This is a genomic window from Sporosarcina jeotgali (assembly GCF_033304595.1).
Classification (GTDB): Bacteria; Bacillota; Bacilli; order Bacillales_A; family Planococcaceae; genus Sporosarcina; species Sporosarcina jeotgali.
Map to the genome: position 1 here is coordinate 1,430,587 of NZ_CP116341.1, position 56,948 is coordinate 1,487,534.

General features: G+C 41.3%; 65 protein-coding genes and 1 pseudogene (2 of these 66 only partly in view). 46 read left to right on the plus strand and 20 right to left on the minus strand.

Annotated features, from left to right (window positions below; all coding sequences use genetic code 11):
• On the minus strand, positions 1-68 hold the start of the coding sequence (locus PGH26_RS06905; protein ID WP_323693257.1) for a DUF1540 domain-containing protein. It extends 88 nt beyond the left edge of the window; only the first 68 of its 156 coding nucleotides appear in the window; it begins with the start codon at positions 66-68; its stop codon lies beyond the left edge, outside the window.
• A 243-nt stretch (positions 69-311) separates the two neighbouring features.
• On the opposite strand from PGH26_RS06905, the gene PGH26_RS06910 reads away from it, so the two are divergent.
• The 7 genes from PGH26_RS06910 (at position 312) to PGH26_RS06940 (ending at position 6,341) form a co-directional block, all read left to right on the plus strand.
• Positions 312-761: a helical membrane plugin domain-containing protein gene (locus PGH26_RS06910; RefSeq protein ID WP_323693258.1), complete on the plus strand. Its 450-nt coding sequence runs from the start codon at positions 312-314 to the stop codon at positions 759-761.
• Between the two features lie 35 nt (positions 762-796).
• A complete protein-coding gene (locus tag PGH26_RS06915; protein WP_323693259.1) occupies positions 797-1,981 on the plus strand; it encodes an NAD(P)/FAD-dependent oxidoreductase in 1,185 nt (394 codons plus the stop codon).
• A 487-nt stretch (positions 1,982-2,468) separates the two neighbouring features.
• Complete coding sequence (gene glmS, locus PGH26_RS06920; RefSeq protein WP_323693260.1) at positions 2,469-4,262, plus strand: glutamine--fructose-6-phosphate transaminase (isomerizing); 1,794 nt, start codon at positions 2,469-2,471, stop codon at positions 4,260-4,262.
• Between the two features lie 191 nt (positions 4,263-4,453).
• Positions 4,454-4,777 (plus strand): hypothetical protein, encoded by a 324-nt coding sequence (locus tag PGH26_RS06925; RefSeq protein ID WP_323693261.1) that lies wholly within the window; start codon positions 4,454-4,456, stop codon positions 4,775-4,777.
• Positions 4,778-4,963: 186 nt separating this feature from the next.
• Positions 4,964-5,425 carry a GNAT family N-acetyltransferase gene (locus tag PGH26_RS06930; protein ID WP_323693262.1) on the plus strand — a complete coding sequence of 154 codons (462 nt, stop codon included), beginning with the start codon at positions 4,964-4,966 and terminating at the stop codon, positions 5,423-5,425.
• A gap of 118 nt (positions 5,426-5,543) precedes the next feature.
• Positions 5,544-5,981 (plus strand): VOC family protein, encoded by a 438-nt coding sequence (locus PGH26_RS06935; protein WP_323693263.1) that lies wholly within the window; start codon positions 5,544-5,546, stop codon positions 5,979-5,981.
• 147 nt (positions 5,982-6,128) lie between these two features.
• Positions 6,129-6,341: a hypothetical protein gene (locus PGH26_RS06940; RefSeq protein ID WP_323693264.1), complete on the plus strand. Its 213-nt coding sequence runs from the start codon at positions 6,129-6,131 to the stop codon at positions 6,339-6,341.
• Between the two features lie 203 nt (positions 6,342-6,544).
• Here the strand turns inward: PGH26_RS06940 and PGH26_RS06945 are convergent, their stop codons facing one another.
• Entirely contained in the window at positions 6,545-8,644 is a 2,100-nt protein-coding gene (locus PGH26_RS06945) for a methyl-accepting chemotaxis protein (RefSeq protein WP_323693265.1), read from the minus strand.
• A gap of 389 nt (positions 8,645-9,033) precedes the next feature.
• Entirely contained in the window at positions 9,034-9,489 is a 456-nt protein-coding gene (locus PGH26_RS06950; protein WP_323693266.1) for an RDD family protein, read from the minus strand.
• 174 nt (positions 9,490-9,663) lie between these two features.
• On the opposite strand from PGH26_RS06950, the gene PGH26_RS06955 reads away from it, so the two are divergent.
• From PGH26_RS06955 to PGH26_RS07005, 11 genes are all read left to right on the plus strand, one after another.
• Positions 9,664-10,224 (plus strand): histidine phosphatase family protein, encoded by a 561-nt coding sequence (locus PGH26_RS06955; RefSeq protein ID WP_323693267.1) that lies wholly within the window; start codon positions 9,664-9,666, stop codon positions 10,222-10,224.
• 90 nt (positions 10,225-10,314) lie between these two features.
• A complete protein-coding gene (locus tag PGH26_RS06960) occupies positions 10,315-10,581 on the plus strand; it encodes an MHYT domain-containing protein (RefSeq protein ID WP_323693268.1) in 267 nt (88 codons plus the stop codon).
• Between the two features lie 63 nt (positions 10,582-10,644).
• Positions 10,645-11,064, plus strand: coding sequence for a DUF4181 domain-containing protein (locus PGH26_RS06965; protein WP_323693269.1), 420 nt, complete (start codon positions 10,645-10,647; stop codon positions 11,062-11,064).
• Positions 11,065-11,111: 47 nt separating this feature from the next.
• Positions 11,112-11,465 carry a DUF6176 family protein gene (locus tag PGH26_RS06970; protein WP_323693270.1) on the plus strand — a complete coding sequence of 118 codons (354 nt, stop codon included), beginning with the start codon at positions 11,112-11,114 and terminating at the stop codon, positions 11,463-11,465.
• 92 nt (positions 11,466-11,557) lie between these two features.
• Positions 11,558-11,911: a YesK family protein gene (locus PGH26_RS06975; RefSeq protein WP_323693271.1), complete on the plus strand. Its 354-nt coding sequence runs from the start codon at positions 11,558-11,560 to the stop codon at positions 11,909-11,911.
• Between the two features lie 108 nt (positions 11,912-12,019).
• Entirely contained in the window at positions 12,020-12,448 is a 429-nt protein-coding gene (locus tag PGH26_RS06980; protein WP_323693272.1) for an RND transporter, read from the plus strand.
• Positions 12,449-12,562: 114 nt separating this feature from the next.
• Positions 12,563-12,994 carry a hypothetical protein gene (locus PGH26_RS06985; RefSeq protein WP_323693273.1) on the plus strand — a complete coding sequence of 144 codons (432 nt, stop codon included), beginning with the start codon at positions 12,563-12,565 and terminating at the stop codon, positions 12,992-12,994.
• A gap of 65 nt (positions 12,995-13,059) precedes the next feature.
• Complete coding sequence (locus PGH26_RS06990) at positions 13,060-13,521, plus strand: GNAT family N-acetyltransferase (protein ID WP_323693274.1); 462 nt, start codon at positions 13,060-13,062, stop codon at positions 13,519-13,521.
• Positions 13,522-13,566: 45 nt separating this feature from the next.
• Positions 13,567-13,860: a helix-hairpin-helix domain-containing protein gene (locus PGH26_RS06995; RefSeq protein ID WP_323693275.1), complete on the plus strand. Its 294-nt coding sequence runs from the start codon at positions 13,567-13,569 to the stop codon at positions 13,858-13,860.
• Positions 13,861-13,962: 102 nt separating this feature from the next.
• Positions 13,963-14,559, plus strand: a complete 597-nt coding sequence (locus PGH26_RS07000; protein ID WP_323693276.1) for a hypothetical protein — start codon at positions 13,963-13,965, stop codon at positions 14,557-14,559.
• 127 nt (positions 14,560-14,686) lie between these two features.
• A complete protein-coding gene (locus PGH26_RS07005; protein WP_323693277.1) occupies positions 14,687-15,100 on the plus strand; it encodes a VOC family protein in 414 nt (137 codons plus the stop codon).
• Between the two features lie 76 nt (positions 15,101-15,176).
• Here the strand turns inward: PGH26_RS07005 and PGH26_RS07010 are convergent, their stop codons facing one another.
• Both PGH26_RS07010 and PGH26_RS07015 read right to left on the minus strand, forming a co-directional pair.
• Entirely contained in the window at positions 15,177-16,205 is a 1,029-nt protein-coding gene (locus PGH26_RS07010; protein WP_323693278.1) for a DUF4097 family beta strand repeat-containing protein, read from the minus strand.
• Entirely contained in the window at positions 16,198-16,521 is a 324-nt protein-coding gene (locus PGH26_RS07015; RefSeq protein ID WP_323693279.1) for a PadR family transcriptional regulator, read from the minus strand. The genes PGH26_RS07010 and PGH26_RS07015 overlap by 8 nt, the downstream gene beginning before the upstream one ends.
• Positions 16,522-16,751: 230 nt before the next feature.
• On the opposite strand from PGH26_RS07015, the gene PGH26_RS07020 reads away from it, so the two are divergent.
• Complete coding sequence (locus PGH26_RS07020) at positions 16,752-17,045, plus strand: hypothetical protein (RefSeq protein ID WP_323693280.1); 294 nt, start codon at positions 16,752-16,754, stop codon at positions 17,043-17,045.
• A 63-nt stretch (positions 17,046-17,108) separates the two neighbouring features.
• Here the strand turns inward: PGH26_RS07020 and PGH26_RS07025 are convergent, their stop codons facing one another.
• A complete protein-coding gene (locus tag PGH26_RS07025; protein ID WP_323693281.1) occupies positions 17,109-17,306 on the minus strand; it encodes a YjcZ family sporulation protein in 198 nt (65 codons plus the stop codon).
• Between the two features lie 233 nt (positions 17,307-17,539).
• Between PGH26_RS07025 and PGH26_RS07030 the strand changes: the two genes are divergently transcribed.
• The gene (locus PGH26_RS07030; RefSeq protein WP_323693282.1) at positions 17,540-17,806 is read left to right on the plus strand and encodes a hypothetical protein; all 267 of its coding nucleotides are present in this window, start codon (positions 17,540-17,542) and stop codon (positions 17,804-17,806) included.
• Positions 17,807-17,878: 72 nt separating this feature from the next.
• Here the strand turns inward: PGH26_RS07030 and PGH26_RS07035 are convergent, their stop codons facing one another.
• The gene (locus tag PGH26_RS07035; RefSeq protein WP_323693283.1) at positions 17,879-18,664 is read right to left on the minus strand and encodes a DUF2268 domain-containing putative Zn-dependent protease; all 786 of its coding nucleotides are present in this window, start codon (positions 18,662-18,664) and stop codon (positions 17,879-17,881) included.
• 135 nt (positions 18,665-18,799) lie between these two features.
• Here PGH26_RS07035 and PGH26_RS07040 point away from each other — a divergent pair, with 135 nt between their 5' ends.
• The 7 genes from PGH26_RS07040 to PGH26_RS07070 all read left to right on the plus strand — a co-directional run bounded on the left by PGH26_RS07040 (position 18,800) and on the right by PGH26_RS07070 (position 24,283).
• Positions 18,800-19,510: a class I SAM-dependent methyltransferase gene (locus PGH26_RS07040; RefSeq protein ID WP_323693284.1), complete on the plus strand. Its 711-nt coding sequence runs from the start codon at positions 18,800-18,802 to the stop codon at positions 19,508-19,510.
• Positions 19,511-19,527: 17 nt separating this feature from the next.
• Positions 19,528-19,971 carry a GNAT family N-acetyltransferase gene (locus PGH26_RS07045; protein ID WP_323693285.1) on the plus strand — a complete coding sequence of 148 codons (444 nt, stop codon included), beginning with the start codon at positions 19,528-19,530 and terminating at the stop codon, positions 19,969-19,971.
• Positions 19,972-20,192: 221 nt separating this feature from the next.
• Positions 20,193-20,576 (plus strand): VOC family protein, encoded by a 384-nt coding sequence (locus tag PGH26_RS07050; RefSeq protein WP_323693286.1) that lies wholly within the window; start codon positions 20,193-20,195, stop codon positions 20,574-20,576.
• A gap of 264 nt (positions 20,577-20,840) precedes the next feature.
• Positions 20,841-20,981 carry an RAxF-45 family protein gene (locus tag PGH26_RS07055; protein WP_323693287.1) on the plus strand — a complete coding sequence of 47 codons (141 nt, stop codon included), beginning with the start codon at positions 20,841-20,843 and terminating at the stop codon, positions 20,979-20,981.
• Between the two features lie 86 nt (positions 20,982-21,067).
• A complete protein-coding gene (gene abc-f / locus PGH26_RS07060) occupies positions 21,068-22,681 on the plus strand; it encodes a ribosomal protection-like ABC-F family protein (RefSeq protein WP_323693288.1) in 1,614 nt (537 codons plus the stop codon).
• Positions 22,682-22,696: 15 nt separating this feature from the next.
• Positions 22,697-23,221, plus strand: coding sequence for a P-loop NTPase family protein (locus PGH26_RS07065; RefSeq protein WP_323693289.1), 525 nt, complete (start codon positions 22,697-22,699; stop codon positions 23,219-23,221).
• A gap of 90 nt (positions 23,222-23,311) precedes the next feature.
• Entirely contained in the window at positions 23,312-24,283 is a 972-nt protein-coding gene (locus PGH26_RS07070) for a VOC family protein (RefSeq protein ID WP_323693290.1), read from the plus strand.
• Positions 24,284-24,518: 235 nt separating this feature from the next.
• Here PGH26_RS07070 and PGH26_RS07075 read toward each other — a convergent pair whose 3' ends face one another.
• Positions 24,519-25,340, minus strand: coding sequence for a phytoene/squalene synthase family protein (locus tag PGH26_RS07075; RefSeq protein WP_323693291.1), 822 nt, complete (start codon positions 25,338-25,340; stop codon positions 24,519-24,521).
• Positions 25,341-25,485: 145 nt separating this feature from the next.
• Here PGH26_RS07075 and PGH26_RS07080 point away from each other — a divergent pair, with 145 nt between their 5' ends.
• The 4 genes and pseudogenes from PGH26_RS07080 to PGH26_RS07095 all read left to right on the plus strand — a co-directional run bounded on the left by PGH26_RS07080 (position 25,486) and on the right by PGH26_RS07095 (position 28,866).
• Positions 25,486-25,812, plus strand: coding sequence for a MarR family winged helix-turn-helix transcriptional regulator (locus tag PGH26_RS07080; RefSeq protein ID WP_323693292.1), 327 nt, complete (start codon positions 25,486-25,488; stop codon positions 25,810-25,812).
• Positions 25,813-25,970: 158 nt separating this feature from the next.
• A pseudogene (locus tag PGH26_RS07085) lies at positions 25,971-26,385 on the plus strand (MFS transporter); the annotation flags it as partial.
• 19 nt (positions 26,386-26,404) lie between these two features.
• Complete coding sequence (locus tag PGH26_RS07090) at positions 26,405-27,172, plus strand: DUF3891 family protein (protein WP_323693293.1); 768 nt, start codon at positions 26,405-26,407, stop codon at positions 27,170-27,172.
• 101 nt (positions 27,173-27,273) lie between these two features.
• Complete coding sequence (locus PGH26_RS07095; protein ID WP_323693294.1) at positions 27,274-28,866, plus strand: acyl-CoA synthetase; 1,593 nt, start codon at positions 27,274-27,276, stop codon at positions 28,864-28,866.
• Between the two features lie 14 nt (positions 28,867-28,880).
• Here PGH26_RS07095 and PGH26_RS07100 read toward each other — a convergent pair whose 3' ends face one another.
• The gene (locus PGH26_RS07100) at positions 28,881-29,222 is read right to left on the minus strand and encodes a CHY zinc finger protein (protein ID WP_323693481.1); all 342 of its coding nucleotides are present in this window, start codon (positions 29,220-29,222) and stop codon (positions 28,881-28,883) included.
• A gap of 142 nt (positions 29,223-29,364) precedes the next feature.
• Between PGH26_RS07100 and PGH26_RS07105 the strand changes: the two genes are divergently transcribed.
• Both PGH26_RS07105 and PGH26_RS07110 read left to right on the plus strand, forming a co-directional pair.
• The gene (locus PGH26_RS07105; RefSeq protein ID WP_323693295.1) at positions 29,365-29,787 is read left to right on the plus strand and encodes a DUF948 domain-containing protein; all 423 of its coding nucleotides are present in this window, start codon (positions 29,365-29,367) and stop codon (positions 29,785-29,787) included.
• A 13-nt stretch (positions 29,788-29,800) separates the two neighbouring features.
• Positions 29,801-30,352 (plus strand): DUF948 domain-containing protein, encoded by a 552-nt coding sequence (locus tag PGH26_RS07110; RefSeq protein ID WP_323693296.1) that lies wholly within the window; start codon positions 29,801-29,803, stop codon positions 30,350-30,352.
• A gap of 177 nt (positions 30,353-30,529) precedes the next feature.
• Here the strand turns inward: PGH26_RS07110 and PGH26_RS07115 are convergent, their stop codons facing one another.
• The 3 genes from PGH26_RS07115 to PGH26_RS07125 form a co-directional block, all read right to left on the minus strand.
• A complete protein-coding gene (locus tag PGH26_RS07115) occupies positions 30,530-30,976 on the minus strand; it encodes a DUF948 domain-containing protein (protein WP_323693297.1) in 447 nt (148 codons plus the stop codon).
• A 16-nt stretch (positions 30,977-30,992) separates the two neighbouring features.
• A complete protein-coding gene (locus tag PGH26_RS07120; protein ID WP_323693298.1) occupies positions 30,993-31,514 on the minus strand; it encodes a DUF948 domain-containing protein in 522 nt (173 codons plus the stop codon).
• Between the two features lie 99 nt (positions 31,515-31,613).
• Complete coding sequence (locus tag PGH26_RS07125; protein WP_323693299.1) at positions 31,614-31,958, minus strand: DUF3899 domain-containing protein; 345 nt, start codon at positions 31,956-31,958, stop codon at positions 31,614-31,616.
• A 243-nt stretch (positions 31,959-32,201) separates the two neighbouring features.
• Between PGH26_RS07125 and PGH26_RS07130 the strand changes: the two genes are divergently transcribed.
• From PGH26_RS07130 to PGH26_RS07150, 5 genes are all read left to right on the plus strand, one after another.
• Positions 32,202-33,923 carry a peptide ABC transporter substrate-binding protein gene (locus tag PGH26_RS07130; protein ID WP_323693300.1) on the plus strand — a complete coding sequence of 574 codons (1,722 nt, stop codon included), beginning with the start codon at positions 32,202-32,204 and terminating at the stop codon, positions 33,921-33,923.
• Positions 33,924-34,084: 161 nt separating this feature from the next.
• Positions 34,085-35,017: an oligopeptide ABC transporter permease gene (opp3b, locus tag PGH26_RS07135; protein WP_323693301.1), complete on the plus strand. Its 933-nt coding sequence runs from the start codon at positions 34,085-34,087 to the stop codon at positions 35,015-35,017.
• Positions 35,017-36,036: an oligopeptide ABC transporter permease gene (opp3C, locus tag PGH26_RS07140; RefSeq protein WP_323693302.1), complete on the plus strand. Its 1,020-nt coding sequence runs from the start codon at positions 35,017-35,019 to the stop codon at positions 36,034-36,036. The genes opp3b and opp3C overlap by 1 nt, the downstream gene beginning before the upstream one ends.
• 15 nt (positions 36,037-36,051) lie before the next feature.
• Entirely contained in the window at positions 36,052-37,113 is a 1,062-nt protein-coding gene (locus tag PGH26_RS07145; protein WP_323693303.1) for an ABC transporter ATP-binding protein, read from the plus strand.
• Positions 37,113-38,057 (plus strand): ABC transporter ATP-binding protein, encoded by a 945-nt coding sequence (locus PGH26_RS07150; RefSeq protein WP_323693304.1) that lies wholly within the window; start codon positions 37,113-37,115, stop codon positions 38,055-38,057. The genes PGH26_RS07145 and PGH26_RS07150 overlap by 1 nt, the downstream gene beginning before the upstream one ends.
• Position 38,058: 1 nt before the next feature.
• On the opposite strand, the gene PGH26_RS07155 is transcribed toward PGH26_RS07150, so the two are convergent.
• Complete coding sequence (locus PGH26_RS07155) at positions 38,059-39,744, minus strand: IS1182 family transposase (protein WP_323693305.1); 1,686 nt, start codon at positions 39,742-39,744, stop codon at positions 38,059-38,061.
• A 173-nt stretch (positions 39,745-39,917) separates the two neighbouring features.
• A complete protein-coding gene (gene glnA / locus PGH26_RS07160; protein WP_323693306.1) occupies positions 39,918-41,252 on the minus strand; it encodes a type I glutamate--ammonia ligase in 1,335 nt (444 codons plus the stop codon).
• A gap of 205 nt (positions 41,253-41,457) precedes the next feature.
• Between glnA (PGH26_RS07160) and cax the strand changes: the two genes are divergently transcribed.
• A complete protein-coding gene (gene cax / locus PGH26_RS07165; protein WP_431312539.1) occupies positions 41,458-42,513 on the plus strand; it encodes a calcium/proton exchanger in 1,056 nt (351 codons plus the stop codon).
• 107 nt (positions 42,514-42,620) lie between these two features.
• On the opposite strand, the gene glnA (PGH26_RS07170) is transcribed toward cax, so the two are convergent.
• The gene (gene glnA / locus PGH26_RS07170; protein WP_323693308.1) at positions 42,621-43,955 is read right to left on the minus strand and encodes a type I glutamate--ammonia ligase; all 1,335 of its coding nucleotides are present in this window, start codon (positions 43,953-43,955) and stop codon (positions 42,621-42,623) included.
• 204 nt (positions 43,956-44,159) lie between these two features.
• Positions 44,160-44,696, minus strand: a complete 537-nt coding sequence (gene msrA / locus PGH26_RS07175; protein WP_323693309.1) for a peptide-methionine (S)-S-oxide reductase MsrA — start codon at positions 44,694-44,696, stop codon at positions 44,160-44,162.
• A 154-nt stretch (positions 44,697-44,850) separates the two neighbouring features.
• On the opposite strand from msrA, the gene PGH26_RS07180 reads away from it, so the two are divergent.
• A complete protein-coding gene (locus PGH26_RS07180) occupies positions 44,851-45,801 on the plus strand; it encodes an LCP family protein (protein WP_323693310.1) in 951 nt (316 codons plus the stop codon).
• A gap of 32 nt (positions 45,802-45,833) precedes the next feature.
• A complete protein-coding gene (locus PGH26_RS07185) occupies positions 45,834-47,066 on the plus strand; it encodes an AI-2E family transporter (protein ID WP_431312521.1) in 1,233 nt (410 codons plus the stop codon).
• Between the two features lie 114 nt (positions 47,067-47,180).
• Here the strand turns inward: PGH26_RS07185 and PGH26_RS07190 are convergent, their stop codons facing one another.
• Entirely contained in the window at positions 47,181-48,173 is a 993-nt protein-coding gene (locus PGH26_RS07190) for a substrate-binding domain-containing protein (protein ID WP_323693311.1), read from the minus strand.
• A gap of 183 nt (positions 48,174-48,356) precedes the next feature.
• Between PGH26_RS07190 and modA the strand changes: the two genes are divergently transcribed.
• The 5 genes from modA (at position 48,357) to PGH26_RS07215 (ending at position 51,471) form a co-directional block, all read left to right on the plus strand.
• Positions 48,357-49,151: a molybdate ABC transporter substrate-binding protein gene (gene modA, locus PGH26_RS07195; protein WP_323693312.1), complete on the plus strand. Its 795-nt coding sequence runs from the start codon at positions 48,357-48,359 to the stop codon at positions 49,149-49,151.
• A 9-nt stretch (positions 49,152-49,160) separates the two neighbouring features.
• Positions 49,161-49,850 (plus strand): molybdate ABC transporter permease subunit, encoded by a 690-nt coding sequence (gene modB / locus PGH26_RS07200; protein WP_323693313.1) that lies wholly within the window; start codon positions 49,161-49,163, stop codon positions 49,848-49,850.
• A gap of 13 nt (positions 49,851-49,863) precedes the next feature.
• Complete coding sequence (locus PGH26_RS07205) at positions 49,864-50,535, plus strand: ATP-binding cassette domain-containing protein (RefSeq protein ID WP_323693314.1); 672 nt, start codon at positions 49,864-49,866, stop codon at positions 50,533-50,535.
• Between the two features lie 26 nt (positions 50,536-50,561).
• Positions 50,562-50,996 (plus strand): GNAT family N-acetyltransferase, encoded by a 435-nt coding sequence (locus PGH26_RS07210; RefSeq protein ID WP_323693315.1) that lies wholly within the window; start codon positions 50,562-50,564, stop codon positions 50,994-50,996.
• Positions 50,997-51,099: 103 nt separating this feature from the next.
• Positions 51,100-51,471, plus strand: coding sequence for an rRNA methyltransferase (locus PGH26_RS07215; protein WP_323693316.1), 372 nt, complete (start codon positions 51,100-51,102; stop codon positions 51,469-51,471).
• A gap of 183 nt (positions 51,472-51,654) precedes the next feature.
• On the opposite strand, the gene PGH26_RS07220 is transcribed toward PGH26_RS07215, so the two are convergent.
• The 3 genes from PGH26_RS07220 to parE form a co-directional block, all read right to left on the minus strand.
• Positions 51,655-52,887, minus strand: coding sequence for an MFS transporter (locus tag PGH26_RS07220; protein WP_323693317.1), 1,233 nt, complete (start codon positions 52,885-52,887; stop codon positions 51,655-51,657).
• 112 nt (positions 52,888-52,999) lie between these two features.
• Positions 53,000-55,444, minus strand: coding sequence for a DNA topoisomerase IV subunit A (parC, locus tag PGH26_RS07225; RefSeq protein WP_323693318.1), 2,445 nt, complete (start codon positions 55,442-55,444; stop codon positions 53,000-53,002).
• Positions 55,441-56,948: the 3' portion of a DNA topoisomerase IV subunit B gene (parE, locus tag PGH26_RS07230; RefSeq protein WP_323693319.1), read on the minus strand. It continues 466 nt past the right edge of the window; only the last 1,508 of its 1,974 coding nucleotides appear in the window; the start codon falls outside the window, past its right edge — the gene reads right to left on this strand; the stop codon is at positions 55,441-55,443. Before parE ends, parC begins: the two co-directional genes overlap by 4 nt.

Genomic DNA, 56,948 nt, shown 5'->3' on the forward strand with positions numbered 1-56,948 from the left:
GCGTCACACTTGTTTCCTTCAGACCAAAACTTGCAGTTGTTCACTTCACATCGAATTCGTTGTCCCATTTAAAGCACCTCCTTTTTCTCTAGGATGTGCTGGAAACAGGTCACTATACTGCGAAAATAAATATTAATTAAATGCCAAACTAAAAACTTGAAGTATATGAAAAAGAGGCGTATAGTGACTTGATGGTAATCAGATTAGGTGATTATGACATGCGGATATGTAAAAGTTCTTCTTAATAATTCAGCACATAGTTTACCTAGTTCCTGAACAAAATACATTAAACTAAAAAAGGGGATTTGCACATGACTACGCCGCTCAATCCTGAAGAAGCAGCAAATGTTGCTACAGAAGGCACACAGCTACCTTCCGATCAAAAACAAGATATTTTAGACCAGTTGCTAAAACCAGAAGTCCAAGAATCGTTGACGACTCTTGTTGAAAAACTTCCGCAGCTAACAGAGCTTGTTGACTTAATGACAAAATCTTACGATGTTGCTAAGGCAGTTGCAACAGACGAAGTATTGGTAAACGATACAACTGAATTCATGAAAGAAATTGTAGGACCTGTAAAAGATTCTGCAAAAAATATGGCAGCAACTGTTATCGAAGCAAAAGATCTTGCATCAAAAAATACAGAAACAATCGGTTTGTTTGGTCTAATGAAGATGATCAAAGATCCTGAAGCTCAACGCATTTTCCGTTTCTTAAGTGCTTATCTAGAAATTGCTGGACAACGCAACCATACAAAATAATTCGAACTAACTATTTAGTAGAAGGGGACTAGACAATGACCAAACACATCGTTATTTTAGGAGCAGGTTATGGCGGTCTTTTGACAGCGCTCAACGCTCGTAACTTCCTGTCAGAAAGTGATGCAACCATCACACTTGTCAACCAAACACCAACTCACCAAATTATTACTGAGCTCCACCGTTTAGCTGGAGGAACAACTAGCGAAGGTGCTGTTGCACTCCCTCTTGAAAAACTTCTTGCTGGTAAAAGTGTAGAGCTGAAAATCGCTACAGTTGAAAACTTCGACGTGAACACGAAAAAAGTAAACTTAGCTGGCGGAGAAACACTTACTTATGATGCTCTAATTGTAGCTTTAGGCAGTAAAACAGCGTACTTCGGAATTCCTGGACTTGAAGAAAATAGTATGGTCCTTAAATCTGCTCGTGAAGCAAATGCAATCTTTAAGCACATTGTAGATCGCATTAAAGCTTACGCAACTTCTCATGATGAAGCAGATGCCACAATTATGATTGGCGGCGGTGGATTAACTGGCGTTGAGCTTGTTGGTGAAATCGTAGACAATATGCCTAAAATTGCACGTGAGCACGGTGTAAACCCTGCTGATTTGAAGATTATGCTAGTTGAAGCAGGTCCGAAAATCCTTCCAGTACTGCCTGATCACTTGATCGAGCGTGCAACTGAAAGTCTTGCAAAACGCGGCGTTGAGTTCTTAATCGGACTGCCTGTTACAAATGTTGAAGGCAACGAAATTTCATTGAAAGACGGTCGTGTCATCAAAGCGAATACATTCGTTTGGACAGGTGGCGTTACTGGCAATCCACTCGTTGGAGAATCTGGTATTGAAGTCGACCGCGGCCGTGCAACTGTAAACGAATTCCTTCAATCTAAATCACATCCTGATGTATTTGTTGTTGGTGACAGTGCTGTTGCTTTCCCTGCAGAAGAGGGAGCACGTCCATACGCACCAACTGCTCAGAATGCTTGGCAGATGGGCGAACTAGTTGGTTACAACGTTTACGCATTGCTTACTGGAAAATCCATGGAAGTGTTCAACCCAGTAAACTCTGGTACACTTGCCAGCCTTGGCCGTAAGGATGCAGTAGCATCAATTGGCGGAAACAATACTTCCCTAAAAGGTATGCCGGCTTCATTGATGAAAGAAGCAAGTAACATCCGCTACTTGACTCACATCAAAGGATTATTCGGTCTCGCTTACTAAAAACTACAAGGGCTGACAGGTAACTTCAGTGCATACTGAGTTCTCTGCCAGCTTTTTTTCATGATTTTAAGAACCATTCTGCAGGATGTTGTATAAGATATTCTGATTATGATTCATCACTAATAGTCAGAACGATTTGTCATTTGACAGAAGAAAACTAGATTCGCTATAGTAGGCAATGACGGTAATTTTGTCCGTGCAAAAAGGAGAGTCGGGTGCACGTAAAATACAGGAAACCAATTAAAGCGCCAGCGCCGAGGAAATCGCACAGATTCTCGGCAGACGAGGTGGAGGTTCATCGAACATTCGGCGGATGCCTCCTGATCGCAGATACCCGATCACATGCAGTTCCTAAAACACGGAGGTAACTCGGTGACACAAGAGGGATGTAGCAGGTATCATACAAATTTAACGGCCAGTCCGGGCAGAACTGCCTGAACGACCTAACCAGTTTTGACTCCGGGCTGCCTGATGCGGAGGAACAATTATGTGCGGAATTGTAGGCTATAACGGAAAGAACCAGGCAGCAGAAATCTTATTAAAAGGGCTGGAGAAGCTCGAATACAGAGGATATGATTCTTCAGGGATTGCTTTTCAGACTTCTAAAGGCGTGCAAATGTTCAAGGAAAAAGGACGTATTGCGGATTTAAGAGACGCAGTAACAGAAGAGATTGATGCACATGTCGGGATCGGCCATACACGCTGGGCGACACATGGTGTACCCGATCAGAAAAACTCACATCCACATAAAAGCGCGTCTGGACGTTTTACACTCGTCCATAACGGTGTTATAGAAAACTATGAAAAACTGACTCGAGAATACCTGCAAGATGTTTCATTTGTTTCCGAAACAGACACTGAAGTTATTGTGCAATTGATTGAGTACTTTGCAAACACGGGATTGACAACAGACGAAGCGTTCCGTAAAGCGTTATCGTTGTTGCATGGTTCGTATGCGATTGCGATGTTAGACGAACAAGATCCGGATACAATTTTTGTTGCAAAAAATCGGAGTCCATTGCTAGTTGGCGTAAGCGAAGAGGCTAATGTAGTTGCTTCTGACGCGATGGCGATGCTTCAAGTGACCAATCAGTTTATTGAACTGCATGACGGTGAAATCGTTTTACTTGGAAAAGACGGTATTGTAATCGAAACCCTTGCTGGAGACAAAATCGAGCGTGCGCCTTATACGGCTGAACTGGATATGAGTGATATCGAAAAAGGAACATATCCTCATTATATGCTGAAGGAAATCGATGAACAGCCTGGTGTGATACGGAAAATTATCGCTGCCTACAGCACAGAAGAGGGTACGTTGGATATTGATCCGTATATCAAGCAGGCATTTCAACATGCTGACCGTCTTTATGTAATTGCTGCAGGAACAAGTTACCACGCTGGACTGATCGGAAAAGAATACTTTGAAAAACTATCGGGATTGCCTGTAGAAGTCCATATTTCGAGTGAATTCGGTTATAATATGCCGCTTCTCTCGAAAAAACCATTGTTCTTGTTTATTACACAATCTGGTGAAACAGCAGATAGTCGGCAAGTACTTGTAAAAGTCAAAGCACTTGGGTATCCATCCATTACATTGACCAATGTACCAGGATCTACACTATCACGTGAAGCAGATTATACGTTATTGTTGCATGCAGGACCAGAAATCGCCGTTGCATCGACTAAAGCATATACGGCTCAGCTCGCAGTTCTTGCAATTACAGCTTATGCAGTAAGCTGCGACGCACACAAGCTGGATTTAAAAACAGAGCTGGCAATTGCAGCGAATGCGATTCAAACAATGACGGATGCTAAAGAAGACCTCAAAAAACTTGCTCATACTTTTTTAACGGACAAACGAAACGCCTTTTTCATCGGGCGCGGACTCGACTATTACGTCAGCTTAGAGGGTGCATTAAAGCTGAAAGAGATTTCCTATATCCAGGCAGAAGGGTTTGCAGGAGGGGAATTGAAGCACGGCACCATTGCATTGATTGAAGAAGGAACACCAGTCATAGCACTCGCAACTCAATCGAGTGTTAGTCCGAATTTACGCGGCAATGTCAAAGAAGTTACTGCACGCGGCGCACATGCCTGTATCCTATCGATGGAAGGCAACAATGAACCTGATGACGGACTCGTATTACCGCATGTTCATGAGCTTTTGACGCCTCTTGCATCAGTAATTCCACTTCAGTTACTGAGCTATTATGCATCATTGCAGCGAGGCTGTGATGTAGATAAACCAAGAAATTTGGCCAAGAGTGTGACAGTGGAGTAAGAAAATTTAAAAAATAAATTGCTAATAGAAACCTCTTTGGATAGAATTGTCTAAAGAGGTTTTTCTATTTGGTTCAAATTCTTTTTATGAATGGAATATAATCATTTTGGGTTAGCTGGATTCTTCGATAAACATACCGGCAAATTAGAAATTAGTACATGTCTTTGAATAAAATGTCTTTGGAGGGTTAAATGAAAAAAGTAAGCATCGTAATTCTGACTATGTTAATAGAATTAGCTTTGTTGTGGGGCGTATCTATACTCATCCATTGGGAGCTCATGGAGTTTCTTTTCCTAGGTGGACTACTAGTATTTGCAATTCCTTGGCTGCTGCTATATTTTACAAATCATAACCAAAATGTCTATTACGCAAGTGTAAAAGGAATGACAGGAGCGGACGCCGGAAAAGTTAAAGTGTTTCGATTTCGTTTTTCACCCATCATTTTAGGACTCGTTTTGTTTATGATTTTAAGTTTAAGTTTGACTGTTTTTTATTATTTTGAGTATTTTATTTAACGATTTTCAAATTTTATAGAACTTCGAAGCAACTAATGCCCCCTAGAAACCATTCTATAGCTATCGCTTTTTTTTGTTAAATACAGCATGTACATTTGAATTACCTATTTTTACTTCACTAACCATTGAATTATTTATTATTAATTCCCATTGTGAAATAACAAAAAAGTTGGAAAAGGGTTGCATATGACTTCGTATAAAATAGAAAAGTTGAAACTTAAGGACTACGATAAATGCAATAATATTTGGGATATGAATGAGAAACCTAAAATGGCAAAGATGTTTTATGATGAACTGGCAAGTGGAAACAGAATTACCTTCATTTATATAGAAAACAATAATTTTATAGCGGAGGGTTCTCTGGTTTTTAAAAATTCGGATTCTGATTATACTATTCCAGATAAACGGATTTACTTATCGCGTATGATCGTTAAAGAAGAGTATCGTAATCATGGAATAGGCGGCATTATCGTTGATTTTCTAATAGATTACGCTCAAGCGCTTGGCTTTGAGGAAATAGCGCTTGGCGTTGATACGGATAACGTGAATGCTAGACACCTATATGAAAAGAAAGGATTCACTGATGTTCTATATGTTGGCGAGGACAACTATGGGAAATATGTAAAGCTTTTAAAGAAATTAGAATGATACACGGGATTTAGATACCTGATACCATGCAAGATACGAGCAGGTAATTTTTTTGTATTGTGAGCTATCGAAATTAGGTTAAAGTGGAATCGTTTTTATGAAGGAGATGGGATGATAAATGAACCGGATCAATCTAATCGCATTAGGGGTTAAAGACATACGGCAGTCATTGGATTTTTACAAGAGTATTGGATTCGAAGCATCTGTGACAGGTGATGATGAAAAACCTGTTATTGTTTTCTTTAAAAATGAAGGTTCAATACTAGAGTTGTTCCCGTTGGAAGAATTAGCAAAAGATATTAACGAAGAGAACCCGCCTGAAATTTCAACTGGGGGTTTTCCAGGATTTACACTCGCATATAATGGCAAGTCTGGTGCTGAGGTAGATGACATATTTAAGAAGGTAGAAGAAGTGGGAGCAAAAATTGTTAAACAGCCCCAAACACTTTCCTGGGGAGGCTATGGGGGATACTTTGTTGACCCGGATGGATACTATTGGGAAGTTGCATATAGTGCTGACTGGAAGTTCGATGGGAATAATATGTTGATTATTTGAGACTGTATAAGGAAATAGAGTGTTTTTTGCGATATGCAAAGTATTTTCAAAAGGGTTTGGATGAACAAGCAGGACGGGATAGATTTAAAAGAAATTATGAATATCAAGTCGCTCTAATTAAATAAGATACATGAAGGATGTGTGATGATGAAAGAGAATTTGTCACTAGCAATATTGGTTTCTATACTATCATTAATTGGGATCCCACTTTTCTTTCTTGTACTCTCATTCGTTACAGGAAACTGGAAATTTTTCTTTATCAGCCTTGTACCTGCATTAGCAATTGGATTAACAGGAATTATTATAACACTGCAAAGGAAGAAGCATTACCAGCAGAGAGATACGTCTAAAGAATTTTAATTTCAGCAGGAAACGTCTGCCAGGTTTAATTTGAATCGTGTAAAATAATTTTTTTAGACGCTACTGGAAAGCTTCCTGGGTAAATCCCGGGAAGTTTTTTAGTCCTTTTAATAAGTCTCAATCTAAATAGCAATTGTGGACTTTCATCCTATAAATAAAACCGATCAGCTCTCAATAATTAGAGAGGATAATCGGCCGTAAAGTTATCGTAAATTAAAACGTTCAACAACGTTTTGTAAGTCACCTGCAATATTCTTCATCCGTGCTGTAGAATCTGCTACTTGTTCCAATTCGTTTTGCTGAGTTGCTGATGAGGCACTTACTTGTTCAGCAGATGCAGCAGTTTCTTCTGAGATGGCAGAGACACTTTGAATCGCATCAATCACTTGGTCTTTATGAAGAAGCATTTCTGATAGTTCCGAAGTGAGCTCTCGAATGGATTTGCTCATTTTTTCGGTCAGGTCAGCGTTTTTAAGAAATGAAGACTCTGTGCCCGAAACAGATTCATTTTGACCATCCATTAACTTCATATTAGATTCTACTACAGTGACGGTCTGTTTAGATTCAGCAATAATTTCCTGAACTGTTCGTTGAATAACTTCAGTCTCAATTCGAGACTGTTCAGCCAGTTTGCGAACTTCCTCTGCTACAACCGCAAATCCTTTACCGTGTTCTCCGGCACGAGCGGCTTCAATACTGGCATTCAATGCTAGAAGGTTCGTTTGAGCTGTAATGTCTTGAATTGACGTTATCACCTGGTTGATGGAATCTATTTTATTAGATAATGCGCTCATCTGATGCTGTACCTTAGCATTCATATCGTTTGCAGAAGTGTTATGATGTCTCAAACTCTTGATTTCTGTCATTCCTTTGTTTGTTGACTCAACAGTTTGTACTGATAAAAGATCCATACTTTCAGCTAATTGTGAGAGCGTATTAATTTGCTCGGCCAAAAAAACCATGCTATTGCTGGTTTCTTCTGTATCCTCGGATTGCTTAGATGCACCTTGAGCAATTTCATTTGTAGCCAACGCCACTTCTTCACTTGAGGCAACGATTTCCTCGAATGCTTGATGCACATGAGCAGACGAATCGCTTAATTCTGCAGACGATGCACGTACTGTGTTCAGTGCGTCATTCGTTTGATGCAACATGTTATTATAAGCATTCGAAACAGCACCGATTTCATCGTTCTTAATGTACTGTTCATCAATATATTGAGTGAGATCGCCTGCAGCAGCAGTTTCAATTGACTGCTGCAAGAACCTTAATGGTTTCAACTGCTTAAATATGAATCCAACCGTAATAATCGACATGATAATTACCATAACGATTGCAGCAATAATCGTGACCCAAAGAATTGCATTATAAGTAACCAGTATTTTAGATTTTGGCAAGACCGTCTGTACGGACCATACTTCATCTATATTATCCAGCATAATCGGAGCGAACGTATTGAAAGCATCTTCGCCCAGACTTTTTGAATTCACATAAAGTGTATCCACTTGACCGTTGTCCAGTTTTGATTTCACGGGTTCCCAATCAATTGAATCTCGCATATTTGATCCATTCATTTCTTCTTTTAAACTATTAGCCGTTAGATTGCCTGCATCTGTTATAACAGATGCATATCCGCCATCAGGACTCACTTCAGCAGCAAGTCCGCTTAAAAAATCAATAGAAATGTCGGTAGTGAGCACTCCGAAAAACTCGTCAGAATTTGTGATTAGCGGGACTGCAATAGTAGTCATTAACACTGTTTGTCCACCAGCGTTATATATGTAGGGCTCTGTTAGAACTGCTCTTTTTTCACCTTTCGGAACTAAATACCAATCACCTTCACCCTCAGTTTCATATCCGCTCAAAGGTTCTGCAACTACTTCAGATCCGTCTTTATACAAATAAGGAATGAATCGTTTGGATGTATCCAGAAGTGCCATATCCGATTTATCTAATGGAATAAATCCACTTTCTACAATTGCGGCCATACCAGTGGCATCGGAGTTTTTCTGAAGATTATTCTCAATAACACCTGTCATTTCTTCAGTTGTTAAATTCCCCTGTTCTTGCAAGGTTTCGATTATATGCTTTGTAGTATTCAACATTTCATTCGTCTTACTGAAACGCTTGCTTAAAACCGTAGCATTCAGTTCAGTATTTTCGATTGCCAGCTTCTCACCGTCAGTCATACTTTTATCGTGCAAAATGTAGCTTGTAATTAGCGTATATGCTAAAAACAGAATAAGAAAAACTCCAATAATCAGACCTGATAATTTCCAGGCAATACTTTTTTTGTTCTTCAACGTTGAATACCTCCAGATAATTTTTCGGCTTTCATTCTAAATCGTCCTTTCCACAAAAAATATACCTACTATAGTCTTGTGGCTTTTGCTGGTAACGACAAAATCAGCGTGATGAATAGTACTTATGAAACGAAGATTTAGGACCTATGGTTTTATCGACAAAAAGGTATGAAAGTTTAACCATATTGTTGATTTCATTATTCTGCATGGGTGAGAAAAAATATGAATAATAAATCATTCAATGAGATCCCAACGAAATAGATGGTACTTATTGAGATGAAAAGAATAGGACATTACTGAATGTTAATTTTTTAATTCGAAAACAGTAAAAAAACTTCTTTGAAATTCAAAGAAGTTTTTTTCGTGCTATTGTACTAGATGTTTGAGGTTTAACTTCTTGCAACATAAGTTCCGCCTACAAAATCGTGTATTCCTCTTTTATCTTCACGAAACATGATCATTCCTGCACTAATAATAATGGATACACCAAATGTAAGAGTCCCAATCACATAGTAGCCAACGATTTCTCTCATAAACATATTGGATAGCGTGACATTCCCATCATCCAATCGTTTCACTCGAATGCGGCACAGACGTTTTCCAACGACATAGCCGCTCCAAATAATCGGGATTAGCATCAGGTAGAGAGTATAAATGGATTGCCATGCAACCCCGTTAGCAAAATTCAAAGAAAATGCTCCAGTGAGTAAATAAATAACAGCACCAATCATTGTTGCGACTATTATAAAATCCAGAAAACTAGCAAGGACTCTGACTCCTAAACCTGGTCGATTTGTATAAATCATTTCATCCATTCCTTTACCAAAAATATTTTGAATTTCCAAACAAATAATTGTGCTATTGAAATACTCTGATAGAATATAAATTAGGATAATTATGGGGATTATATTTGATGATGGAATTATACCACAAGTGAATTGGTTATTAGGAAAGCTATAAAATGTGATAACAGATTCACAGCGCCCCTTAAATCAAAACGGTCTAAGGAGATGACCTGTTTGAAAACGACTATATTTATTATACGACATGCTCATTCAGTATATACCCCCGATGAATTAGGAAGACCACTGTCTAGTAAAGGTTTTTCTGAAGCAATCAAGCTATGTCACGCCCTCAAAAAAGAAGCCATCGATATCGTCATTTCAAGTCCTTACAAAAGGGCAGTCCAAACTGTCAAAGGAATCGCCGAGATGATTGATCAAGAGGTTATTCTTGAAGATGGTTTTATGGAACGGAAGTTGTCCGAACGGCCTATTGAAGATTTTGGTGCAGCTATAAAGAAAGTGTGGGAGCATCCAACCTTTTTCTGGAGTGGAGGAGAATCAAATGTAACCGCGCAACAACGAGGAATTGAAGCAACAATTAAGGTGCTCGATCTATATGCAGGTAAGAACATTGCAGTCGGGACCCACGGAAATATCATGGTACTGATTATGAATTACTTTGATGAACAATACGACTTAAGTTTTTGGAACAGTTTAGAGATGCCAGATGTATATAAGCTGGTCTTTGAAAACAAGAAGTTGTTTGAAGTGACTCATCTACGGTCAGAAAGCTGATAAAGCTTTTGTTTTAAGAGCTATTTAATCCATTTGCGGGATTCCGCTAATGACGACCTTACAAACTTTATATATCCAGGAGGTGAGTTTATGAAATGTATCCTTCAAGCGCTTGCAATTTCCTTTATGATCCATGTCATCTATGTGGTGAGCACGCTGTCACTTGGTTTCATCAAAACGCTGATCTATCGGCCGGATATTGAAACCGCATGGAAGCAAACCGATACCCTCCAAAGCAGTGTTGCATTTGGTGTGGCTTTTTCACCTTACATAATCGTGTTATCTTTTGTGTGTGTATTTTTAGTTTGCTGGGCGGCTCTTTTTATCATTCAAAAAAGACGCAGGGGCTTTGTTTGATGATTACAAGTTTATATCCATGACGGCAAAGCGTGCTAGAGCGGTTGAAAGGCGGAACGGAATTTGGAACATTTCTATTTTAAGTTGATTGCTTTACTAGCAGTGTTTTACATAGTCCTGTATTCCACTGAATATGTTGCCAGAAAGGCATTGAAAACGGAAAGGAAGAAGTTTTGGTCCAATCAGTACGTAAATGACAAACACCGGCAAATCGAATGGACTTTAAAAGGAATTTTGATGGTGGGCTTAGTCGTATTGGGTATTATCAATCTTTCCAGAGAGTCCATAATGGAAACTTGGTTTATTCCTTACCTCTCTTATATGTTGTTTACTACAATTGTGATTGAGTTGGCCAGGGCCTATATGGAAAAAAAGTACGCACAAAGCAAAAACCAATATATTGTGACACTCATTGAAATGGGAGTCCTTTCAGGTTTCTTACTTTCAATCATTATTACGAATTTGTTTGGATGGCTTTCTTAAATGAATATGAAAAGGTAATAAACAGATAAGGAAATGAGGAATAGAATATGAGTAATCTTCACGTAGAATTAGAACGTTTTCGAGTAATAGCAGGGAAAGAAGAAAAAGCGAGGGAATGGATGGAATTCTTAACCGTACATATAGAAGATGTGAAAAAAACACTTCCTGCAGAAAAAATGTATGTGGAATCTATTTTTGGAGAGACAGTAGACGGGGTCTTGTATTTGTACTGGCTTTCCTATCAAGGAATGAGTTCCGGGGAAGTCGTATTTTCGGATAGTTTTATTGATCAGAAGCATTTAGAATTCTGGAATGAATGCATCGACTTTGACTACCCGGAGAGTATTCTGACAACAAATGTAGTCATGATGCAAGACAAAATTAGAGAGCAGATGAAATAATTCTTCCGATACACGTAGGGGCAGGAAGTAAAGCAACCAACCCGTGTAAAAAATGATTTTACTAGTAAATTTAACTTAAGGAAGTGGAGTAGATGATTTTTGTTCCAATCGGTATAGGTCTCATCCTAGGATTCCTGTTATTTTCTTTTGTGTACATCCTTACAAAGCGAAGTGAAAAACGCTATATAGCTCCAGTGATTACAGCACTTGCTGGAATTTTTATTATTGTTGCGAGTATTCTATTGATTGGCGGATTTGAAGGCATGGGATTTGGGATTATAGGAATTGGATTTGTAGTCATTGCAATAGCAGGACTATTTATTTTTCTCTTCAAGCCTGTCAACCAGTTCTCTGCATATCAGTTGTCAGTTAAAGACAAACGCAATTTAATGGGGATTCCAGTTGTTTTTGTCTTAGTTGTCGCTTTTACGATTTTTATTAGTTAACAATGGAATGGATTGATGAAGGAATCTATAAGCAGGTACCTTGTTAGTCCTATTAGAATGCTGCCGCACTATCTAGATGCATAATGAGTGACTTGGAGGCGATTCTGCATGAAAAGCAATAATGATTTTATCAGAAGCAGCTGGGTGATATATTTCGGTTTGCTTGCAGCGGGAATTATTACTGCATGCTTTACCTTCTATGAGCTTTCGATTCCTGAAACTCAAGATTTGGGCGATGAGGGTCAATCCCGTATCCAATTTAGATGGGGATCATTTCATATGTATTGGAGTATTGCTATCTTAGCTCTCTCCGGTCTTTTAGCCGCGGCCTATAAGCATGTCAAGCCTTTTCATGTAGTAGTTATTATAATTCTAACGGGCGCTGCTAATCTACTGTTCTTTATGACATTCACAGTTGGCTGGGTGGCAGCACAAGGAATGTTGGGATTTGCAGTGGCGATAGCTGCCGGGATGATTTTATTCTTTTCAAAATTGATTTTTATATGGATCAGTCATTTGAAACGGATCAAAGGATAATTCAATTCCGGTAAAGTGGTATTGCTGTGATGAGCACTTTAATAGCTATCTAGGTTCACTTTATTAATGATAGCTATCATTTTCTCCTATCTTATTGGTACTGGAGGAAAAAGAATGCATCCTATTTTCATTATCGAATTACTTATTTCAGGCGCAGGCTTACTTACGATTGTCATGATTGCTGTTATCTTAAAAGGAATTTGGAAAAAACGTTTTTTCGGAATTGCAGCATTGTATTTTATAATGGTCAGTTTGTTTTTCCTGGGTCGTCCTTATTGGATCGATTACCGACAGGATCAAAAAGTTGAATATCTGGAGATGTATTTAAAAGAGAAGTATTCAGAAGAAACATGGATGATGGAAAAAGTTCCTCACCGAGAAGATGATTTTGCCAGTATGAACCCGTATGTGATTCATGTATATTTCGATAGCGAACCTGGTGTACTATACGAGTACTATGTTCAGAATGAACAAAAGATTTCTCAGACCGGTTATGCCAAAGAAGTGGGTTTCAACCATGCGTTGATTCATTTGGAAAGAGAATGACAAGTCCTATTAAACGAAACGGATTGCTAGAATGAAATCCGAATTTGACACGAAGGTGATACACTATGAAGATTCGAAAACTGCGTGAAGAAGAGAAACTTCCCATGAACTTATTATTACTGGCAGATCCATCGGTCAAAAAAATTAAGGAATACGTAAAAATTGGGGAGTGCTTTGTAGCTGAGCTTGAACAGCGGACTGTAGGTGCTTATGTATTGTTACAAACTCGCAATGGGAATGCGGAGCTTATGAATGTGGCGGTTGCAGAAGATTTGCAGGGAAAAGGCATAGGTAAAAGATTAGTGCTGGATGCGATTCAAGTTGCTAAAAACCATAGAAACACGGCCATTCATGTTGCAACAGGCAATTCAAGCATTGGGCAGTTAGCACTTTATCAGAAGTGCGGTTTCCGGATAGTTGGTGTAGATCAAGATCATTTTGTTATTCATTATCCGGATGCCATCTTTGAAAATGGCATTCAGTGCAGGGATCGTATCAGATTAGCTATGAAGTTGGAGGAATTGTGATCAGAAAAGTTGCAACTGGAATCCTGACTAAAGCGAGGGAATTGCATGGCCAGAGATGAAAAAGACCTCAAGGTATGTAAACAAGGACATCGATATTCTAAGAAAAGTGACTGTCCAGCTTGTCCGATTTGTGAAAAAGAAAGGAAACCTGAAAGAGAATTTCTTTCTAGACTTTCAGCACCTGCAAGACGTGCATTGGAGAATAATGAGATTTATTCACTGGAAATTCTTGCTGCGTATACAGAGAAAGAACTTTTACAGTTTCATGGACTAGGTCCTTCTTCGATTCCCAAACTGCAGACAGCGCTTAAAGAACAAGGGATGAGTTTTAGGATTTAGTGATTCATTCTTTTAACTCTTGCTGCCGGAAGTATTGAACCAGCGCTTTCTTTTTAACGTTCATTATTCGGGAAAGCTGAATTAAACAGGAGGCACACCCATATGAAAAAACAACTATTCCTGCTGATACCTTTAATCTTTGTATTATGCGGGTGTACTGAGATTAAAGGGAATACGAATACTATCTCAGTGGCGGATGTAACGGATCGTGAACAAGCTATCCTTCATATGAATACCGATCACGCTTTTATGTTTGACTACAACGTGAGTGACGAATATAAGGAAGCAACAGTTTGGGTGGAAAAGTATGAAGCAGGGAAATTGGCCGATCATCCAGTTTCCTCAATTAGTACATCTGCAAAAACAGAGGGGACGATTATTTTCTCAATACAAAGACCCATTCAAGAATTTAACAAAACAGTTTTAAATTTATCGATTGGTGATAAAGAGGGCAGTGGCTCAGTACAGAATATCGATGTACAACCAGAAGATTTTAATAAAATGGGGGCTATCTCCAGTACATTTTCCGGAGATGCAAAATCCGTAGAAGATGAAAACGTACTTGCAACTATCTGTTATTCTAAGGAAAACGAGATGGGTACAATAACTTCTGCGTTTTATGATGAACCCGAAGCTCATTTGGATGAGTTAGCGGACTATGATCTTGTTTATGTGTTGAAATCACATTTTAAAAAATGAGTATTGTGTGAGGCAGAGGGAGAATGCTGATTATCTCCGTAAGTCCTGGGAGTCGATTTCAAAAAATATTGCAGTGAAATTTCGTCATTGATACAAAAAATTAAGTATGTTTAGAAGGTGGATTTAAATGGATTATGAACTTGACCATATCGGCATTGCCGTTAGAAGTATTGAAGAAGCGCTCCCGTTTTATCTAGATGTTCTGAAGGGATCACTGGAAGATCGGTACACGAGTGATGTACCTGGAGTTGAAGTGCATGTTGCGGTTGTTCAAACAAACGGACAAACCATTGAATTGCTGGAACCGACCAATCGAAATTCACCAATTGCAAGATTTATTAGGCAAAAAGGGAAAGGTGTTCATCATGTCGCATATCGAGTGGACGATTTAGACAAAGCAATTTTGGACGCTGGGGAAAAGGGGATTCGTTTTCTTGAAGACACATTACGAACGAATGCAAGAGGACGCCGTCTAATCTATCTCAACCCTGCTTCTACAGAGGGGACATTGTTTGAGCTTTGCAGCTATCCTCAAGACTAATTCAATAATTCTCCCATTAAAAAAACAGAGATATATGATCTCTGTTTTTTGTATTTATTACGGCTGTCAATCTTTATTATTGAACTGTTATTCGTCCATTATCCGATCTTAACCGAATTTTATGATCACCTGTACCAAATACTGTCCTTGAATTGTTTTCTCCGAATACGTCAACTTTTCCATGGGCAGTTTTCGTTTGAATGGAGACATTTCCAGGCTTTTCTTCAGTTTGTATCAAGATGCTGCCGTTGTCTGTTTGCATATCTATGTTACGGTCGAGACTGTTGGTTAGCAATGTAATTCGTCCATTGTCCGTTTCGCCGACGATGTTTCCGTTTACATGAGCCAGCTCGATTCGTCCGTTATCCGTTTCAACTGCAATTCCATCTGCTTCCACATGGCGCATTTCGATCCGTCCATTATCAGTTTTTGCAATAATCCTGTCTGATTGCGTATTTGTTACTTCAATGCGTCCATTATCCGTTTTGGATTCCAGTACTCGAGTGGCAACCTCGCTTAACTGAATCCGCCCGTTGTCGGAATTGACGCGAAGCGATTGACTGAGCAACTTTTCTGCGCAGATACGTCCGTTATCGGTTTTAAGCGAAATCTCATCGTACAGTTTCTTCGGGATCGAAACTTTCAAGATAACACTTTTCATTGAAAAACTAAACATCATGAATCGCGGGCGAAGACTCTTCAGCTTAACAACTAGTGCATTCCCTTTAACTTCGGCAGACAGTTTTAATTTATCGTTGCTGCCTGTCAATTCTACCGTTGTAACGTGGTCTTCTGAAGGAAATAGAAGCAGCGCCCCGTGTTGAACATCAATGGCAATGTCTTTGAAACTGTCATCAGTGATTGTGATGATTTCGGTAGAAGCATTGGGTTGAACGACTTCTGCAGGTTCAGGATAAGAAGCGACAAGTTCATTGGCTATTGAGCCTGGAGATCCTAGTGATACGGCGATTTCATCATCTGATTTACCGTCTTCGCGACCGTCTACGAAGTATTCCCGAATATCTTGAACAATGTCCTGCTGTTCTTCTAATGGAAGCCGGCTTAGTAAGCTCTCAAGTTCTGCAATGTATTGGTTTTCAGTCATGTTTAATACCCTCCTCGATAAGTGTGTTCACGCCTTGTGAAAAATGCTTCCATTCCTCTAATTGTTCATGAAGGTAATCGCGTCCCGTGTCCGTCAACTTGTAGTATTTACGAGGCGGACCTTCTGTGGATTCTTTTAAATAGGTCGTGAAATACCCTTCTTTTGTTAATCGGCGTAAAAGAGGATAGACAGAGCCTTCTGAGATGGCAATTTGATCCGAAATCTTTTGCACCAGTTCGTAGCCATATCGATCTTGTTTGTCTAGAAGGACTAACACGCAAAGGTTCAAAACACCTTTCTTAAACTGGATGTTCACATTAATATACTCCTTTCACTACTGTTTAATGAATAGTACTGGCTCAAATAAAGTACCATTAGTTATACATTATCACTCAGTAGTGTTCATTGCAAGGTACTGTGAATAAATATTTTTGAATTGATTCTTGTATCCTGTTCGATATCTTCATAAAAATGTGAAACATTATGTAATTCTTAATCGTAAAGAAGAGATACTTTACTAATAGAATTATAGAAATGAGGGTTTCCATGACAAGCATTAGTTCGTCTGGGTTTGTATTCGTTGGATTCGTTGTTTTATCCTTTATCCTGCTGTATTTCTTAAAAAAAATAATTCCAAGTTTTAAAGTGTCAGTAACTTTTTTCTTAAATGCACTTATTTCATTTGTAATTACCCATATGTCAGGAATAGGGTACATTGTTTTTCTTTATTGGGCACTCAGCATCTTCTTTGCTGTACTTGGAACCGCCGCGCTGGTAGTTGAAATAATCCTGGCTGTTCTGGATAGGAAAGGCATCAGCAACCATGATGAAGGTGTTTGAAAATAGGAGAAAAGGATAAGTCACATTGGCATGATAACCAATGCAACTTATCCTGTTTTTAAATTAGCAATCGTTTTTGTGATGATGATGATGATTGTCGTTGTTATTAGATACATAAGAAGCACCAATGATGATTAATAGAATGAATAGAACAACTAATAACGCAAAACCGCCTCCATTGCCTTGACGTCTGCAATTTCCACCTTGAGGACCGTAACCGCCGTATCCGCCATAGCCACAAGGATCACATCCATAACCCATAGTTCTCACCTCCCTAAACATTAAACTTTTAAAAGTAGTCATAAGCAGTTCGAGTAAATGGTGATTCAGATCCGCTCATCCCACCTCCACGTTGCCTATGTTGTTAGAGTATGCGGTCTGCACAACTGTGACAGGGACATTCACACAATTGATGTACTTTGGGTGTTGTCCCCTTCGATAGAGACTATGCGTTCATATACTGATAGAGGGTGACCTAGAGGGGAGGGTGAGAAATGGCGAAGGAAAATATGCAGCAAATGTGCAACCGTCATCGTGGGAAAGCGGTTGTAATTCGAACGAAAGACGGAAGAGAGTATCGAGGAATTATCCAGCACGTCGATAATCGTCAGGTGTATCTGCAGCCGATGAATGGCGGCCGGAACTTAGGAGGATTTGGCTACGGTTATGGAGGTTATGGATATAGAGGAAGAGGGTTTGGTTTGGGAATTGCGTTAGGGGCAATTGCAACGCTTGCGATAATCCCATTCTTTTTTTGGTGAATTGTTAGGATGTAATAAGGAGAAGAGCTCCCAATCGAGACGGGCGCTCTTCTCCTGTTTTTTAGAAGTTAGTTATTCTACTGTAAGTCCAGCGATAACCTCTGCACTTTCTTCTAATAAGTCAATCATGGCTGTGTTATGAGAAGTTGCATATTTTTGAACTAAGTAATACCCTGCACAATATCCAGCCATTTTAGGAAGCCCTTTCCATCCATATAAGAATTGGTTGTGTCTGGCGTGCGATTTTTTCAATTTTCTTTCCGGTAAGATAATCTCTTTCCAAATCGTTTCAAGCTTTTGCTTGGAATAGAGTTTTGTCCATGAAGAAGTGAAAGCCTCACCGAGCCGTTCGAGTACTGCATGCTCCGCCAACCCTTCAAGAATTATAGAATCGAGTAATGTGAACGCTTTTTCGTCTTTTTTAGTATGCCAGATCCTGCAGACATGGTTGTATTCATGGATGAATAACGCTTTCAGTTCGTTCATCGCAATCGTTTCAGGTATAAAGAGAATGAGTTTGTCTGAAAATGCCAAACCTGCTTTCCCTTTCGTTTCCCGCATTAGCTTCTTATCATTCGTATTGGATGGCAAAATGATTATGGGAACATCGGGACCGGCCCATTTCTTTTGAAGTGCCTGCTGTTCCTTCTCTACTATTGTCCAAATGTCGTTGCTGATCATGGTTTCGACAAGAGAAGATGGACTTTTGACGGCCTTGTAATACATTCCGTGCAACCGAAAGTAGTCAAAAATTTCACCTTCAGAAATTCCAGGGAAGAATAATTGGAGTTTTTTACATAACTTTAAGGGGTCCTGATAAAAGTCAAGTAACCACTCATTTGTTTTAATGACAGGCATTGGAGCCCTCCTCCTATACCTAACATATGCAGTTGTTGATGAAAAAGCCTTATTCCTTCTTTAATCGTATACGGAAGTTGGTCTTCATTTTTGAAAAGTGTTGCATATCTATAACAGGAGAGGAAGTGTGACTGTTTGCAGAAGAATTACTTAGACTGTTTAGCGGTATTTGGTGTAGGGGGCGCTCATCCAGGAGGTCTGCAGCTTACTAAAACCATGTTAGCCGATGAAGAGTTCGACGGAAACATAGTTGTGTTGGACGCTGGCTGCGGGACTGGGCAAACAGCTGAGTACCTTGCAAAAAATAATGACTGTAAAATCCTGGCGGTAGACAATAACCCTTTAATGATTGAAAAAGCGGTTAAACGGTTAGCTAGGTTGAACAAAAATATTTGGACTGAAATTGCTGATATAGAGAGCCTCGCTTATGAAAATGATTTGATAGATGTTGTTCTTTCCGAATCTGTCATTGCTTTTACAACACCTGCCATCAGTATTCCAGAGCTGTCTAGGGTTTTGAAAAAAGGCGGACGACTTTTTGCAATTGAAATGGTACTTGAGCAACCAGTAAGTGATGAAGAAAAAGAGATAATAATGGAGTTTTATGGCATGGAGCAACTCTGGACTGAGAGTGAATGGGAGAACGCATTTTTACAAGCCGGTTTGCGTGTTCAATCAATAGAACGGCCAAGATTAGAAAACACTGTTAATCATGAAAGCGCAAGCGACTTTTTGCTATCGGATTCGATAGATGAAGCATATTATGACATGTTGGATAAACACTTAATTGTAACGGAAAATTATAAGAGCCAACTGGGTTTTCGTATTTTTAAATGCACGAAGTAAGCAGAGGGAGTGGAATCATGGAGATCCGGATGGCTACAGAGAAGGAAACGTTAGAGATATTGAGTCATTGGAGAGCCGTGCTTTCGGAAGCGACAGCAGGTTACTTAGAGACGATTCAGACAAGAGAACTTACTCCACTAGCGCCATTTTTTTATCATGAGTTCGATTATATGGTCTATGTCACGGAGGGTATAGTCCGTGGCTGGGTTGGAATAGGGGAGATTCGTGAAGTCTATATGCAAGAATCGAAAGGGTTCATATCCGAACTATATGTACTCCCTGAGTTTCGAAATCAGGGGATAGGCAGAAAACTTTGTCTGGAAGCTATTAATAAGTTTAATGATGCAAAATACCGCTCTGTTCAATTAAATGTGTTTAAAGGAAATGACTCTAGGAACCTATACGAGAAATTAGGGTTTACTGAAGTGAGCAGTCTTATGGAGCTTGAACTGGACGAGTAAATTTCTTCATTAGCATCGTGTAATAGTGTGGGAGAAATAGAATCTTTCCTTAAACGCAGTTTGAATAGTAGCAGGTGCCATGGAGATTGCTGTTTTAATCCATTGGCACCTTATTAAATAAAGGAATAAGTACTCTGCATAACGAATGAAAAGTTAAGAAATCTTTTAGTGAAAGTTCATCTGCATCAGAGCAGGTGCAGACATTTTGGGGAGGGAAAATTATGATTCAAAAATTGGGTCAAGTTATGGTGTACGTTTCGGATCAGGAGATGGTTAAGAAATTTTGGGTTGAGGATATCGGATTTAGTGTCATTTCAGAGGAAGACAATGGCCAAGGGATGCGCTGGATTGAAATCGCGCCATCGGATGATTCAGAAACTAGTATGATTCTTCACGATAAAGAGCTTATATCGCAGATGCAGCCTGAACTAAATGTCGGCACACCTTCGCTAATGTTTGTGACGGACAAGTTAGATGAACTTTATGAAAAACTTTCGACAAAGCAGTTGACTATTGGAGAGTTGGTCAGCATGCCGTCAGGAAGAGTTTTTAACTTTGCCGATCCGGAAGGGAATTACTTTGCGGTAATGGAGAAAGACATCTAAACAGGTGGAATAAAATTTTATTTATATGAAATGAAGTGCTATTCTTTGGGGAAAGCTTCCCTTTCCTAACGTATTAAGAGGGTACCGCAGAAGAAGCAATGATCTTTATACGTCACTGCTGAATGATTCAGGATTTAGCACTATTAACCGAGATGAATATGTGAAGAAATACGACTGAAAGACTTTGATTGACTATGGATTTCTTGCAATTCAATCATCGGCGTGTTAAAATTAATTCAACTATTTTGAACGGAGGTGAAAAGAATGAAAAAGACAGTCGCGCTGACAGGTGTTCAATTAGATACAGCTATGTATTTTGCACGTGTCATTACTTTCGATTTTTTGGAGAACGGGATACGTATGTCCATTTTTACAAAACCAAAAAATCAAAGCGCAACTGATTAACGTCATTCTTTTCACGAAAAGACTGCTTGTTAATAGGCGGTCTTTTTTGTTTGCCTGAAATCAGTGCGCTCCTGGAGGCACTTAATATGCATATAAAAGCGGAAAATCTTACGAAGTCCTATGGCGGAACAGCCATACTGGAAAAGTTGACTGTGGAAGTAAAATCTGGTGAGCATGTCGCACTGGTTGGACGTAATGGGTGTGGGAAAACAACCCTGTTACGCCTACTCGGACGCGCCGAATCTCCTGACGCAGGTCGTATTATCCAAGCAAAGGACAGTAAAGTTGGGTATTTGCATCAGATTCCGTCTTATCCGGATTACGTTGTCAAAGACGTTTTGTTTGAAGCATTTAGCGAACTGATTGAAATTGAACGTCGTATGAAAGAACTTGAATTGAAAATGGCAACTGACAATTCCGAACGGATCCTGCTCAGTTATGGAGAACTGCAAGAAACGTTCCTGGAACTAGGCGGGTATGAAATGGAATCGAAGCTAACGAGTATTTCAAATGGATTGGGAATTACTCGCTTTTTCCAGCAAAAGTTTGACGCGCTAAGCGGCGGTGAAAAAACAAAAGTGATGCTGGGTCAAATCTTACTGAAAAATCCAGACATCCTTCTCCTGGATGAACCGACAAATCATCTCGATCTATCTGCCGTTGAATGGCTTGAGCAACATATTCAACAATTTCCAGGAACTGTAGTACTCGTTTCTCATGACCGTCAATTCATGAACCAAGTTGCGGGGAAAGTAATTGAATTAGAAGACGGACAATGCTGGGTGAGCCACGGAAATTACGACTCATTTCTAGTGAATAAAGAAGCTAAATTAGAACAGCAGTTTTCTGAGTATAAAGAACAGCAAAAGAAAATCAAGAAGATTAAGGAAGCTATACGTCGTTTGCGTCAATGGGCAAACGAAGCCTCCCCTCCGAATCCAGATCTATTCCGCAAAGCAAAATCTATGGAGAAAATGCTTGCGAGAATAGAAATGGTCAAAAAGCCGAAAACTGAAAAAGCGATGCGGCTTCGGTTAGAAGCGAGCGAACGCAGCGGGAAAGAAGTGGTGCTGATTGAAAAGGTAAGTCATCAGTATTCATCAGGACACCCTCCGATTTTTTCTGACATCTCCATGAATGTTTTCTGGAAAGATCGATTGGCGATAGTCGGAAATAACGGTACAGGAAAATCTACACTTTTGAAGTTGATCATGAACCAAATTGCGCCGTCTGAAGGACGAATTCATATAGGAAGCAATGTTACAATCGGATACTTAGCGCAACAATTCGATACGCTAAACGTTGAATTGCGTCTGATCGATGCTTTTCGCGAAGAGATAACGATGACAGAAGCGGATGCCAGACATGTCCTTGCACAATTTTTGTTTTATGGTCATGATGTCTTTAAGAAAGTGAAAGATTTAAGCGGCGGCGAGAAGATGCGACTTCGCCTCGCACAGCTGATGCAGCAGAATATTAATTTGCTCCTGCTGGACGAACCAACGAATCATCTGGACATTGAGAGTCGGGAAGTACTGGAAGAAACACTGGAACATTTTGAGGGTACAATTATTGCGGTGAGTCATGATCGCTATTTCCTGCAGAAGCTATTTAATAAGATTGCTTGGATTGATCAAAAGCAAATTACCGTTCACGATGGTGATTACGAGTTTGCTCAGCGCAAGCATGTTGAGTGTTAAGTAAGGGAGGGTGTTATGAAACGGATTCTAGTAATAGGAGTTTCTGCTGGTGCTGGAAAGTCGACATTTTCCAGTTGCTTGGGAGAAAAGCTCAACTATCCAGTCACTCATTTGGACAGTTTGTATTTTAGTCCTGGTTGGAATGAAGTTAGCGAGGAAGTGTTTGTGCAGCGTCAAAGAATTGCGACAGCTGAATCTTCTTGGGTTATAGAAGGCAACTATTCTAGAACATTGTCAGTTAGGGATGTACGTGCTGATACAGTTGTTTATTTGGAACTTCCTCTTTATCTGTGCTTAGTTCGTGTGTTTAAACGGCGAATTAGATATCATGGCCAAACGAGACCGGATATGGGAAAGGGATGTCATGAAAAATTAGACTGGGCATTCCTCAAGTATATCCTGACAACCTATCGGCGTAGGAAGATAGAGATGCGCAATCGGATGGAGCGATATGCAGATGATGGGAAAAAGGTGTTTGTTCTGCAATCTCGAAGACAAATAAAGGACTTTCTTGATATCAAATTAGACGAACTGCATTAGCAGTTCGTTTTAATTGTATTCTATTTGGATTAAAAGTATTATTATCCTGAATTAAGAGTAATTGTTTTTAGATAATAGGGGGTTCTAGTAATGGAGTTAAAAGGCATCCATCACGTTTCGGCTATCACTGCAAACGCAGCTGGAAATTTACACTTTTACACAGATATCATGGGAATGCGACTTGTGAAAAAGACTGTCAATCAGGATGCACCTTCGATGTATCATTTGTTTTACGCTGATGAAGCAGGGAATCCGGGCACGGAGTTAACTTTTTTTGAAATCCCGCACGCAGGTGCTACTCGTCCAGGTACGAATAGTATTTCGTTGACATCGTTAAGAGTGGCGTCAGACGAGGCACTATACTTTTGGAAAGAGCGATTTAAAAAGTATGGGGTGGATCAAGAAGAAATTACGGAACGAGTGGGACGTAAAACAATTCGATTTACAGATGCTGAAGGACAGCGGCTGATGCTCGTTTCGGATGAGAAAAATGCGGGAGTAGAAGGCGGAACACCACGATTTCACAAGGAAGTCCCAAAAGAATTCGGGATAATCGGACTTGGTCCTGTGACGCTGACTGTTGCAAATGGCGAATTGACTAGAAAGTTAATAGAAGAAGTTTTGAAATTTAGTCCAGCAGCTACTTACCCTTCTGAAGTGGATGGCCAGCGTGAGGTGGTCGTTTATTCGACAGGAGAAGGCGGAACAGGTGCGGAACTTATTCTTGAGGAACGCACAGATTTAGCGACTGAACGGCTTGGACGTGGAAGTGTTCACCATGTTGCGCTTCGTGCAGCGGACCAGAAAGAACTTTCAAACTGGATTGAACGGCTCACGGAAATGAAAGTTCCGCATTCAGGTTTTATTGATAGATTCTATTTCCGCTCTGTTTATATTAAAGATCCGAATGGGTTAACAATTGAACTCGCAACGGACGGACCGGGATTTGATGCCGATGAGCCGTTTGAAACGATGGGGGAGTCCTTAGCGCTGCCGCCATTTTTGGAACCGCGGCGCGAGGAAATTGAAAGACGGCTTAAGCCGCTGGGTGGCGGGAATTAATATGAAACATGTTTTATGTTTATGATCATAATGCTGGGTTTATGAGCGGAAATCTGTGTTTATGATCACAATGCTGGGTTTATGAGCGGAAATTTGTGTTTATGATCACAATGCTGGGTTTATGAGCGGAATCCGCGGTTTATGATCACAATGCTGAGCTTATGAGCGGAATCAAATCTTTATGGTCACCACTACATCCAAACCAACAAAAAAGAGCAGCCGCGGCTGCTCTTTTTCATGTTGTCTCTTTTAAGATTTCATCCACCGTTGCGTTTACTTCATCGCGTTTCATCTTTTCTTCGCCTTTTTCAAGTGCAGACAATGTCTTTTTCGCGAGTGCTAGTGGGATTTTGCAGAATAGTGTTATGTTTTTTGTTTCGATCTGCTTCATATAGTCATCCGCCATATCTAAATTTTCTCTGGCGTAGCCAAACAAATCATCGCGCGTCCAGCCTTCAGGTAAGAAGCGGACGCCTCGTTCTGCGTCTTCATCTTGATTGCGTAACATATTGACCGCCTGCAATCCACGGCCATAGCCGATTGCTAATTCGCGATCAGTTTTTGTCCCATTGTATTGCTCCCAAATATCAGAAAGCATGACACCGACGAGTCCTGCTACATAGTACGTATACTCATCCAAGTCTTCTTTTGTTTCGATTTGGAAGTCTTTTTCAACCCACTTCGCCATGCCATCCGCCATAATTGCAGTCACATTGCGCACGTTTTCATACAGTTCCGATGGACATACTGCAAGCCAGTCAGCTAGACGAAGTGTCACTTCAGGAAGCTGCCCTTCAACTGGTTTCAAAAGTGCCGCATACTCTTCTTGGTTAAATCCATTCCGAAGCAAATCGGCTGTAGCCCGGAGTAATGCAGTCTTTTTTACAGGATCCAGTTGTTCGTGATCTTCAATTTCATCGATTGCACGTAAGCAAAGGTAAGCAGAACCGACTGTTTTACGCAGTGTCGAGTTCAATAATTTAATGGGTATGTAAAATGTGCGGCTCGTTTCTTTTAAAACGCGCATCGCATCCTTTTGTAAGGCAGCTTCATTCATGTCAAAATCCTTCTTTCCATAATACGATGTAGTAGACTCTATTGTTTCTATCATACCGCTTACGCACTGTCTTTTCCATTGAAAGCCTCTTGAATGCTTGGCGCAAGCTAAACGGGAACTTATGCTTGTAAGGAGGTAGAATATTATGTCTGCAGTGTATAAAACGGATTTTGTTAGATTTGAAGAACTATTCTGGAATGTGACGCGGGAAATGGGCAAGATGTGGAAGGAAGTTTTCGAAGAGCATCTGCCAGGTTCACAGTCTTATCTGGTATTTACATTAGCGCGAAAAGGTCCTCTGAAAAGGTCGGAGCTCGCACAAATTCTAGGATTGACTGCCGGTGCCGTGACAGTTGCGTCTGATAAATTGATTGCCCATGGATATGTCACTCGTCTTCGTGATGAATCTGACCGGCGCATTGTACACCTTGCAATTACTGAAGATGGCAGGGAAATGCTGCAGCATTTGTGAGCAGTAGGAAGAACAAAAATGACAGAAGCCTTCATTCATCTTAATGATGGCCAATTGCCGATGCTGATTGAGGTCTTTGAACAAGCAGCTGTCAATATATCCATTATGAAAGGAAACGAGCAATGAACCATTTAATTGCGAAATAAAAAGTGACGATTATGATTGGTATCATGAGTACGATGTTTTTTCGCTAGCAACCAAACGATTATCGGTGTCGCCATGCCTCAAATCATTTCGCGACTTGGCGGCATGGGTTATTACACGTGGGTAATTACAATTTACTTACTGACAATGGCTGTTGCAACAATCCTCGTTGGGAAACGTTCTGATATTTACGGTAGAAAACCGTTTCTGCTTGCGGGTATCGGAATTTTCATGGTCGGGGCATTCCTGTCCGGATTCTCTTCAACAATTTTCCAACGTATTGTTTTCAGGGGGATTACTGGCATCGGCGGCGGTGTCATCATACCTACTGCTTTTACCGCAGTCGGAGACCTGTATTTACCAAAAGAATTGGCAAAATGGACGGGGGTAATAAGTGGAATCTTTGTGATTTCGAGTGTACTTGGACCTTGAAAAGGAAGTGTTAAAAATGATTTTACGTGAGCGGGAAGAGGAGTTTGTAATGATTGAACAAGATCATCACGGTCATTTGTCGGAACGGATTATGAGTCATTGGAAAAAAGAGTTATTCCCAGGAATCGATAAAAGAGATTCCGTCTTAATGGCCATAAAACATCATGATCTGGGATGGTTGCCATTCGACAAAGAGCCTTTTTGGAATGATGCTAAACAAAAACCCTATAGTTTCACGGATTTTCCTTTTCCAGCAAAAATGATTCTTCACAAACAAGGATTGAACTTGGTAGAACAGTTAGATCCATATGCAGCAATTCTTTGCAGTGAGCATTACAGTCAATTCCTAATCGGAAGTAAAGATCCAGATGCCATCGATTTCCTAGAAGCCGAGTTTAATCGCAGGAAGCGGTTGAAAAATGTACAGAAAGAGTTTGATGAACTTATTTTCAAGAAACACTATGGCTTACTGCAGCTGGGAGATAACTTTTCGTTATACGCTTGTATTAATGAGCCTGGCGTTGTGAAATCTGAAGAACATCCATTTTTTAAGGAAGGCATTCCTTCACCAGAATACCTGGAAGGGTTGCCCAGTCATCGAATGGATGTCCGGTTTGCTGATAACAGAACAATTTGTGTGGAAAATTTTCCGTTTGATAACTCATTTGAAATTGAGTATACTCAACGAATTGTAACCCGCCAGGCTGTTCGAGATATTGGATTGATTAAAGCCTATAGCGAAGCAAGAGTTGAAACCATCCGGTTGGATTTCAAAAGTAAATAATCAAAGAGGAGCAGATTGCTAGTTTAAGCATCTGCTCCTCTTGTTTTAGTTAGTTATCTGAATTATCATTATAATAGATTCTATCATTGAGGAGGATGTTGATGACTAATCAAGTCAATGTTGATGGGCTTATTGATCAAGTACAATCTGTAAGAAGAAACACGCTGGGTGATTTGCTCCTAAGAACGAGTGAACGTTTTCCGAAGAAAATTGCACTTGTGTTTAAAAAACAGCGCCTCACCTATCATGAACTGAATGTTCTTGTGAATCAGACTGCACATGGGCTTTTATCGATTGGGATTAAAAAAGGTGATTTTGTCACGGTTATGTCTAGAAACAGCATGGATTTTGCCATCCTCAACTTTGCATTAGCACGTATTGGATCAATAATGGTGCCAATTAATTATATGTTAACTGAAGATGAGATTAGTTTTATTCTTGAACATGCTAAGATACATGCAGTATTTGCTTCAGAGGAATTCACATCGATTATGGATCGGGCAATGCTTCATCATAAAGCAGAGCAAAAGGTGGTAATCGGACAAAACAACGAAAATGACGTTGAAGACTGGAAAAACCTCAATAAAATTCGCAAGGATCAGTCCGACGTACTTCCAGAAAGTCAAATTGAAGATGATGATATTGCACATGTGTTATATACGAGCGGGACTGAGTCCAGACCTAAAGGCGTCATGCTCAGTCATAAAAGCCTGATAAGTGAATATGTCAGCTGTATAGTAGATGGGAAAATGAGTGAGGATGATATTGTCATTCACGCGCTCCCTTTATATCACAGTGCGCAATTGCATGTTTTCCTAGGTCCGAGTGTTTACTTAGGGTCAACGGGTGTCATTTTGGAATACCCAACTCCTGAGACAATCTTAAAAACGATTGAAGAGCAACACGCAACGTTGCTGTTCTGTCCTCCGACTGTATGGATTGCACTTCTCCGCCATGAGGACTTCGATAAAAGGGATCTGTTATCACTAAAAAAATGCTATTATGGTGCCGCAATTATGCCGATGGAAATATTGAAAGAGTTGAATGAACGATTACCCGGTGCATCTCTTTGGAATTTTTATGGTCAAACAGAAGTGGCACCGCTAGCAACAGCGCTGCAACCTGAAGATCAGCTGAGAAAGCTTGGTTCAGCAGGATTACCAAGTTTGAACGTACAAACCAGAATTGTAAATGATCAGGATGAGGAAATGCCCCGAGGAGAGCTAGGGGAGATTGTTCATCGAACCCCCCATGCTATGAAAGGATATCTGCACGATGCAGAAAAAACAGCTGAAGCATTTCGGGGAGGCTGGTTTCACAGCGGGGATTTAGGGGTTATGGACGAAGAAGGATATGTTACGATTGTGGATCGGAAGAAAGATATGATTAATACCGGAGGCGTCAACGTTTCCAGCAGAGAAGTGGAGGAAATTATTTACGAAATGGAAGACGTGTCTGAAGTGGCGGTTATTAGCATTCCAGATTCTTATTGGATTGAAGCGGTAACAGCAGTCATCGTTCCAAAAGCAGGTAAAGTATTAAGTGAAGATGAGGTCGTTGAGTTCTGTAAAAAACGATTGTCATCTTTTAAAACGCCTAAGTATGTTGAATTCACAAATGAGCTGCCTAAAAACCCAAGCGGCAAAGTGTTAAAACGCACATTGAGAACGGATTATGCGAGCAGAAGCAGATAATGACCATTATTAAATTAGGAACCTTCACCCGTATCAAAGTATAAATGCGCATGTAAGCTGCAGCCAGGATTAAAATCACTTTGACACTTTGGGCAATTGGATTGGCAGCTTAAATACTGCCGAATCGTCAGTTCATGTCCGCAATTGCCGCATAGAACGGCTTTTTGGTCAAAGTGATTTTGTGGCCATGGTTTTGGCTTTCCGCATCCGCATTGTGTATGGCATTCAAAACAAGGGAAATACTGATTACAACAATAGAACTTGATGGCAATCCGATCAATTTCTTTATGGTAATGCAAACAACGCGTTTCTGAATCTACTTCGATTCCAGCAACATTTTGTCCATGTATGTACATCCGACTTTCAACTCCTTTCTTAATATTGTACGCTAACAGTTGAATGTAAACAAAAAGCGTGAATTTAAGTGCATTCAAGGCATATTGATGCATACTACACCATGTTTTGTGGTATACACAAGTAGGAAGGAGGGATTGCTGAATGACATTTGTCCATATTGGCGTGTTTTTAATCGCACTATCGTTCGCCATTTTCGCAATTTATTTATGTATTGTTTTGACAAGAATAACAGGATTGCTGAGAACTGTCGGGAGTACTGCTAACCGTATGGCAGACAAAGCGGATATTTCCATCAAAGAGTTGGAATTGACAATTGTTGAGGCGAGAACTTCAGCAACCGATGTACAAGTGAAATTAGATGCTTTGAACAGCGTCGCTGAAACTGCTCAAAACCTTGGAGATACTGTGTACACAGCTTCAGAAAGTGTACATGGAATGGTGGAAACCTATGCCAAGCTACCGGATTTGCCGGGAACAAAGCCTTTTGTAAGACTTATACAGCTTGCAGAGTTTGCTTCAAGCCTATTCTCTACATGGAAAAAAGCTGAAAATGTAACGAAATGATGGAGGGATGAAGATGAGTTTAACTGGAATTGGAGTACTCTTAATAGGGGCTGCCTTTCTTATTCTTGCGATTTACATAGCTCGCGTATTAAATGGGGTAGCTGGCACACTCGGCGGTGTGAACAAAACGCTTGATCAGCTCCCAGATCAATTGGATGGAATCCTGGGAGAAACTGGACAACTGATCCGGCATTCCAATGATACGCTGTCTGATGTGAATGAGAAGTTAGGGAATTTGACACCGGTGTTTGAAGTAGTGGGGGATGTCGGAAATACGACACGTAACTTAACCGCTTCACTGCATAACGCAACGGATGCGGGAAAACGTAAAGTAGATGGGCTGGACGAGGAAACTCGTAACAAATCCATTGGCGGTCTATATGGAACGGCAGCTTTAGGATACTTTGCCGTACGTAAAGGCAAAGCAATGAAAAAATCATCAAGTTATCTTCGCCCGGGAACGATGCTAAATGAAGGTCAGCATCGTGCCAATGATATTCAGAGGATGAAAGCGGAGGCAGCAGCTGCTGCAAAGTCCGGTAAGTATGTGAAAAACGACTTATAAAATGAAAAAAGCGCTGGCAGATGCCAGCGCTTTTTGTTTCGAGAAATTTAACTTAAACGATTCGCAGATCTAATCATTTAACGGAACACCGGCAGCGAAGTTCGCCGACACCAAGTGACATTGATACCTTAAGAAGGAAAATTAAAAAAGCCAGTGCATGCATGCACTGACTCAAAGTTACTTCTTTAGAAATTCAGCTTCTGCTTTTACTTCCTTCTTGTTTTGCTGAAGATAGAAGAGGAATGACAAGAAGCCGTAAAGCCCTTGATACTTTTCACGTCGTGTTAAGTTGGCTGCGTCTGCTGTATTCTCTTTCAGCGTATTCGTTTTAATTAATGCGCTTTGTGTGAGGGAGCGAGCAGCTTCACCAGTATCTCCAACGATTTTGAAAAGAGGTGTGATTTCGTTCACTTGCTGATTCACGTTTCCAATTGTTTCGTTGCTTGTATTTAATACGAGCTGTGCTTGTCCGGTTACGTCATCCATAACATTTGGCAACTTTTCAGTGGTTTGTTTTAAATTCTCCATTACGTCTCCAAGTTTCTTGAGAGGTTTAATCAGAATCACTACTAACACTGCAAAGGCGATTCCGATGACCAATACACCGATACCCATCCAATCCATCTACATCACCTCTAAGTTAGTTTTTTTGCTGCGGTTCAGGCAATCTCTTTTGAGGAGAGGGAAGTAAATCTGTTCTCCCTGTGTTTTGCTTGCCCTGAGTGGAAGTATAAGAAGCTTTCGTTTGTTTTGCTTTTTCACGTTTTGCTCGGAAATAAATACTGGCAGCGATTCCAGTGATGGTATTCGCTTTCTGCATCAAGTCTTTGTGTTTTGGATCAGGTGTGCTGATTTGTTCAGACAGCGATTGAAACGACTTATTCATATGTACCGTTGAATCGTCCAATTTTTCAGCTGTCTTTGAAACACTATTCAATGAGTGCAATTTACGCTCTACATCTTCTGTAATACGATTGGTATTTTCGAGTAGTTCGTTTGCTTGATCGGTAATGCCGTTCAACTTTCCCTGCATACTTGTTAATGTTTCGGACACTTCATTCATCGTTGCTTTAGCACTTTTTAAAGTAGTAATCACAAATATTGCGATGAGAAGAAGTGATAGTGCGGCAATTGCTGCACTTACATACAAAAGAATTTCCATTCCACAATCCACTCCATTCTGACTGTCGTCTGCAACTTAACCCACATACCTAGTTGTACCACTATTCCATTGTGCATAAACACTTCAAGACATGCAAGTTCAACTATAGTAGAAACCCATAGCAATGAACATCATGATGAAAATTGGAATTCCAGTAAGGAACAATATTCTTGGGCTCATGGAAAATACTTCAGAAGGGGAGCGCATGGACTCCAAATCTTCCTTCGTATGCTTGAAGGACAATACTTTTCTCATACTGCTATTGAAAAAATCAAATGAACCAGTACGGAAAATATAGACAATTCCTCCTACAAAGAGCAGCAGACCGCCAACGTAAAATGAATTATTAATATACGCTAACAATGTTATTCCGTCACTTAAAGCAAAACATAGAATGAAAATAATAAGTTGACCAAATAAAAATAACAGTGTGACTTTTTTCAAATTTCTAACCTCTTTTTCTATTTCCTAGTTATATTCACTATGTATAATACAATACTATTACAATTTTAACAAAGAAAATACGCCAAGAAACCGCTTACCGACACAATTTAGCGGCAATTCACATTCGTCAATTGGTTATGGCTAGTAAAATTTCTTTTGAAAAACACTTTGACTTAAGAGAATTTAATTGTATAATGAAATAGTGTTAATTCTTCAGACAATTATAAAAAAGGGGGCTATAACTTGAAGAACACGAAATGGTTGTTACTAATGGCACTGACATTAGTACTAAGTATCTTCCTTGCTGCTTGTGGCGGTACGGATGATAAAAAAGAAGATACAACTAAAGATGACGGCAAAGATGAGAATGCAACTGAAACACCAGCAAAGGAAGACGGTGAGCCGGACGCTGAGCAGATTTTGAACTTAGCTGAATCTGCTGCAATCCCTTCTGTTGACTCAGCAATCGTTGAAGATGCAGTCGGATTCAACGTATTGAATAACGTTAACGAAGGTCTTTACCGTTTAGACCAAGAAAACAAGGCTATTCCAGCAATGGCTTCTGAAGAAGCAACTGAAAGTGAAGATGGACTTACGTATACGTTCAAACTTCGTGATGCAAAATGGTCTGATGGAACACCAGTAACAGCTGAAGATTTCGTATTTGCTTGGCAGCGTGCTATCGATCCTGCAACTGGATCACCTTACGGACCATTCATGATGTCTGGTACTGTTAAGAACGCTACAGCAATCAGTGAAGGCAAAATGGATAAGAAAGAACTTGGAATCGTTGCGAAAGATGAAAAGACTTTGGAAGTTACACTTGAGCGTCCAGTTCCTTATTTCCTTTCATTGATGTCATTCGGAACATTCTACCCGCAAAAAGAAGCATTCGTAACTGAAAAAGGCGATGCATATGCTACAAACTCTGATAACCTTCTTTATAACGGACCATTCACACTTACTGACTGGGACGGAACTGGCGGAAGCTGGGTTTACAAGAAGAATGATGAGTATTGGGATGCAGAGAACGTAAAGCTTACACAAATCAATGTAAACGTTGTTCAAGATTCAGCAACTGCTGTTAAACTTTACAAAGATGGAAAGCTTGACCGCGCTGGAGTATCTGGCGACTTGGCAATGCAGTATTCTACAGATGAAGAGGCTGTCCTTCAACCGGAAACTTCTGTATTCTACATGAAGTTCAACCAAGAAAAAGGCGGTAAAGAAACACCGCTTGCTAACGAAAACATCCGTAAGGCAATCGCAAAATCATTCCAAAAAGAAGACCTTGCTGACGTTGTTCTTGCTAACGGATCACTTCCTGCAAACTTCCTAGTACCAAAAGATTTCGCATACGATGAAGATGGTAAAGACTTCCGCGAACTAAGTGGAGATCACTTAGAATACAATGCAGAAGAAGCAAAAGATCTATGGGCAGCAGGATTGAAAGAACTTGGAGTTGACTCTCTCGAACTTGAAATCTTAGGCGGAGATACTGACCTTTCTAAGAAAATGGACGAGTACTTCAAATCACAGCTTGAAACAAATCTTGAAGGCTTGACTATCAAGCTTAAAGAAGTTCCTTTCGCAGTTCGTCTTGAACTTGACGGTAACCAAGACTATGATATTCAAATTTCTGGTTGGGGCCCTGACTTCCAAGACCCAATTTCATTCCTAGACTTGTTCGTTACTGATGGAACTAACAACTTAATGTCATACTCAAACCCAGAATATGACAAGTTGATTGCTGATTCAAAAGGAGATCTTGCTTTGAAGCCAGCAGAGCGTTATGAAGCTTTTGCAAAAGCTGAAAAAATCCTTCTTGATGAGGATGCGGCAATTGCACCGATTTATCAGCGTGGATTAATTTTCCTTGAAAAACCATACTTCAAAGGTTTAGTAAGTCACCCATTCGGTGCTGACTATAGCTTCAAGTGGGCTTATATTTCAGGTAAAGAATAAACGTTAGACAGCTGAATAACGGGAGTATATGGTGGGTTAACGCCATATACTCTCTTTTTAATAATAGTGAGTTTTGTGAATTTTTTGTAAGTGCTTTCATTCTGAAAAATAACCGTCACGTGGGTTTCATATAAATCAGTACATAGATCTGGAGGTGCACCATGGTTAAATATGTCGGAAAACGAATTATCTATATGTTTATAACAATGTTTCTAATTGCGACTGCAACATTTTTCTTAATGCAAACATTACCGGGTTCGCCAATTGCTTCGTATAGCAAATTGACTGAAACTCAGAAACAAAATGTTGAGAAGAAGTATGGTATTGATAAGCCGAAACCAGTTCAATACGCAATCTATATGAAGAACTTGGCTAAAGGTGATTTAGGGACCTCGTTTGCATTTAAGAATAAAAGTGTAAATGACCTTCTTGCTTCACGCATTAAGCCTTCCTTTATACTTGGAGCCCAGGCGATGGTCTTCGGTACGATAATCGGGATATTGCTTGGTATGATTGCGGCATTAAAACAAAATACTTTCTGGGATTATGGGAGCACGTTCTTTGCGATATTAGGAATCTCGATTCCTTCATTCGTTTTTGCAACGATGCTACAATATTACATTGCTTCACAGTGGCACCTTTTACCGGTTGGACTATGGAATGACGGCTGGAAATCGAGTATTCTTCCATCAATCGCATTGGCAATGGGACCACTTGCATTGTCTGCCCGTTTCATCCGTACAGAAATGATTGAAGTTATGGGATCTGATTACATTACTCTTGCGAAAGCAAAAGGTGCAAACGGATTTGAAATCGCATTTAAACACGCATTCCGAAATGCATTGATCCCATTGATTACTGTTTTAGGACCGGTTGCAGCAGGGCTGGTTACAGGTTCACTCGTAGTTGAGCAAATATTCGCGATTCCTGGAATCGGTGAGCAGTTTGTTTCTTCAATCATGGTGAACGACTTTGCAACAATTATGGGTACAACCTTATTCTTCTCAGCATTCCTAATTGTTGTTATTTTCATCGTGGATATTTTATATGGAGTCATTGACCCTCGTATCCGCTTGTCTGGAGGGAAAGCATAATGAAAAAAGATCTCGAACAGCTGCCTCAAGATCAATTTGAACGTATTGAAATCGATAGTTCTCATGCTGAACGTATTGAGAAACCAAGTTTAAGTTTCTGGCAAGATGCTTGGCTGCGCCTCCGCAAAAATAAGGCGGCAATCGTTAGTATGATCGTACTTGTATTACTAGTAATCATGGCGTTAGTCGGACCCCATCTGAATGGCCATGACGGTGCGGAACAAAACTTAAGACACGCAAATCTTCCACCTAAAATGCCTGGAATTGAAAAATTGGGGATTATGGATGGTGTAGGTAATTTAAGCGGTAATAAAGTCGATTTGTATGCAATGAAAAAAGTGGATGAGTATTATTGGTTCGGAACAGACGGGCTAGGCCGCGACTTATTTACGCGGCTTTGGGAAGGTACTCAAATTTCACTGCTCATTGCATTTGTTGCAGCTCTAATTGACTTAGTGATCGGGGTATTATACGGAGGAATTTCCGGATACTTCGGCGGTCGGACAGATGATATTATGCAGCGTATTGTAGAGATTTTGATTGGTATACCAACACTGATTGTAGTAATACTCATGATCATGCTGATGGAGCCGGGTATAGGGGCCATCATTATTGCCATCTCTATTACAGGATGGATCGGAATGTCTCGTATTGTACGTGCTCAAATTTTGAAATTTAAAAACCAAGAATTCGTACTAGCAGCTCGTACATTAGGAACAAACGACTCTAGAATAATTGGCAAACACTTAATGCCAAACGTATTGGGCATTATCGTGATAAATACAATGTTTACAATTCCAAACGCAATTTTCTTTGAAGCGTTTCTAAGTTTCATTGGAATCGGGCTGCAGCCGCCAGCAGCGTCACTGGGTACACTCATTAATGATGGATATAAAGTTATGGAATTCCAACCATACGTATTGTTGTTCCCATCCATCGTTATTAGTGTCTTGATGATTGCCTTCAACTTGATTGGTGACGGTTTACGTGATGCACTCGATCCGAAAATGAAAGACTGATAGGAGGAAAGCGAAATGAGTAAAATATTACAAGTTAAAGATTTAGAGCTTTCCTTCCATACGTTTGCTGGTGAAGTGAAAGCGATTCGCGGAGTGAATTTCGATTTAAATAAAGGGGAGACACTTGCAATTGTTGGTGAGTCGGGATCGGGTAAGTCGGTTACGACAAAGTCAATCATGCGTTTGCTGCCTGAATCAAGTTCTGAATTTAAAAACGGAGAAATTCTTTTTGATGGCAAAGATTTGACGAAGCTGCCAGAAAGAGAGATGCAAAAAATCCGTGGTAAAGATATTTCAATGATCTTCCAGGATCCAATGACTTCATTGAATCCAACGATGACGATTGGTAAACAAATTATGGAACCGATTTTAAAACACCAAAAAGTGAGCAAAGCGAAAGCGCGTAAAGTGGCGATTGAATTGCTCAACATGGTCGGGATTCCAAATGCAGAAAACCGTTACAAAATGTACCCTCACCAATTTTCAGGCGGGCAGCGTCAGCGTATCGTTATTGCAACGGCGCTGGCATGCAATCCGCAGATTCTAATTGCGGATGAGCCGACTACGGCATTGGACGTTACGATTCAAGCTCAAATTTTAGAGCTGATGAAAGATATTCAAAAGAAAATTGATACGTCAATTATCTTCATTACACACGATTTGGGTGTAGTTGCAAACGTCGCAGATCGTGTTGCTGTTATGTACGGCGGAATGATTGTTGAAATCGGCACAGTCGATGAAATCTTCTACAATCCGCAGCATCCTTATACATGGGGGCTATTAAGTTCTATGCCTTCTATGGATCTAAACGAAGAAAAACTGTATGCTATTCCGGGCACACCGCCTGATTTGTTGAATCCTCCTAAAGGGGATGCATTTGCTCTTCGCAGTGAGTATGCGCTGAAGATTGATATGGAACAGCCGCCTCCATTTTTCCAAGTGAGTGATACGCACTATGCGGCAACTTGGTTATTGCATCCGCAAGCACCTCAAGTGGAGCCGCCGGCAGGAATTATTGAGCGTATGCGTACTTTCCCAGGCAGCAGATACTATGAAGCAACAGGAGGGCGTGCGTAATGTCTGATGTATTATTAGAAGTTAAAAATCTAAAACAATATTTCAATCAAGGAAAGCCGTCCGAAGTCCGCGCGATTGACGACATCAGCTTCTCGATTAACCGAGGCGAGACGTTCGGCCTTGTTGGAGAATCGGGTTGCGGTAAATCTACGACAGGACGGACAATTATCCGGCTCTATGATGCAACAGATGGAGAAGTGCTTTTTAACGGAGTGAATGTCCAAGATAAGAAATCAAAAGCCGGAAACAAGGATTTCAACCGAAAAATGCAGATGATTTTCCAGGATCCCTATGCGTCATTGAATCCTCGAATGAAAGTTATGGATATTATTGCTGAAGGGATCGATAATAACGGTCTTGCAAAATCTAAAAAAGAGCGTAAAGAAAAAGTAATCTCCCTGCTTGAAACTGTTGGACTGAATCGCGAGCACGCCGAACGTTATCCGCACGAATTCTCCGGCGGTCAGCGCCAGAGAATCGGGATTGCACGTGCACTTGCTGTTGATCCTGAATTCATCATTGCGGATGAGCCGATTTCCGCTTTGGATGTATCCATTCAGGCCCAAGTCGTTAACTTGCTTAAAGACTTGCAAGAAGAACGCGGACTGACGTATTTGTTCATCGCGCACGATTTATCGATGGTGAAATACATTTCTGACCGTATTGGCGTTATGTATTTTGGGAAACTCGTTGAGATGGCGTCTGCGGATGAGCTGTACCGCAATCCGATGCATGCATATACGAAGTCACTGCTTTCAGCAATTCCGCTTCCAGACCCAATCTACGAGCGTTCACGCGTACGTACTCCATACAATCCAAAAGATCATAACTATGGACCAGATGTGCACGTGGAGTTCCGTGAAATCGCTCCTGAACACTTCGTTCTTTGCTCTGACAAGGAATTCGAAGAAATGAAAAAGAGCTACGTACCAAAAGACATTTAATTTAAAAAGAGGCTGGGACACAACCAGTCAGATTGAAGCAAAAAAAGCGAGTGTTCACCGATTTTTGGTGAGCACTCGCTTTTTTTCTCGTATTCTTTCCGTTTTCTGATGCCTGAATGTTGTTTATGGCCGTGTATTTCCTCAAATTCACGGCCATGAATGCGAAGCCCAGTTCATTTTTCACCTTATCATTTCCCCGCACAGAGAAACGAGTGAACGCCAAATTCGCCTTCAGAAATCCAAAAACTGGTTCTACGTCGATTTTCCGTTGACCGTAGAGTGAACCTGTTTTCTCTTCTGAAAGCTTCGCTCGAATGATTGTTTTATGCATTTCCCATTTTTCATTGATATACAATTTCCGGTTGTTGCCTTCCTGCGCTTTCGTACAAAGGGAGCGCAATGGGCAATCGGAACAATCGTCGCATTCATACGCTTTGTATTCGCGTGTGAATCCGTATTTGTCGGTTCGTTTTGAAAAATGGCTAAATCCTAGCCTGCGGCCATTCGGACAAGTGTAGGAATCCGCTTCCTCATCATAAGCCCAGTTCATTGTGTTGAACGGATCTTCTTTGTATTTCTTTGTCTTTTCCTTCCGATACTGATTATAGGTGATCAATGGTGTACGCTTTCTGTTTTCAAGGATATCTCCATAGTTCTGTTCACTGCCATAACCAGCATCTGCGACTATGTACTCCGGCAGCTCGAAATAGTCTTTCTCGATGAGATTAAGAAACGGGATGAGTGTTCGTGTATCCGTTGGGTTTGGGTAGATATCGTAAGCAAGCGCATACTGTCCTTCGGTTGCCACTTGCACATTGTAGCCTGCCTTGAGCTGGCCATTACTCATATGATCCTCCTTCATCCTCATGAAGGTGGCGTCATGATCCGTCTTGGAATAGCTGTTACGGTCTCCAAAAATCGCCATGTCGATCCGGTATTTCTCTTTGCGTTGTAAAAAATCCTGGAACTTTTTTCGATACTGTTTTGGTTCCTTGCGTTGCGACCGCAGCTCTTTTCGAACTTCTGTATCGTCGCTTTCTTCAATTTTTTCATCGTAGGTCTGTACCGTATCTTCCAGCTTGTTGAGGATGTTGGACAGTTCGTTCGTGGTAAGCTCGTCCGAACTTTCTCGTTCGATCTCCGGTATGATGTTCTTTTCCAAAAGCTCCTCATACATCTGATTCGATTTTTCGACCAGGCTCGCACTGTATCTTTCAACGGCTTTACGCCAGACGAAGGTGTACTTGTTAGCATTGGCTTCGAGTTTAGTCCCGTCTATGAAGATGGCTTCTTCTTCGATTTGCTTTTCTTCTACGAGTCGGCAGCGGAATTGTACAAAGCATTGGCGAAGAAGCTCTTTCACTTCGGGGTGGACCCGGAAGCGATTGATCGTACGATAGGTTGGTTCATATCCCTGAGCCAGCCACATCATCCGGACACTGTCTTTCAAAAGCCCTTCAATCTTTCTGCCAGAAAACACGGACTGGGTGTAAGCGCAGAGCAAAATCTTCATCATCATGCGCGGATGATAGGCAGGGCAGCCGGTTTCACGCAAAAAGCCTGTGAAGGCTTCTCCGGGGATCGACTCCACGAGCTCATTCACAGCGTAGGCAATATCATCTTTCTGTAGCTTCATTTCCATATCGAGCGGCAAAATTAGTTGATTCATGTTATACTCTTTAAACATAGGAAGACCTCCTTAAATGGTTTGTGGTGAATCTATTTTAACAGAGTGTCTTCCTATTTTCCTTTCTAAAATACCAAAAGAACGAATCCCTAGGATAATTCCTTAGGATTCGTTCTTTTTTAATTTACTGAGTTTTGTCCCAGCCTCTTTTTGTATTCAAGTCCAATATGCTTTTAGTACATCTTCATATAGCGTTCAATTTCCCAAGGATGCACTGTAATTCGGTAGCTGTCCCATTCTCGTTGTTTTGCTTCTTTGTAGTTGGCGTAAATATGTGCTCCTAATGCATCTTGAATGATCGAATCTTCTCCGAGTGCCAGCAATGCATGATCGAGGTCAGTCGGCAGCGTGACAATGCCTTCATTTTCTAATTCGGCAGCATTCATCTCATAAATATTGCGATCACAAGGTTTACCGGGATCGAGGTCACGTTGTATTCCGTCAAGTCCAGACTTAAGAATTGCAGCGAGTGCTAGATAAGGGTTGGCAACAGAATCGACTGAGCGTACTTCGATTCGTGTACTCAAGCCCCGTGATGCGGGTATTCGGATCAGCGGGCTACGGTTTTGTGCAGACCATGCAATGTAGCAAGGCGCTTCATAACCTGGGACAAGACGTTTGTATGAGTTGACTGTAGGATTTGTAATTGCTGTGAATCCTTCAACATGGTCAAGAACACCTGCCATGAACTGATATGCAGTTTCACTTAATTTGCGCTCTCCGTTTTCATCGAAAAATGCGTTCTCGCCATCTTTAAACAGTGAGATATTGCAATGCATGCCTGAACCATTGACACCAAAGATTGGTTTTGGCATGAACGTTGCATGCAGACCGTGTTTCCGGGCGATTGTTTTCACAACAAGTTTGAATGTCTGGATATTGTCACAAGCTGTTAATGCGTCTGCATATTTAAAATCGATTTCATGCTGTCCAGGAGCCGCCTCGTGATGAGAAGCTTCCACTTCAAATCCCAGCGCTTCCAATTCAAGGACAATATCCCGTCTGCAGTTTTCACCAAGATCGAGTGGAGCGAAATCGAAATAATCCCCATGGTCATTCAATTCCATTGTTGGTTCACCGTTACTATCTAATTTAAATAGGAAGAATTCTGGTTCAGGCCCTAAATTGAAGTCGGTGAATCCCATTGCTTCCATTTCGCCTAGAATTCGTTTTAAGTTACCCCTTGGATCACCCGGGAAAGGTTCTCCATTCGCAAGAGATACGTCACATATGAGACGCGCTACTTTTCCTGTGCCTGAAGGCCAAGGGAAGACCATCCAAGTGTTTAAATCGGGAATTAAGTACATATCCGATTCTTCAATTCTTACAAAGCCTTCAATGGATGAACCATCAAACATCATTTTATTATCGAGTGCTTTTTCAAGCTGGCTGATAGGAATTTCAACGTTCTTGATCATTCCGAGAATGTCAGTAAATTGCAAACGGATGAAATTCACATTATCCTCTATCACATATTTTCGAATGTCGTCTTTTGTTGTATTCCTCATCTGGCCACTTCCTTTTTAAAAGTTTGTCATTATCATAGTTGCATAATAATTTTTTATAATACGCATATTTAACTCTATTTACAAGAAATTTTTTCAATTAAATTGAAATGATTCGTTTAAAAGTAAAAAATAAAGTTTGCTCATGAAGTCAGGAGGGAATTAAAGGATAGGTTAATAAACTGAATGTGTATAAAAAAGGGGGATTATTATGAATCGTATTTTTTCAATCGTGGTTTTTGTAGGCGTTCCCGTTGTTGCGCTGGGTGCTTTCTTAAATTGGTCGGATCTCATAATGTTTGCACTAAGCTGTATAACAATTATTGGACTGTCGGGTTTCATTGGCAGGGCTACGGAAAGTCTTGCGATTGTAAGCGGACCTCGAATCGGGGGTCTTCTGAACGCAACGTTTGGCAATGCAGTTGAACTGATTATATCTATTTTCACGCTGAAAGCCGGTCTTATCGGAATTGTTCTGGCATCACTGACAGGTTCAGTACTTGGGAATTTACTGCTCGTACTTGGATTGTCATTTTTCGCAGGGGGTCTGAAGTTCAAAAAACAGAATTTCAGTCTTCACGATTCCCGCTATAACTCAGGACTACTGATTTTTGCAGTAGTTGTGGCTTTTGTTGTTCCAGAAGTATTTTCGATGACAATGGACCCTGCCACAACGTTTCACTTAAGTATCAGTGTATCCATCATCTTAATTGCGATCTATTTGTCAGGTTTGTTTTTCAAGCTGGTTACTCATCGCGGTGTATTTGCTTCCGGAGATGAAGCGGTGGAAGAGGAAGAAATCCCTGAGTGGACGAAAGGGAAATCTATGCTGGTCTTGCTGCTTAGTACAGTAGCAGTTGCATTTGTTTCAGAGCGTCTCGTCCATACGTTTGAGACACTAGGCGAACAATTTGGATGGACAGAACTTTTTATCGGGGTCATTATCGTAGCGATTGTCGGGAACGCTGCGGAACACGTATCTGCGATTACGATGGCTATGAAAAATCGTATGAACGTGTCTGTTGAAATTGCAGTCGGTTCCACATTGCAAGTGGCCATGTTTGTCGCACCCGCACTTGTGCTAATTTCGATATTTATGCCCGAGCAAATGCCGCTCGTTTTTACAATTCCAGAATTGGTCGCGATGGTGACCGCAGCACTCCTTGTTATCAGTTTATCGAATGATGGTGAATCGAATTGGTTTGAAGGTCTAATTCTATTTGCTGCCTATATCATCATGGGAATCGGTTTCTTTCTATTGTAATGACTAAGCGGAAATTAAAATCCTTTTAGTCAAAATAAAACCCGCACACTCAAGATTCATTGGGTGTGCGGGTTTCTCGTTGTTATAAAAAGATGATCGTACAGTCATTAATAGATTCGTCGATACTGATCGATTTCCCATGGATGTACGGTGATCCGGTAACTGTCCCACTCTTTTTGTTTTACTTCCCTGAAGTTTGTATAGATGTGTTTCCCTAACGCTTCTTGCATCACGGGGTCTTTATCTAACGCAATCAACGCATGATCGAGATCCGTAGGCAACGTTTCGATTCCTAATTCATCGAGTTCCTGTACACTCATTTCATAAATGTTGCAGTCACACGGGTCTCCTGGATTCAGTTTCTGTTCGATACCGCTTAATCCGGCTTTTAGAATAGCGGATAGGGCCAAGTAAGGGTTCGCTACCGAATCGACGGATCGCACCTCGATTCGCGTACTCAATCCGCGGGAAGCTGGAATCCGGATTGCCGGGCTTCTATTTTGTGCAGACCACGCAACGTAGCAAGGAGCTTCGAAACCTGGAACGAGTCTTTTGTAAGAATTGACAGTAGGATTGGTGATCGATGTGAATCCTCTTACATGCTTTAGCACACCTGCCATGAACTGATACGCAGTTTCACTAAGCTTTCGTTCTCCATGTTCATCGTAAAATGCATTTTTTTCGCCTTTAAATAGAGAAATATTACAATGCATCCCGGAGCCATTCACACCAAAGATTGGCTTCGGCATAAAAGTAGCATGGAAACCGTGTTCCCGCGCGATTGTTTTTACGACTAGTTTAAACGTTTGGATATTGTCACAAGCTCTTAAAGCGTCAGCATATTTGAAATCGATCTCGTGTTGACCGGGTGCTGACTCATGGTGGGAAGCTTCCACTTCAAAACCAAGTTCTTCGAGCTGCAAGACGATATCCCGTCTGCAATTTTCGCCTAAATCTAAAGGCGCAAAGTCGAAATAGTCTCCTTGGTCGTTCAAGTGCATGGTCGGTTCCCCGTGGCGGTCCAATTTAAATAAGAAAAACTCAGGTTCTGGCCCTAAGTTAAAGTCCGAGAAGCCCATATCTTCCATTTCTTTTAGAATTCGTTTTAAATTCCCTCGTGGATCGCCAGGGAAGGGAGATCCATCAGCTTGGGCGACATCACAGATAAGGCGAGCTACTTTTCCAGTACCGGAAGGCCATGGAAAGACCATCCACGTATCCAAATCAGGAATCAAATACATATCCGATTCTTCGATTCGTGTAAATCCTTCGATAGAAGATCCGTCAAACATCATTTTGTTATCAAGAGCTTTTTCAAGCTGAGTAACAGGGATTTCTACGCTCTTGATCATTCCGAGAATGTCAGTAATTTGGAGTCGGATGAAATTCACATTCTCGTTTTTGGCGTAATTTCGAATATCATCTTTTGTCATCTTACTCAATCAAGGCACGTCCTTTTAGAATAGTTTTTATTATCTAACTTGAATAATAACTTATAATTATACACACCGTTTCTAGTATTATCAAGAAAACAGCTCCGGCTTTCGACAAAAACTGAGAGATTTACGTTGTTTTATAAAGCCGAATCCGGATCTAAGAGAAGCTTCAAATAGGGAGACATTTTATCCGTATAAAAAAAGACCACATCACTTGTGGTCTTCCCAATTCGCTTGAATGAATTCGTCACGTCCTGATTGTGCCCGGTCTTCTTCATATGCAGCTTGTTCTTTTTTATAAAAGTCTTGGTGGTAATCTTCAGCTAGATAGAACGTTTCAGCTGGGCGGATTACCGTTACGATGGGCTTTGTGAATCTGCCGCTAGCAGCCAGTTCGTTTTTAGATTTCTCGGCAGCCAGCCGCTGCTGTTCGTTTGTATAGAAGATAGCTGTGGTATACGAATGCCCCCGGTCCTGAAACTGTCCTCCAGCATCCGTAGGATCTATTTGCGGCCAATAGAGTGCCAATAAGTCTTCATATGGGTAAACTGCAGGGTCGAATGTGATTTCGACCACTTCCAGATGTCCCGAATTGCCTTCTTTGACTTGCTCGTATGTCGGGTTTTCAATAGATCCGCCCATATACCCGGATACGACACTATGAATCCCGTCCCATTCTGTAAACGGCTTGACCATACACCAAAAACAGCCTCCAGCTAAAATTGCTTTTTCGAGTTGCTCCATCATCTCTACCTTCTTTCCATTCACTACGTTCTTATATCTTAGACGTTCACTCTTTAGGTGTCCAGTGTTCGAGCATGATATAATAGTGTTTCAGCATGCAACCAACGACTCAAGAGAACGTCCTGTTTTGTGACTTCACTATTGGGGGAATACTAAAATGTCAGAACACTATGAAGGTCCTGTCCCGAAAAGGCGGAGACGACGCAGATTGCGGAAAGGCAGAGTCCTCGTTACTCTTTTTTTAGCTGGATTTGTCGCAATAGGACTTTTTTCATCTTATCAATATATAGCAGGCAAACGAGCCGTTTCTAAAAACGCAATAGAGCCAGGCAGCTTCGAAGGGGATATGCTCGATCCTTCGGCATCGTCTGTTGAGAACTTTTTATTACTCGGAGTCGATGATGATGGAAGCGGGAAATCGCGGACAGACACGATGATGGTCCTCTCTTGGGATAAACAAGCGAAGACCATGAAACTTGTATCATTCATGCGTGACATCTATGCAGATATACCGGGATACAAATCGTACAAACTGAACACAGCTTATTATTTAGGCGGTGTTCAAAGTGCAAAGGATACGATTACAGGTATGTTCAACCTACCGATTCATCATTATGCCATCGTCGACTTTGACAATTTTGAAACGATCGCAGACACCGCATTTCCTGACGGAGTGGAAATGAATGTGAAAAAAGAGATGTCTGAGAAAATCGGAGTCACTTTGATGCCAGGTCTGCAAAAGCTAAATGGAAAAGAGTTATTGGGTTATGCTCGTTTCCGTGCAGATGCTGAAGGCGATTTTGGACGGGTCAGCCGTCAGCAAGAAGTCCTGTCGGCTGTTAAGAAGCAGGCAATGACGCCAGGTATGCTGGTCCGTGCACCAAAAATTGCCGGTGTGATTTCGCAAACTGTGGAAACGGATCTTTCTTCTAAAGAAGAACTTTCACGTTTGACAAGTCTTTTGGTGAAAGGCGGGGCAGAAATTGAAACGCTGACCATTCCCGTAAAGGGTTCGTATTCGTTTGCCGATTACTCACATGCAGGATCAGTGATAGAAGTGAATCTAGACAAAAACCGCGAAGCAATTCGTTCATTCATTTCTAATTAATAGGAAAACATCTTATTGAAGGAGTGGGGGATTTGGCAGAAAAGAAAGAAGTGCAAAAAATTGAAGAGCCAGACGAAGAATATGGGATCCCTGTTAAGAATCGTATTATCCGGTTCCTAGGAGGCAAGACCACACTCTTCATTTTAATCGTGCTGCTGCTAGTTGGAGTGAACGTGATGATTTTTGATAAAGTCTCGTTCATTTTTTATCCGATCAAAGTTCTTTTTTCAACAGTAGTGCTGCCGATTATTTTAGCAACGATTCTTTATTACTTATTGCGTCCGCTTTTGCATCTTCTTGAAAGAATAAAAGTCCCTAAAGTATGGGGGATTGCAATTATTTTCCTGACTGCGATTGGACTCATTACGCTGCTCGTATTTCTTGTCTTACCCTTTTTGAAAATACAGTTTTGGAAGCTGGTCGAAGAATTTCCGACAACCTTCAATCAGCTGATTCTTACGCTGGATTCTTTTTTCAGCAACTCTTTATTCGCGCCTTACTATAAACAGCTGGATATTAATGCGGCAGAGTTATTGGATTCCGGCCTTGAAAATATCGGACAGATGATTGCTGATGCTCTTGGCGGCATCGCTTCTGGTTTAACCACTTTCATCTCTGCATTGACGGGAATTATTCTTTCCATCGTTACCGTTCCATTCATTCTGTTTTATCTCTTAAAGGATGGTGATAAACTTCCAAGCTACGTTATGAAGCTATTACCTCCGAGAATGCGTGATGATGCTCAGTCTATTTTAGGAAATGCTGATCATCAAATCAGCGCATACATCCAAGGCCAGATCTTGGTAGCGATGTGCATCGGTACGATGGTAACGATTGGTTTCTTAATCATTGATATGAAATATGCGGTATTGCTCGGTGTGCTTGCCATGTTTACAAGTGTGGTTCCATATCTCGGTCCTGTCATTGCAATTACACCGGCAATTATTATTGCGATTGTCACGTCTCCTTTTATGCTTGTGAAGCTGGCAATTGTCTGGACTGTGGTTCAGCTGGTGGAAGGAAAATTTATTTCACCTCAAATCATGGGGAAGTCGCTTCATATTCATCCAATCACGATAATTTTCGTCCTGTTAACGGCAGGTTCGTTATTTGGAGTGGCGGGAGTTATTTTAGGGATACCCGGTTATGCGTTACTCAAAGTTTTCACAACACATTTGTTCCAGCTGCTGAAGGTTCGTTATAATAAATACGAAGTAGATGTCCGGATGCACTATGAGCGACCGAATTATGAAGATGAGAAATAGGAGAGAGCAGTCTTGCTAATAGGCAAGGCTGTTTTTTTGTTCACGGTTTTATCATAATCGTATTATGTAAAGCTGTTGTGAAAAAAACGCACTCTTTCCAAAGGGAAGAGTGCCTTATGGTGTATCGTATACGATGCGTCCGATTCGGGAGAAATCATACCCTTTTATCGTCGAGAGTTCTTTCTTGAATGATTCAGATTGCAGGATGGTCAAAACCGTTTCACGTAATGCTTTGTTGTCTTCACGCTTGATCATCACTAAGTCATATTGTTCTTCAGTCATAGGGATATAATCGACATTCACTAACTGTGCATTCTTTTCAATCCCGACACCAATATCTGCTTCTCCTGCAGCCACTTTACTAGCTACTGCTAAGTGGGTTGTTTCAATGTTTTCATAACCCGTTATTGTTTTTGGAAGGACACCCTCTAATCGCAGTCTCTCATCTGTTAACACTCGGATCCCTGAACCCAGTTCACGATTAACCATTCGAACATCGTTGCGGTTTAAATCACGCCAGCTTGTAATACTTTTCGGATTTCCAGGCTGAACATAGAAACCTGCTGATCGGGAGAGTAAATTGACTACCGTATAGTCACGTCCGATGAGTATACGGCGAATGTAGGGGAGGTTATAAGAACCCGTGTCTCCATCAAAGAGATGAGTACTTACAATATCCGCTTCGCCTTGAACGAGTGCCAGTAAACTATTCAAACTCCCGCTGTGGGATCTGAGAGTCCGAAAGTTACTGGCTGCATCAGAAATTGCGTTTGCCAGCAAATCGAGTGTAACATCTTGTCCGCTAATGATTACGTGCTGCATTGCACGCGGCGGAGTAAGAGGAGGGAGCGATTGTTTCTCCAAGACAGTTGGAGCAACGGGTTCATTTTTTTGTAATGGAGGAGCTTCTGCCGCCGAGCGGTCTGCACCGCCTTTCATACGGTCTTTATACGCTTCGAAGTCAGTTGCGTCAATCCTCATTTGTCTACCAACCCGGTAGGCAACGATTTCACCTTTTTTTATAAGGTCATACACGGTTAGCTTTGATACTTGAAGCAGGTCAGCGAGATTTTCAGTCGTATACGATGCTTTATCCTGTGCATTCAACGTAAATACCTCCATTCTTTCTTCTATCTTCTCTTATTTTTAGAATTATTGCAATAGACATAACAAGTTACAAGGAGTAATAGTTAGAATTATTTAATTATATATAGATAAAGAGAGTTCCCTTATGTTATAACTAGTTATAGGTAGTTATAATTAAGTATAAATAGGGAAGGGGAGATTGATTTGAGTAAAAGGAGTATTGTATTTGTGTTGGCAGTTATGTTGCTATTGCTGGCAGGGTGTTCAAAGGAGAAAACAGCGTCTGAAGGGAATGGAACCAATACTGCAGAAAAAGTGGAACTGCACATTTCTGCGGCAGCCAGCTTGACAGATGCGTTGGATGACTTCAAGAAAACCTATGAAAAAGAACATGAGAACGTAGAGTTGACGTTCATGTATGGCGGTTCTGGTAAGCTTGCGACGTCTATTGAAAATGGAGCCCCTGCTGACGTATTTTTGTCTGCGAGTAAAAAAGATATGGATGCGCTTGAAGACAAAGAGTTACTAGATGCATCCACACGAAAAGATTTTACGAGAAATGTGCTGGTTTTGATTGCAAATGAAGATTCAGATTCAACCCTAACGAGTTTTGATGACATTGATGCGGCTGAAATAGATCATTTCGTCATTGGTGAACCTGAAAGTGTTCCTGTCGGCCGATATACAAAAGAGGTATTTGAACATCTGAAACTTTGGGAGCCGCTGCAGGATAAGCTCGTTCTTGCTTCAGATGTAAGACAAGTGCTAACACAAGTCGAACTGGGAAATGCGGACTACGGGGTTGTCTATTCGAGTGATGCCTTCATTTCTGATAAAGTGAAAGTACTCGCAGAAGCCGATCCCAGCTGGCATGAGCCAATTGTGTATCCAGGTGCAGTCTTGAAAGATTCCAAGCACGCTGACGAGGCCCAGCAATTTTTCGCAGCTTTACTGAGTGAGCAAGGTCAAGAAACGCTTGCTAAGTACGGATTTAAGTAAGAAAGAGAGGTGGACGATGTGGATTTAAGTCCTTTATTGCTTTCTGTTAAAGTAGCGGTCATCTCCACCGCTATTGTGTTTGTTCTAGGCGTGTTTTTAGCTCACTTGTTTACAAAACGGCAATTTTTCGGGAAGACGATTTTTGAATCGCTATTTCTTCTGCCGCTGGTGCTGCCGCCGACTGTCGTAGGTTTCGGGCTGCTGATTCTATTTGGCAAGAAAGGCTGGATCGGCAGCTGGCTGCTGGAAACTTTCGATATCCAAATTGTATTTACTTGGACGGCTGCAGTTATTGCATCTGTAGTCGTCAGTTTTCCTCTTATGTATCAAAGTGCAGCTGCGGCCTTTGACGGTTTAGACAATAGGTTAGGGGATGCAGCGCGTACAATGGGTGCTTCTGAGTGGCGGGTTTTCAGGACGATTACGTTTCCGCTTGCATGGCCCGGCCTGCTTGCGGGGCTTGTCCTGTCATTTGCCAGGGGGCTTGGAGAATTCGGGGCTACGCTGATGCTTGCTGGATACATACCTGGAAAGACCGACACGATTCCTATGGCGATATACTTTGCTGTGGAAGCGGGGAAGATGGAGAAAGCAACATTTTGGGTCGTTATCATTACAGCACTGGGATTCAGTACAATTCTTTGGTTAAACTGGTGGAGCAAGCGCAACTTAAGACGATTCGCTTCTGAAAAACGTTAGGGGGGGTGTTTCGATGTTAGACGTATCGATTAGGAAACGGCTTGATCACTTTGAGCTGGATGTCAGTTTTCAAGCACATGATGAAATTATCGTTCTTGCGGGGTCATCAGGTGCAGGGAAAACAACAATTTTGCAAGTGCTTGCCGGATTAACTGAACCTGATAGCGGGACCATCACGCTGAAAGGCAAAAGCTACTTTGATGGCAAGAAGAATTCACTGCCTGCACGGTCCCGTAATATCGGATACTTATTCCAAGATTACGCGCTGTTTCCGCATATGACCGTGGAGCGCAATATCTACTATGGAATCCACAAGCAGACGACCGAGAATACGGGATTTATCATCGAACAATTACTGGCTGTGCTTGGCATCAGCCATTTGCTGAACAAGTATCCTCACCAGATTTCTGGCGGAGAAAAACAGCGGGTTGCTCTTGCTCGTGCGCTTGCCACAGAGCCTGATTTGCTTCTATTGGATGAACCCTTATCCGCTTTGGATGAAGACACGAGAGAAGAGTGTCAAAATGAACTGCTCCGATTGCATGAATTATGGAAAATCCCGTTCTTGATTGTGACACACAGCCGATCCGAGGCTGAAAAGTTGGGCGATCGGGTGCTTCATTTGAAAAAGGGCTTGATTGTCAATGAGAGTCGTGGAACAATGAAAGAAATCCCTGTGTACTAAGTGACGGGATTTCGGAGGCGATTCCTATGGACGACATTACAATTGTTCCACTGACGACCGAAGAAGAATTAGTTGAAGCTTTTCCGATTATGAATCAGCTCCGTACCCATTTAAATCAGGAAGAGTATTTGGAACTTGTGTATGAGTCTGGAGCAAAAGAACGATACCAACTGCTTGGATTACGCGATGGCGACGTTTTGAAAGCAGTCATCGGCTTTAAACCGATGATTACGCTTTACTATGGCCGCTCGTTATGGGTGTGTGACTTAGTAACGGACAAATCAGCACGGTCTAAGGGCTATGGAGATAAGCTGCTGACACATGTTGAGCAATGGGGCAAAAAACATAATTACGAGTCAATTGCGTTGTCTTCCGGGTTACAGCGTACGACTGCTCATCACTTTTATGAAGAGAAAATGGACTACAGCAAAGTGAGTATTGTGTTCAAAAAGGAATTTTGATGCTGGAAGTGCCGTTTTCACGGGTATGCGAACAGAGATGCGAACAGCCGGCGGAGCGTTAAGATCTGCCGGTTTTACTAATGATTAAGGAGTTGTTGAACGTATGTGGGTCAATGACAATGGAATGCTGAGACAAACTTCAGATGAGACACGTGTGAAATTCAGAACTTCGATTAGCAAAGAGATCTTAGATCAGCTGAAACAGCTAGCAGATCAGAATGGAACATTTGTGAACTACTTGCTTGAAGACGGCATGAAAGTCGTATTGCAGCAAGACGCAATTACTTTCAATAAAGATACGCGCCCGAAAGACCGGATTCAATATAAGACAACGTATGATAAACAGCTGCTGGAAAGTGTTAGAGCATTAGCGAGTGATCATAAGTTGTACATAAATGACGTGATTGAGTATGGAGTGCAGTTTATAGATGCGGAGCGTGCAAAAGCGGGGCAATATAGATATCGGATTGAATAAAAGTTGCTTTCCTTTGACGCCCCCGTCATAATATATATTATAGGAAGCTGCGTTTCGTTAATAAGTATACTTAGGATAGTGAGATAAAACAGCGAAATCGAGTTATTTCTAAAGAATTGTTAAAACGCGACTTTTTTTGCTAAAGTCGCGTTTTATTGTGGTTTCTATTTAGTTAACGTGTACTTAAATACTTTTCACTGGAATTATTGACTCTGCAATTACTGGCTCTTCCAATTGAATCTTACGCTGTTTCATTTGCAAGAAAAATACGGTTGTCATACTGATGCTGATCACTCCAAATACGATGACCATTACTTGTAACCCGACTATATCCAGGAACGCCCCGGTCGCCAGTAAAACGACTTGGAACACGACTCTTTCTAACATATTCCGGAATGAGAAAAATCTTCCGTGGTACGCTTTCGGCATCTGTTTTTGGAAAATTACCATAGCTGTTGGGAAAAAACAACCTAAACTGAATCCTAGGACGGTAAATGCTGCCAGCGTTGCTATTTGGCTTTGTGCGAAGAATAATAAGAATTCTGCAACGGCTACCATACTTGCAAAGAAAAATAAGATCATTGTGGTTCGCCATTTCAATGCGATTCTTTTAACGGCAAACGACCCAATCATGAATGCGATTCCTTCACACGTGTAAATCAGTCCTTTTATAGAAGCTGAATCTTGAATTTCACTAATATTGATGACAATTAAATTAAAGGATCCCAAAAATAATAACGGTATTAATGTCATTACCAGCGTCATTCCGACTGCAGGATATGCTTTTAGTACTGGAAATACTTCCATGAATCCGCCTTTAGCGCCTTCTGCCTTAACAGCAGCCTCTGTCCCCTCCCCTTCATCAATACGCAGCATGAATGTGAAGATGAGCAACAGCCCATAGGCAATGATGGATATCCAATATAGTGACGATAATGACCAGTAGACCAAGATAACGCCTGCTAATGCTGTCCCTGACACCCGTGCGATGGTCGCTACGTTCATGTGCATCCCATTCATTGTCAACAGGTCATCGTCTTTCACAACGAGCGGAATGGCCGCCTGTAACGCTGGGAAGTAAAACGTTGCTGCGAGTTGAATGCTGACAACAAATGCAATCATCCACCACACAGATCCTGTAGCAATTGCGATGAGCATGAAGACAACACTGATGAGACGTCCTGCTCCTGCTAGAACTAATATGCGCTTCTTTGCTTGTTGATCAATGATCTTACCTGCTAAGGGACCTACGAGTATTCCCGCCAAGAGCCCAACTGATAGAATCATGGCTTTGACAAAGTCAGAAGGGATTTTTTCTTGCATAAACTCCAAATTTCCGATGATACCGGTCCAAAGCCCGATACCTGCAATTAATTCACCGGATAGAATGATCCAAACATTGCGATTTTTCCACATACACCCTCCCACTTTCCCGCTAAATAATTCGCTTTCCGAATTAGTATACGATAGAAACGCAAAAAGCACACGAGAATTCTCACAATCTCGTGTGCTTTTAATCGTTTGCTTGTTATTTAGATGCGGGCTTATCGGTTTTTGCGGTAGGTTCATAGTACAACCGGCTCGCTGCCCCGTTTTTCGCTTCATCTGAAAGTGCGCTGCCGTTTGCTTGGCGATCTGATAATCTAAGGCTATTCGGCTCAATTTCAGTTTTAACATCTTTAACTGTTGTTAGAATGAGTTTTTCAGAAGGTCCCGTGATTTGAGCACCAATCACCCGATATGGATTCTTCTTAAGCTCTTTTAAAATCATTAATCCGCGTTGAGCACGTGAACCGACTTCAATTTCTTTCAATGCTGTGCGTTTTACGGTACCTCGCTGTGTTGCAACGACAATCGATGCCGAACTGTCTGTAATGACTTGCATGGACACGACTTGGTCTTCCGGTTTTAAGTTGATCCCTTTCACTCCGCCTGTTCGGACGCCAGTCGTACCGACATCACTGAGCGGAAAACGTAAAATGTATGCCTGATGCGTCACCAGGACTGCATCTTCACTGCCTTTTACAAGGCGGGCATCTAGTAATCTGTCGCCTTTTTTAACGTTCATGCCTTTGTACGCACGTCCATAGCGCTGAACGTGGAAGTCAGCTAATTTTGATAGTTTCACAAATCCATTAGCTGTCACCGTCAATATGGAGTGAATGTCATCGAATTGTTCAAGGCCAATCGCCGCCACAATCGATTCACTTGGCTCGAGCGATACAATACTTGAAATATGCTGCCCAAGGTCCCTCCATTTAATATCTGGCAACTCATGAACTGGCTGATAAATATAGTTCCCAAGTGACGTGAACAGCAGCAAGTGATGCTGTGTATTCATCGTCCGCTCAAGTATAGGATAGTCGGACTCTTTCATCGTCATTCCTGCACCATTAGATGCTCCATAAGAACGCAATCCTGTCCGCTTCACATAGCCTTCTTTTGTAACAGATACGACTACTTCTTCACTCGGAACCAGTATATCAAGATCAACTTTCAATTCTTCAATCTTCTCTTCGATGACAGAATTTCGAGGTTCTGCGAAACGCTTGCGGACATCGTGTAATTCTTTCTGAATCAAACGGGACAGCTTAGCTGGACTGTTTAAAATCGCATTCAGATTTTCAACCAGCTTGCGCAATTCGTCTTGTTCCTGTTTCAACTCTGTAATATCTGTATTCGTCAGACGATAAAGCTGCAAGGAGACAATCGCTTCGGCTTGAATCTCTGAGAATTCAAATCGAGTGATCAAATTGTTCTTTGCGTCACGTTTGTCATTCGAGCTGCGGATTGTCTGAATGACGTCATCCAAAATAGATAAAGCTTTCATCAAACCTTCTACGATATGCAGGCGATCTTGAGCTTTGCGCACATCGTACTCAGAACGGCGAGTGACGACTTCTTTCTGATGCTCGATATAAGCATCTAGAAGCATAGCTAAAGACATCAGCTTGGGACGTCTATCCGATATTGCGACCATATTGAAGTTATATGCGACTTGGAGGTCGGAGTTCTTCAGCATGTATTTCAAAATCGGCTCGCCATCAATGTCTTTCTTAAGTTCAATCACAATACGGAGTCCAGTACGATCCGATTCGTCCCGTACTTCGGCAATTCCGTCAAGCTTGCGATCAACGCGCAGTTCATCCATCTTTTTCACAAGATTGGCTTTGTTGACGTCATAAGGGATTTCTGTGATGACAATCTGAGATTTACCGGCTTTCAACTGTTCTATTTCAGTTTTGGAACGGACAATGACCCGTCCTTTTCCTGTTTCATATGCAGCTTTGATGCCATCCGTACCTTGGATAATCCCGCCAGTCGGAAAATCAGGACCTTTTAGGACAGTCATCAGTTCATCTACTGTAGCTTCTGGATTATCCATTCGCATAAGTACTGCATCAATTGCTTCATGCAGCGCGTGGGGCGGGATGTCCGTTGCATATCCTGCAGAAATCCCTGTCGATCCATTGACAATTAAATTCGGAAAACGTGCCGGTAAAACTGTCGGCTCGGGCTCTGTATCATCAAAGTTCGGGATGAAATCTACAGTCTCTTTGTTGAGATCCCGCAGCATTTCACCTGCAATCGATGACAGTCGCGCTTCTGTATAACGCATCGCAGCGGCAGAATCGCCGTCAACTGAACCGTTGTTACCGTGCATTTCGATCATCATATGACGCAATTTCCAGTCCTGACTCATCCGTACCATCGCTTCGTATACGGAGGTATCTCCGTGTGGATGGTAGTTACCGATTACGTTACCAACCGTTTTAGCGGATTTACGGAACGCCTTTTCGTGGGTATTGCCTTCATTGTACATAGCGTACAAAATACGTCGCTGTACGGGCTTCAATCCATCCCGTGCATCAGGTAATGCGCGATCTTGAATTATATATTTACTGTATCGGCCAAACCGATCACCGATGACTTCCTCTAACGGGAGGTCCTGAAAGCGTTCTGTTGCGGTCATTCCACTTCCTCCTCAACATGCAGGAATTCGTTTTCTAATATGGTGCTTCCTTCTTCCAGGCTGAAGTCAACATTGCTTTCAATCCAACGGCGTCGGGGTTCAACTTTGTCTCCCATCAATGTTGTTACTCTTCGTTCAGACTGGGCACCATCTTCAATCGTAACTCGGATGAGTGTCCGTGTATCAGGATTCATGGTCGTATCCCATAACTGTCCTGCGTTCATCTCCCCTAGTCCTTTATAGCGCTGAAGCATATAGCCTTTACCGATTTTGTTCGTCGCAGCGCCAAGGTCACGTTCTGTCCATGCATACTCAACTTTTTCTTTTTTACCGATTCCTTTTGACACCTTATAAAGCGGCGGCAGCGCAATAAATACCTTACCCGCCTCAATCAGCGGTTTCATATAGCGGTAGAAGAACGTCAACAGCAGTACTTGGATGTGCGCGCCGTCTGTATCCGCATCGGTCATAATAATGACTTTGTCGTAAGCCGCGTCTTCGATTGTGAAGTCAGCACCAACACCCGCACCAATGGCATGGATGATTGTATTGATTTCCTCATTTTTCATAATGTCTTCGAGCTTCGCTTTTTCCGTATTGATGACTTTACCGCGCAGCGGCAAGATCGCTTGGAATGTGCGGTCCCGTCCTTGCTTTGCAGAGCCGCCAGCGGAATCACCCTCGACCAAGTACAATTCATTCTTTTTCGCATTTCTTGATTGAGCAGGCGTCAGCTTGCCGGAAAGGAGTGTATCGCCTTTCTTCCGCTTCTTGCCTGAACGTGCATCTTCCCGCGCTTTACGAGCAGCCTCGCGTGCCTGGTGCGCACGTACAGCCTTGCGGATCAAGTTCGCGCTCAACTCTGCGTTTTCTTCTAAGAAATACAGCAAATGCTGTGAAATGACAGCATCGGTTACCGTTCGAGCTTCGCTTGTCCCGAGCTTGCCTTTTGTCTGTCCTTCAAACTGTAAAATCTCTTCCGGAATCCGCACAGAAACAATGGCTGCGATACCTTCCCGGATATCTGAGCCATCCAAATTTTTATCTTTTTCTTTTAATAAACCTGTTTTCCTCGCATATTCATTGAATACGCGGGTCATGGCTGTCTTTGCACCGGTTTCGTGTGTTCCGCCATCTTTTGTACGGACATTGTTGACAAACGAAAGGATCGTCTCTGAATAACCATCGTTAAACTGGAACGCAAATTCCACTTCAATGCCGTCTGTCTCTCCTTCGAGATAAGCGACTTCATGAAGTGTGTCTTTTTCTTCGTTCAAATACGAGACAAAAGCTTTAATCCCAGTTTCGTAATGAAAGGTCTCGGTCTTTTCCGTACTCTCTTCTGACAGGACGATTTTGAGTCCTTTTAACAAGAATGCGGACTCTCGCAACCGTTCTGCGAGAATATCATATTGATATTTAGTCGCAGAAAAAATCGCAGGATCGGGTTTGAAGTGAATCATGGTTCCGGTTTCCTTCGTTTTCCCGATAACTTCAAGTCCTG

What these genes read in the sequence shown, in the direction of transcription:
- PGH26_RS06910 (WP_323693258.1), top strand. Translation starts at nt 312, where the DNA reads ATGACTACGCCGCTCAATCCTGAAGAAGCAGCAAATGTTGCTACAGAA.
- PGH26_RS06915 (WP_323693259.1), top strand. Translation starts at nt 797, where the DNA reads ATGACCAAACACATCGTTATTTTAGGAGCAGGTTATGGCGGTCTTTTG.
- glmS (WP_323693260.1), top strand. Translation starts at nt 2,469, where the DNA reads ATGTGCGGAATTGTAGGCTATAACGGAAAGAACCAGGCAGCAGAAATC.
- PGH26_RS06925 (WP_323693261.1), top strand. Translation starts at nt 4,454, where the DNA reads ATGAAAAAAGTAAGCATCGTAATTCTGACTATGTTAATAGAATTAGCT.
- PGH26_RS06930 (WP_323693262.1), top strand. Translation starts at nt 4,964, where the DNA reads ATGACTTCGTATAAAATAGAAAAGTTGAAACTTAAGGACTACGATAAA.
- PGH26_RS06935 (WP_323693263.1), top strand. Translation starts at nt 5,544, where the DNA reads ATGAACCGGATCAATCTAATCGCATTAGGGGTTAAAGACATACGGCAG.
- PGH26_RS06940 (WP_323693264.1), top strand. Translation starts at nt 6,129, where the DNA reads ATGAAAGAGAATTTGTCACTAGCAATATTGGTTTCTATACTATCATTA.
- PGH26_RS06960 (WP_323693268.1), top strand. Translation starts at nt 10,315, where the DNA reads ATGAAATGTATCCTTCAAGCGCTTGCAATTTCCTTTATGATCCATGTC.
- PGH26_RS06970 (WP_323693270.1), top strand. Translation starts at nt 11,112, where the DNA reads ATGAGTAATCTTCACGTAGAATTAGAACGTTTTCGAGTAATAGCAGGG.
- PGH26_RS06975 (WP_323693271.1), top strand. Translation starts at nt 11,558, where the DNA reads ATGATTTTTGTTCCAATCGGTATAGGTCTCATCCTAGGATTCCTGTTA.
- PGH26_RS06980 (WP_323693272.1), top strand. Translation starts at nt 12,020, where the DNA reads ATGAAAAGCAATAATGATTTTATCAGAAGCAGCTGGGTGATATATTTC.
- PGH26_RS06985 (WP_323693273.1), top strand. Translation starts at nt 12,563, where the DNA reads ATGCATCCTATTTTCATTATCGAATTACTTATTTCAGGCGCAGGCTTA.
- PGH26_RS06990 (WP_323693274.1), top strand. Translation starts at nt 13,060, where the DNA reads ATGAAGATTCGAAAACTGCGTGAAGAAGAGAAACTTCCCATGAACTTA.
- PGH26_RS06995 (WP_323693275.1), top strand. Translation starts at nt 13,567, where the DNA reads ATGGCCAGAGATGAAAAAGACCTCAAGGTATGTAAACAAGGACATCGA.
- PGH26_RS07000 (WP_323693276.1), top strand. Translation starts at nt 13,963, where the DNA reads ATGAAAAAACAACTATTCCTGCTGATACCTTTAATCTTTGTATTATGC.
- PGH26_RS07005 (WP_323693277.1), top strand. Translation starts at nt 14,687, where the DNA reads ATGGATTATGAACTTGACCATATCGGCATTGCCGTTAGAAGTATTGAA.
- PGH26_RS07010 (WP_323693278.1), bottom strand. Translation starts at nt 16,205, where the DNA reads ATGACTGAAAACCAATACATTGCAGAACTTGAGAGCTTACTAAGCCGG.
- PGH26_RS07020 (WP_323693280.1), top strand. Translation starts at nt 16,752, where the DNA reads ATGACAAGCATTAGTTCGTCTGGGTTTGTATTCGTTGGATTCGTTGTT.
- PGH26_RS07025 (WP_323693281.1), bottom strand. Translation starts at nt 17,306, where the DNA reads ATGGGTTATGGATGTGATCCTTGTGGCTATGGCGGATACGGCGGTTAC.
- PGH26_RS07030 (WP_323693282.1), top strand. Translation starts at nt 17,540, where the DNA reads ATGGCGAAGGAAAATATGCAGCAAATGTGCAACCGTCATCGTGGGAAA.
- PGH26_RS07035 (WP_323693283.1), bottom strand. Translation starts at nt 18,664, where the DNA reads ATGCCTGTCATTAAAACAAATGAGTGGTTACTTGACTTTTATCAGGAC.
- PGH26_RS07045 (WP_323693285.1), top strand. Translation starts at nt 19,528, where the DNA reads ATGGAGATCCGGATGGCTACAGAGAAGGAAACGTTAGAGATATTGAGT.
- PGH26_RS07050 (WP_323693286.1), top strand. Translation starts at nt 20,193, where the DNA reads ATGATTCAAAAATTGGGTCAAGTTATGGTGTACGTTTCGGATCAGGAG.
- PGH26_RS07055 (WP_323693287.1), top strand. Translation starts at nt 20,841, where the DNA reads ATGAAAAAGACAGTCGCGCTGACAGGTGTTCAATTAGATACAGCTATG.
- abc-f (WP_323693288.1), top strand. Translation starts at nt 21,068, where the DNA reads ATGCATATAAAAGCGGAAAATCTTACGAAGTCCTATGGCGGAACAGCC.
- PGH26_RS07065 (WP_323693289.1), top strand. Translation starts at nt 22,697, where the DNA reads ATGAAACGGATTCTAGTAATAGGAGTTTCTGCTGGTGCTGGAAAGTCG.
- PGH26_RS07070 (WP_323693290.1), top strand. Translation starts at nt 23,312, where the DNA reads ATGGAGTTAAAAGGCATCCATCACGTTTCGGCTATCACTGCAAACGCA.
- PGH26_RS07075 (WP_323693291.1), bottom strand. Translation starts at nt 25,340, where the DNA reads ATGAATGAAGCTGCCTTACAAAAGGATGCGATGCGCGTTTTAAAAGAA.
- PGH26_RS07080 (WP_323693292.1), top strand. Translation starts at nt 25,486, where the DNA reads ATGTCTGCAGTGTATAAAACGGATTTTGTTAGATTTGAAGAACTATTC.
- PGH26_RS07090 (WP_323693293.1), top strand. Translation starts at nt 26,405, where the DNA reads ATGATTTTACGTGAGCGGGAAGAGGAGTTTGTAATGATTGAACAAGAT.
- PGH26_RS07095 (WP_323693294.1), top strand. Translation starts at nt 27,274, where the DNA reads ATGACTAATCAAGTCAATGTTGATGGGCTTATTGATCAAGTACAATCT.
- PGH26_RS07100 (WP_323693481.1), bottom strand. Translation starts at nt 29,222, where the DNA reads ATGTACATACATGGACAAAATGTTGCTGGAATCGAAGTAGATTCAGAA.
- PGH26_RS07105 (WP_323693295.1), top strand. Translation starts at nt 29,365, where the DNA reads ATGACATTTGTCCATATTGGCGTGTTTTTAATCGCACTATCGTTCGCC.
- PGH26_RS07110 (WP_323693296.1), top strand. Translation starts at nt 29,801, where the DNA reads ATGAGTTTAACTGGAATTGGAGTACTCTTAATAGGGGCTGCCTTTCTT.
- PGH26_RS07115 (WP_323693297.1), bottom strand. Translation starts at nt 30,976, where the DNA reads ATGGATTGGATGGGTATCGGTGTATTGGTCATCGGAATCGCCTTTGCA.
- PGH26_RS07120 (WP_323693298.1), bottom strand. Translation starts at nt 31,514, where the DNA reads ATGGAAATTCTTTTGTATGTAAGTGCAGCAATTGCCGCACTATCACTT.
- opp3b (WP_323693301.1), top strand. Translation starts at nt 34,085, where the DNA reads ATGGTTAAATATGTCGGAAAACGAATTATCTATATGTTTATAACAATG.
- opp3C (WP_323693302.1), top strand. Translation starts at nt 35,017, where the DNA reads ATGAAAAAAGATCTCGAACAGCTGCCTCAAGATCAATTTGAACGTATT.
- PGH26_RS07145 (WP_323693303.1), top strand. Translation starts at nt 36,052, where the DNA reads ATGAGTAAAATATTACAAGTTAAAGATTTAGAGCTTTCCTTCCATACG.
- PGH26_RS07150 (WP_323693304.1), top strand. Translation starts at nt 37,113, where the DNA reads ATGTCTGATGTATTATTAGAAGTTAAAAATCTAAAACAATATTTCAAT.
- PGH26_RS07155 (WP_323693305.1), bottom strand. Translation starts at nt 39,744, where the DNA reads ATGTTTAAAGAGTATAACATGAATCAACTAATTTTGCCGCTCGATATG.
- glnA (WP_323693306.1), bottom strand. Translation starts at nt 41,252, where the DNA reads ATGAGGAATACAACAAAAGACGACATTCGAAAATATGTGATAGAGGAT.
- msrA (WP_323693309.1), bottom strand. Translation starts at nt 44,696, where the DNA reads ATGATGGAGCAACTCGAAAAAGCAATTTTAGCTGGAGGCTGTTTTTGG.
- PGH26_RS07180 (WP_323693310.1), top strand. Translation starts at nt 44,851, where the DNA reads ATGTCAGAACACTATGAAGGTCCTGTCCCGAAAAGGCGGAGACGACGC.
- PGH26_RS07205 (WP_323693314.1), top strand. Translation starts at nt 49,864, where the DNA reads ATGTTAGACGTATCGATTAGGAAACGGCTTGATCACTTTGAGCTGGAT.
- PGH26_RS07210 (WP_323693315.1), top strand. Translation starts at nt 50,562, where the DNA reads ATGGACGACATTACAATTGTTCCACTGACGACCGAAGAAGAATTAGTT.
- PGH26_RS07215 (WP_323693316.1), top strand. Translation starts at nt 51,100, where the DNA reads ATGTGGGTCAATGACAATGGAATGCTGAGACAAACTTCAGATGAGACA.
- PGH26_RS07220 (WP_323693317.1), bottom strand. Translation starts at nt 52,887, where the DNA reads ATGTGGAAAAATCGCAATGTTTGGATCATTCTATCCGGTGAATTAATT.
- parC (WP_323693318.1), bottom strand. Translation starts at nt 55,444, where the DNA reads ATGACCGCAACAGAACGCTTTCAGGACCTCCCGTTAGAGGAAGTCATC.